49 protein-coding genes are annotated in these 41,690 nt (G+C 62.7%); 21 read left to right on the top strand and 28 right to left on the bottom strand.

The window, feature by feature from the left end; all coding sequences use genetic code 11:
• Position 1 precedes the first annotated feature (1 nt).
• Positions 2 to 1,225, bottom strand: a complete 1,224-nt coding sequence (phaZ, locus tag Q0S16_RS03510) for a polyhydroxyalkanoate depolymerase (RefSeq protein ID WP_295845112.1) — start codon at positions 1,223 to 1,225, stop codon at positions 2 to 4.
• Positions 1,226 to 1,414: 189 nt separating this feature from the next.
• Here phaZ and Q0S16_RS03505 point away from each other — a divergent pair, with 189 nt between their 5' ends.
• The gene (locus Q0S16_RS03505) at positions 1,415 to 2,068 is read left to right on the top strand and encodes a glutathione S-transferase family protein (protein WP_295845110.1); all 654 of its coding nucleotides are present in this window, start codon (positions 1,415 to 1,417) and stop codon (positions 2,066 to 2,068) included.
• Between the two features lie 290 nt (positions 2,069 to 2,358).
• Positions 2,359 to 3,495, top strand: a complete 1,137-nt coding sequence (locus Q0S16_RS03500; protein ID WP_295845109.1) for a hypothetical protein — start codon at positions 2,359 to 2,361, stop codon at positions 3,493 to 3,495.
• 312 nt (positions 3,496 to 3,807) lie between these two features.
• Here the strand turns inward: Q0S16_RS03500 and Q0S16_RS03495 are convergent, their stop codons facing one another.
• A complete protein-coding gene (locus Q0S16_RS03495; RefSeq protein WP_295845106.1) occupies positions 3,808 to 4,017 on the bottom strand; it encodes a hypothetical protein in 210 nt (69 codons plus the stop codon).
• Positions 4,018 to 4,137: 120 nt separating this feature from the next.
• Here Q0S16_RS03495 and Q0S16_RS03490 point away from each other — a divergent pair, with 120 nt between their 5' ends.
• Positions 4,138 to 4,479, top strand: coding sequence for a hypothetical protein (locus Q0S16_RS03490; RefSeq protein ID WP_295845103.1), 342 nt, complete (start codon positions 4,138 to 4,140; stop codon positions 4,477 to 4,479).
• A gap of 72 nt (positions 4,480 to 4,551) precedes the next feature.
• On the opposite strand, the gene Q0S16_RS03485 is transcribed toward Q0S16_RS03490, so the two are convergent.
• From Q0S16_RS03485 to Q0S16_RS03475, 3 genes are all read right to left on the bottom strand, one after another.
• The gene (locus tag Q0S16_RS03485) at positions 4,552 to 5,742 is read right to left on the bottom strand and encodes an ABC transporter substrate-binding protein (RefSeq protein ID WP_295845115.1); all 1,191 of its coding nucleotides are present in this window, start codon (positions 5,740 to 5,742) and stop codon (positions 4,552 to 4,554) included.
• Positions 5,743 to 5,943: 201 nt separating this feature from the next.
• Positions 5,944 to 7,167, bottom strand: a complete 1,224-nt coding sequence (locus tag Q0S16_RS03480) for an ABC transporter substrate-binding protein (protein ID WP_295845100.1) — start codon at positions 7,165 to 7,167, stop codon at positions 5,944 to 5,946.
• A 156-nt stretch (positions 7,168 to 7,323) separates the two neighbouring features.
• Complete coding sequence (locus tag Q0S16_RS03475) at positions 7,324 to 8,139, bottom strand: enoyl-CoA hydratase-related protein (RefSeq protein ID WP_295845097.1); 816 nt, start codon at positions 8,137 to 8,139, stop codon at positions 7,324 to 7,326.
• A gap of 160 nt (positions 8,140 to 8,299) precedes the next feature.
• Between Q0S16_RS03475 and Q0S16_RS03470 the strand changes: the two genes are divergently transcribed.
• Together Q0S16_RS03470 and Q0S16_RS03465 are read left to right on the top strand one after the other, a co-directional pair.
• Complete coding sequence (locus tag Q0S16_RS03470) at positions 8,300 to 9,244, top strand: SMP-30/gluconolactonase/LRE family protein (RefSeq protein ID WP_295845094.1); 945 nt, start codon at positions 8,300 to 8,302, stop codon at positions 9,242 to 9,244.
• 10 nt (positions 9,245 to 9,254) lie between these two features.
• Positions 9,255 to 9,842: a GNAT family protein gene (locus Q0S16_RS03465; RefSeq protein ID WP_295845092.1), complete on the top strand. Its 588-nt coding sequence runs from the start codon at positions 9,255 to 9,257 to the stop codon at positions 9,840 to 9,842.
• A 43-nt stretch (positions 9,843 to 9,885) separates the two neighbouring features.
• Here Q0S16_RS03465 and Q0S16_RS03460 read toward each other — a convergent pair whose 3' ends face one another.
• Positions 9,886 to 10,119, bottom strand: coding sequence for a hypothetical protein (locus Q0S16_RS03460; RefSeq protein WP_295845090.1), 234 nt, complete (start codon positions 10,117 to 10,119; stop codon positions 9,886 to 9,888).
• Positions 10,120 to 10,576: 457 nt separating this feature from the next.
• Here Q0S16_RS03460 and Q0S16_RS03455 point away from each other — a divergent pair, with 457 nt between their 5' ends.
• Positions 10,577 to 11,095 carry a hypothetical protein gene (locus Q0S16_RS03455; RefSeq protein ID WP_295845087.1) on the top strand — a complete coding sequence of 173 codons (519 nt, stop codon included), beginning with the start codon at positions 10,577 to 10,579 and terminating at the stop codon, positions 11,093 to 11,095.
• On the opposite strand, the gene Q0S16_RS03450 is transcribed toward Q0S16_RS03455, so the two are convergent.
• The 6 genes from Q0S16_RS03450 to Q0S16_RS03425 form a co-directional block, all read right to left on the bottom strand.
• Complete coding sequence (locus Q0S16_RS03450; RefSeq protein WP_295845085.1) at positions 11,058 to 12,083, bottom strand: PDR/VanB family oxidoreductase; 1,026 nt, start codon at positions 12,081 to 12,083, stop codon at positions 11,058 to 11,060. The two genes, Q0S16_RS03455 and Q0S16_RS03450, sit on opposite strands and share 38 nt — an antisense overlap.
• 13 nt (positions 12,084 to 12,096) lie before the next feature.
• A complete protein-coding gene (locus Q0S16_RS03445) occupies positions 12,097 to 12,852 on the bottom strand; it encodes a GntR family transcriptional regulator (RefSeq protein ID WP_295845083.1) in 756 nt (251 codons plus the stop codon).
• 4 nt (positions 12,853 to 12,856) lie between these two features.
• Complete coding sequence (locus Q0S16_RS03440; protein ID WP_295845082.1) at positions 12,857 to 13,906, bottom strand: aromatic ring-hydroxylating dioxygenase subunit alpha; 1,050 nt, start codon at positions 13,904 to 13,906, stop codon at positions 12,857 to 12,859.
• A 921-nt stretch (positions 13,907 to 14,827) separates the two neighbouring features.
• Positions 14,828 to 15,670 carry a MoxR family ATPase gene (locus Q0S16_RS03435; RefSeq protein ID WP_295845081.1) on the bottom strand — a complete coding sequence of 281 codons (843 nt, stop codon included), beginning with the start codon at positions 15,668 to 15,670 and terminating at the stop codon, positions 14,828 to 14,830.
• Between the two features lie 221 nt (positions 15,671 to 15,891).
• On the bottom strand, positions 15,892 to 16,329 hold the full coding sequence (locus Q0S16_RS03430; RefSeq protein WP_366517795.1) for a diguanylate cyclase: 438 nt from the start codon (positions 16,327 to 16,329) through the stop codon (positions 15,892 to 15,894).
• Positions 16,289 to 17,803 (bottom strand): PAS domain S-box protein, encoded by a 1,515-nt coding sequence (locus tag Q0S16_RS03425; RefSeq protein WP_295845076.1) that lies wholly within the window; start codon positions 17,801 to 17,803, stop codon positions 16,289 to 16,291. The genes Q0S16_RS03430 and Q0S16_RS03425 overlap by 41 nt, the downstream gene beginning before the upstream one ends.
• Positions 17,804 to 18,110: 307 nt before the next feature.
• Between Q0S16_RS03425 and Q0S16_RS03420 the strand changes: the two genes are divergently transcribed.
• The 3 genes from Q0S16_RS03420 to sseA all read left to right on the top strand — a co-directional run bounded on the left by Q0S16_RS03420 (position 18,111) and on the right by sseA (position 20,851).
• On the top strand, positions 18,111 to 19,292 hold the full coding sequence (locus Q0S16_RS03420) for a VWA domain-containing protein (RefSeq protein WP_295845075.1): 1,182 nt from the start codon (positions 18,111 to 18,113) through the stop codon (positions 19,290 to 19,292).
• A 127-nt stretch (positions 19,293 to 19,419) separates the two neighbouring features.
• Positions 19,420 to 19,833 carry a rhodanese-like domain-containing protein gene (locus Q0S16_RS03415; RefSeq protein WP_295845072.1) on the top strand — a complete coding sequence of 138 codons (414 nt, stop codon included), beginning with the start codon at positions 19,420 to 19,422 and terminating at the stop codon, positions 19,831 to 19,833.
• Between the two features lie 160 nt (positions 19,834 to 19,993).
• Complete coding sequence (sseA, locus tag Q0S16_RS03410; RefSeq protein ID WP_295845070.1) at positions 19,994 to 20,851, top strand: 3-mercaptopyruvate sulfurtransferase; 858 nt, start codon at positions 19,994 to 19,996, stop codon at positions 20,849 to 20,851.
• Between the two features lie 11 nt (positions 20,852 to 20,862).
• On the opposite strand, the gene Q0S16_RS03405 is transcribed toward sseA, so the two are convergent.
• Positions 20,863 to 21,648: a hypothetical protein gene (locus Q0S16_RS03405; RefSeq protein ID WP_295845067.1), complete on the bottom strand. Its 786-nt coding sequence runs from the start codon at positions 21,646 to 21,648 to the stop codon at positions 20,863 to 20,865.
• A gap of 333 nt (positions 21,649 to 21,981) precedes the next feature.
• Here Q0S16_RS03405 and Q0S16_RS03400 point away from each other — a divergent pair, with 333 nt between their 5' ends.
• Positions 21,982 to 23,172, top strand: coding sequence for a L,D-transpeptidase (locus tag Q0S16_RS03400; protein WP_295845065.1), 1,191 nt, complete (start codon positions 21,982 to 21,984; stop codon positions 23,170 to 23,172).
• A 69-nt stretch (positions 23,173 to 23,241) separates the two neighbouring features.
• Here the strand turns inward: Q0S16_RS03400 and Q0S16_RS03395 are convergent, their stop codons facing one another.
• On the bottom strand, positions 23,242 to 24,201 hold the full coding sequence (locus tag Q0S16_RS03395) for a D-2-hydroxyacid dehydrogenase family protein (protein WP_295845064.1): 960 nt from the start codon (positions 24,199 to 24,201) through the stop codon (positions 23,242 to 23,244).
• Between the two features lie 114 nt (positions 24,202 to 24,315).
• Positions 24,316 to 24,507, bottom strand: a complete 192-nt coding sequence (locus Q0S16_RS03390) for a hypothetical protein (protein WP_295845062.1) — start codon at positions 24,505 to 24,507, stop codon at positions 24,316 to 24,318.
• 223 nt (positions 24,508 to 24,730) lie between these two features.
• Here Q0S16_RS03390 and ettA point away from each other — a divergent pair, with 223 nt between their 5' ends.
• Complete coding sequence (gene ettA / locus Q0S16_RS03385) at positions 24,731 to 26,380, top strand: energy-dependent translational throttle protein EttA (protein WP_295845059.1); 1,650 nt, start codon at positions 24,731 to 24,733, stop codon at positions 26,378 to 26,380.
• Here the strand turns inward: ettA and Q0S16_RS03380 are convergent.
• Both Q0S16_RS03380 and Q0S16_RS03375 read right to left on the bottom strand, forming a co-directional pair.
• Positions 26,377 to 26,811: a type II toxin-antitoxin system VapC family toxin gene (locus Q0S16_RS03380; RefSeq protein ID WP_295845057.1), complete on the bottom strand. Its 435-nt coding sequence runs from the start codon at positions 26,809 to 26,811 to the stop codon at positions 26,377 to 26,379. The two genes, ettA and Q0S16_RS03380, sit on opposite strands and share 4 nt — an antisense overlap.
• Positions 26,811 to 27,062, bottom strand: a complete 252-nt coding sequence (locus Q0S16_RS03375; RefSeq protein WP_295845054.1) for a type II toxin-antitoxin system prevent-host-death family antitoxin — start codon at positions 27,060 to 27,062, stop codon at positions 26,811 to 26,813. The genes Q0S16_RS03380 and Q0S16_RS03375 overlap by 1 nt, the downstream gene beginning before the upstream one ends.
• A 99-nt stretch (positions 27,063 to 27,161) precedes the next feature.
• Between Q0S16_RS03375 and tam the strand changes: the two genes are divergently transcribed.
• The 3 genes from tam to Q0S16_RS03360 all read left to right on the top strand — a co-directional run bounded on the left by tam (position 27,162) and on the right by Q0S16_RS03360 (position 29,895).
• On the top strand, positions 27,162 to 27,932 hold the full coding sequence (tam, locus tag Q0S16_RS03370) for a trans-aconitate 2-methyltransferase (protein WP_295845051.1): 771 nt from the start codon (positions 27,162 to 27,164) through the stop codon (positions 27,930 to 27,932).
• Positions 27,933 to 28,042: 110 nt separating this feature from the next.
• A complete protein-coding gene (locus Q0S16_RS03365; protein WP_295845049.1) occupies positions 28,043 to 28,663 on the top strand; it encodes a TIGR00645 family protein in 621 nt (206 codons plus the stop codon).
• 26 nt (positions 28,664 to 28,689) lie between these two features.
• Positions 28,690 to 29,895: a lytic murein transglycosylase gene (locus Q0S16_RS03360; protein WP_295845113.1), complete on the top strand. Its 1,206-nt coding sequence runs from the start codon at positions 28,690 to 28,692 to the stop codon at positions 29,893 to 29,895.
• A gap of 76 nt (positions 29,896 to 29,971) precedes the next feature.
• On the opposite strand, the gene Q0S16_RS03355 is transcribed toward Q0S16_RS03360, so the two are convergent.
• Both Q0S16_RS03355 and Q0S16_RS03350 read right to left on the bottom strand, forming a co-directional pair.
• On the bottom strand, positions 29,972 to 30,271 hold the full coding sequence (locus tag Q0S16_RS03355; protein WP_295845046.1) for a hypothetical protein: 300 nt from the start codon (positions 30,269 to 30,271) through the stop codon (positions 29,972 to 29,974).
• A 202-nt stretch (positions 30,272 to 30,473) separates the two neighbouring features.
• The gene (locus tag Q0S16_RS03350; protein WP_295845043.1) at positions 30,474 to 30,794 is read right to left on the bottom strand and encodes a hypothetical protein; all 321 of its coding nucleotides are present in this window, start codon (positions 30,792 to 30,794) and stop codon (positions 30,474 to 30,476) included.
• 384 nt (positions 30,795 to 31,178) lie between these two features.
• Here Q0S16_RS03350 and Q0S16_RS03345 point away from each other — a divergent pair, with 384 nt between their 5' ends.
• Both Q0S16_RS03345 and bfr read left to right on the top strand, forming a co-directional pair.
• Positions 31,179 to 31,454 carry a (2Fe-2S)-binding protein gene (locus tag Q0S16_RS03345; protein ID WP_295845041.1) on the top strand — a complete coding sequence of 92 codons (276 nt, stop codon included), beginning with the start codon at positions 31,179 to 31,181 and terminating at the stop codon, positions 31,452 to 31,454.
• 142 nt (positions 31,455 to 31,596) lie between these two features.
• A complete protein-coding gene (gene bfr / locus Q0S16_RS03340; RefSeq protein ID WP_295845038.1) occupies positions 31,597 to 32,082 on the top strand; it encodes a bacterioferritin in 486 nt (161 codons plus the stop codon).
• A gap of 9 nt (positions 32,083 to 32,091) precedes the next feature.
• On the opposite strand, the gene Q0S16_RS03335 is transcribed toward bfr, so the two are convergent.
• The 6 genes from Q0S16_RS03335 to Q0S16_RS03310 all read right to left on the bottom strand — a co-directional run bounded on the left by Q0S16_RS03335 (position 32,092) and on the right by Q0S16_RS03310 (position 35,692).
• Positions 32,092 to 32,421, bottom strand: coding sequence for a hypothetical protein (locus tag Q0S16_RS03335; protein WP_295845035.1), 330 nt, complete (start codon positions 32,419 to 32,421; stop codon positions 32,092 to 32,094).
• Positions 32,422 to 32,757: 336 nt separating this feature from the next.
• Entirely contained in the window at positions 32,758 to 33,366 is a 609-nt protein-coding gene (locus tag Q0S16_RS03330; protein ID WP_295845032.1) for an MSMEG_1061 family FMN-dependent PPOX-type flavoprotein, read from the bottom strand.
• A gap of 119 nt (positions 33,367 to 33,485) precedes the next feature.
• Positions 33,486 to 33,929, bottom strand: coding sequence for a hypothetical protein (locus Q0S16_RS03325; protein WP_295845030.1), 444 nt, complete (start codon positions 33,927 to 33,929; stop codon positions 33,486 to 33,488).
• A 6-nt stretch (positions 33,930 to 33,935) separates the two neighbouring features.
• Positions 33,936 to 34,181: a hypothetical protein gene (locus Q0S16_RS03320; RefSeq protein WP_295845029.1), complete on the bottom strand. Its 246-nt coding sequence runs from the start codon at positions 34,179 to 34,181 to the stop codon at positions 33,936 to 33,938.
• A 194-nt stretch (positions 34,182 to 34,375) separates the two neighbouring features.
• The gene (locus tag Q0S16_RS03315) at positions 34,376 to 35,437 is read right to left on the bottom strand and encodes an alpha/beta fold hydrolase (RefSeq protein ID WP_295845026.1); all 1,062 of its coding nucleotides are present in this window, start codon (positions 35,435 to 35,437) and stop codon (positions 34,376 to 34,378) included.
• Between the two features lie 87 nt (positions 35,438 to 35,524).
• Complete coding sequence (locus Q0S16_RS03310) at positions 35,525 to 35,692, bottom strand: hypothetical protein (RefSeq protein ID WP_295845024.1); 168 nt, start codon at positions 35,690 to 35,692, stop codon at positions 35,525 to 35,527.
• 186 nt (positions 35,693 to 35,878) lie between these two features.
• On the opposite strand from Q0S16_RS03310, the gene Q0S16_RS03305 reads away from it, so the two are divergent.
• A complete protein-coding gene (locus tag Q0S16_RS03305) occupies positions 35,879 to 36,292 on the top strand; it encodes a hypothetical protein (RefSeq protein WP_295845022.1) in 414 nt (137 codons plus the stop codon).
• Between the two features lie 35 nt (positions 36,293 to 36,327).
• On the opposite strand, the gene Q0S16_RS03300 is transcribed toward Q0S16_RS03305, so the two are convergent.
• The gene (locus Q0S16_RS03300; RefSeq protein ID WP_295845020.1) at positions 36,328 to 36,651 is read right to left on the bottom strand and encodes a hypothetical protein; all 324 of its coding nucleotides are present in this window, start codon (positions 36,649 to 36,651) and stop codon (positions 36,328 to 36,330) included.
• Between the two features lie 169 nt (positions 36,652 to 36,820).
• On the opposite strand from Q0S16_RS03300, the gene Q0S16_RS03295 reads away from it, so the two are divergent.
• On the top strand, positions 36,821 to 38,113 hold the full coding sequence (locus Q0S16_RS03295; protein ID WP_295845017.1) for a flavin-dependent oxidoreductase: 1,293 nt from the start codon (positions 36,821 to 36,823) through the stop codon (positions 38,111 to 38,113).
• 252 nt (positions 38,114 to 38,365) lie between these two features.
• On the opposite strand, the gene Q0S16_RS03290 is transcribed toward Q0S16_RS03295, so the two are convergent.
• Positions 38,366 to 38,764 (bottom strand): DUF2314 domain-containing protein, encoded by a 399-nt coding sequence (locus Q0S16_RS03290; protein ID WP_295845015.1) that lies wholly within the window; start codon positions 38,762 to 38,764, stop codon positions 38,366 to 38,368.
• Between the two features lie 55 nt (positions 38,765 to 38,819).
• Between Q0S16_RS03290 and Q0S16_RS03285 the strand changes: the two genes are divergently transcribed.
• A complete protein-coding gene (locus Q0S16_RS03285; RefSeq protein ID WP_295845014.1) occupies positions 38,820 to 39,401 on the top strand; it encodes a hypothetical protein in 582 nt (193 codons plus the stop codon).
• Between the two features lie 42 nt (positions 39,402 to 39,443).
• Positions 39,444 to 39,920, top strand: coding sequence for a hypothetical protein (locus Q0S16_RS03280; RefSeq protein ID WP_295845011.1), 477 nt, complete (start codon positions 39,444 to 39,446; stop codon positions 39,918 to 39,920).
• Positions 39,921 to 40,007: 87 nt separating this feature from the next.
• Here the strand turns inward: Q0S16_RS03280 and Q0S16_RS03275 are convergent, their stop codons facing one another.
• Positions 40,008 to 40,934: a YiiG family protein gene (locus Q0S16_RS03275; protein WP_295845009.1), complete on the bottom strand. Its 927-nt coding sequence runs from the start codon at positions 40,932 to 40,934 to the stop codon at positions 40,008 to 40,010.
• 291 nt (positions 40,935 to 41,225) lie between these two features.
• On the opposite strand from Q0S16_RS03275, the gene Q0S16_RS03270 reads away from it, so the two are divergent.
• Positions 41,226 to 41,666 carry an HD domain-containing protein gene (locus Q0S16_RS03270; RefSeq protein ID WP_295845005.1) on the top strand — a complete coding sequence of 147 codons (441 nt, stop codon included), beginning with the start codon at positions 41,226 to 41,228 and terminating at the stop codon, positions 41,664 to 41,666.
• The last annotated feature ends 24 nt before the right edge of the window (positions 41,667 to 41,690 follow it).

Below are 41,690 nucleotides of genomic sequence, written 5' to 3'. Positions count from 1 at the left end.
GCTATGAGTTGACATGGACGAAGTCGCGCAGCAACGGATAGATCTCGTTGTTCCACCGCCGTCCGCTGAACACGCCATAATGGCCGACGCCGGCCTGCATGTGATGCACCTTACGGTATGCACGCACTCCTGTGCACAGATCCTGCGCGGCCAGCGTCTGGCCGATCGAACAGATGTCGTCCTTCTCGCCCTCTACCGTCATCAGGCCCATGCGCTTGATCGATCCCGGATTTACCGGGCGGCCCTGATAGGTCAGCTTGCCCCGCGGCAGCAGATGCTCCTGGAACACGTCGCGAATGGTCTCGATGTAGAACTCCGCGGGCAGGTCCATCACGGCGAAGTATTCGTCGTAGAAGGTCTTGATGACATCAGCCTTCTCGGTCTCGCCCTTGGCCAGATGGTCGGCGAGATCGACGTGTGACTTGATGTGGCGTTCAAGGTTCATCGAGACGAAGGCGGTGAGCTGGATGAAGCCGGGATAGACCTGTCGAAACGCGCCCTTGCACTGGAACGGTACGTAATTGATGAGGTTTTCCTCGAACCATTTGAGCGGCTTGCTCTTGGCGAAGTCATTAACCTTGGTCGGCTGGATCCTTGTATCGATCGGGCCGGCCATCAGGGTGAGGCTGGCCGGCCGTGCCGGGTGCTCGTCTTCCGACATGATGGCGGCGGCGGCGAGCGCGGAGACCGAGGGTTGGCAAATCGCCACCATGTGCGCGCGCGGCCCGAGCTCGTTCATGAAGGTGATGAGGTGCTCGGTATATTCGTCGAGGCCGAATTTGCCCTGGTCGAGCGGGATGTCCCGCGGATTGTGCCAGTCGGTGATATAGACGTCGTGATCCTGCAGCAGCGTCTTCACGGTGCCGCGCAGCAGCGTCGCAAAATGGCCCGACATCGGCGCGACCAGCAGCATCTTCGGCTGCGGCGGTGAATTCTCCTTCTTGAAGTGCAGCAGCGAACCGAACGGGGTCGAGAATACCACCTCTTCGGTAATGTTCATGTCGCTGTTGCCGACCATCACCTTGCCAATGGCGAATTCGGGCCGCTTGTAGGTCAGCGCCGTCCGCGAGATCAGCTCTAGCGCGGATGCCAGTCGGCCAAACATCTTCGCGGACGTGCCGGCCGGCACCATGTTAAGGTATTTCAGAGCAGAGGCCGCTCCGCTGCGCCAAGGCGCCGTCAGGTCCATATGGTTCTGGTAGGCCTGATACATCATCGACATCATGCGTTCTTCCCTGCGTTGCATCATGCAATATCGAAGCCACGCCAGAGTCAAATGATCTGCGAAACGAGCACTTCAAACTGGCACATGGTTTGCTGAATAAGTTAACTACAGCGCAGGCAATGAGCAGTCATCGACAACCGGCCGTCGATAGCCGTGTGGCGTTTCGGGTCGGGCGTAGGGGAGAAAGCCGTGGCGAAGGCAACACTGACACTGAGCAGCAAGAACTATTCGTCGTGGTCGCTGCGGGGTTGGCTGCTGACCAAATTCTCCGGACTGGAGTTTGACGAGATCATTACCTCGCCAGACGACGCTTCCGCCAAGGCGGAAATCCTGTTGCTGTCGTCATCGATCCTGGTGCCCTGTCTGCGCCACGAGGGCACGGTAGTCTGGGATACGCTGGCCATCGGCGAGTATCTCAATGAGGTGATGCCGGAAGCGGGGCTGCTGCCATCGGACCGGGTCCTGCGCGCGCATTGCCGCTCGATATCCGGTGAAATCCACTCCGGATTCACGACGTTGCGGGCGTCGTTGCCCGTCAACATCAAGGGGCATTTCCCGAATTTCAAGGTCTGGTCGCGGGCGCAGTCGGACATTGATCGCATCTGTACGATCTGGCGTGAATGCCTGACCAGATCCGGCGGGCCGTTCCTGTTCGGCCAGCGCAGCATAGCCGATGCGATGTACGCGCCGGTGGTGACGCGCTTCATGACCTATGATGTGAAACTCGACCATCAGCTCGCCGCCTACGCCGCCATGGTGATGGCGCTGCCGGAAATGCAGGAATGGATCGCCGCGGCCCAGGAAGAACACGAGGATATCGAAGAACTCGAAGTGGAGTACTGAGGGCTAGCCACGCGAAATCGGCAAGTCTGGAATCTGCGGATCGCGGAAGTTGGATTTGTTAGTACACATCCAACCCCGCGACCGGTTCGGCTCAGGAAACGAGCAGCCACTGCTCAACTCCTACCCAATGTCGGTCATGAGTAGCGACCGCTGTTATCTACCCGTCGCCAAAAACTGCGTTAATTCCGAGACTTTGGTATCAAGCGGCGTCCGACGCGGCTGGCGTGAAATTCGCATGGTGCATTGCAGAAGCAACTGCGCCGAGCGCCCCGCTTGGATTGGAGGATGCCATGAATGTGCATGCCACGGTCGATCTGAAACGGTCCGGTCTGACCCGCCCGAACGGCGCCCCACTCCGCCTCAACCATCAGGATTTCATTGCCATCGATCGCGACCGTGACGCGACCTATGAAGCGACCTATCGCCCGCAGGCGCTGTATAATCGGGCCAGTGAAGGATTTCACGCCAACAACGAAACCTTCCTCCTGCACGAGGTGGCAACCAATCTGCCGATCTATCGCGAGGATACCGGTCCGACCGACTTCCACCTTCATTTGCCGCCGGGTGGCTTCCAGCTCGTGCTGGTCACCTCGGGCATGTTCACCTTCGATTATGATGGCCGCTTCTACAATGTCGGCCCCGGCGCGGTGATGCTGCAAAGCGCGATCGTGCATCGCCAATTATTTTACACCTGGTCGGGTCTGCCCACCGGGGAAAATCTCAAGACGCCGCAGACGGTGGTGCCGGATGCGATGTCGATGGGCTATTCGGGCAAGTTTCTGGAAGCCTTCGTGACCGATCCGACCACCTTCCCGAACCCGACCATCGTCGGTCCCGAGCAGATCGACGAGGCCGAAACGCCGCGCGTCGCCTGGACCCATTCGCTGCATGATCGCCCGGCGGATGCGGGGTTCTGGCTGCAGGATCCGCTGGCGCTGGAGGCGCTGTTCAGGCCGCTGGCCGGCGGTCTCATCCAGTCGGCCTCGCCGGTCTATGTGCGGGATATCGGCATCGAGATCCCGAGCGGCCATCTGGTCACCGGCCATATCATCGCCACCGACCCGCGCGGTCACTCGCTGCTGCCGAAGGGGACGGCGGCGGTTGATGCGGCTTCGTTCGCCAAAGGCGAGGTGGTCATCTATCGCGTGATCCGTGGTACCGCGGAGTTTACGGACAGCGCGGGCAAGAGCTTTCAACTCGCGGCTGGCGATGTTGTCACGGCGGGCAAGACCTCGACCACCCTGGTCGGAATTGGCGAAAACACCCAGGTGCTCCGGCTCGGTCTGCTCAAGGGCATGGAGCAGCTGCGCAGCTGGACGCCGACACAGCGTGACGAGATTGATGGGCTGGCGGCCAGGATCATCACCCAGACGGATGTTCGCCCGCTGCGTACCGAGGGCAAGCCGGTCGGGTATCTATACGCGTAAAATCCCGCCGGCCGCCCGCAGGGGGGGGCCTCGATGCGACCTGGCAGCCGCCGCCACGGTCCGCGCTGATTTAGAGAAAACGGCGCGTGGAGCCGCCAAACGTTAACGCGCCTCGGCCGATGATCCCATTCATTGATGTTGTTGTCCTGCATCTGGTTCGGGTTGGCCGTCCGGCTTCCAGATGTGGCGCTAGGCCGGTTCGTGCGAATCAGAATCGCCGATTCGGGCGCGATTTGTTCCGCGCGCGTTCCAAACCTTAACGCGGCGCCCGACCGCGTCGCGATTTGACGCAGTGGATGCGTGTGGCGTCGCCTAACTGAACCGCGGCAGACGCCAGCCCACCACATTGGCCGCCACCTCGCTGCCGGATTCCGCGTTGCGCCAGGTGCCATCAATGAAGTTGCAGGGAAACGGAAGCTGGTAGGTACCGCTGTGATCCTCGCACAGCACCTGCACCGCCTGCTGCGGTGTAGGTTCGCCCTGGCCGTTAAACTCGGCCAATCGTCGTTCGCGTGTTGCCATATGGGCGTACTCCAAAAGCCATAACCGCCCTCGGTGATAATAGTTCCCCTCGGCGACTGTTGACAGCGGCGTCGTCTGGCGTTCTGGCTGTCTCCGATATTCACCAATAACGAGGTATCGATGCGCGGCCGGGTCCTGGCGATAACGCTACTGACGGTGATGGGCGGCTCGCCGGCAATGGCGCAGGATGTGCCGGGGATAGAGATCTGCACCGTCGAAAAGACCATGGAACGGCGCACCAGCTGCCTGCAGAGTAATGTCAATTTCCTGCAGCAGACCATCGGCAAGCTCAGCCTGAGCAGCCAGCAAAAGCTCGACGCCGCCAATCGGCAGATCGAGGCGCTGAAGACGTCGCTGGCCGGCCTGCTGAAGACCGTGGATGATTTGCAGGCGGCGCAAAAGAAGATCGCCCCGGTGCTGCCCGGTTCGGTACCGGCACCGGCGAAGGGAGGCGCGAAGTAGGGCAATTATCTTCCCCTCTCCCGCCTGCGCAGCTTCGCTGCCTGGGGGAGAGGGAAACGCGGCGCGGGCGTTTTATTCGCTGTTCAGCACTGGCCCGAACAATTCCCAGCGCTCGCCCTTGAAGCGCATCATCTGCAATTGCTGCAGCGGGCTGTAATCGGTGGCGCTGGTCTTGACGCGCGTGCCGGGCAGGAAGATGCCGACCTCATAATCGAGCGAGGTGGCCTGCTTCATGACGTTCTCGCGGGTGAGATTGTCGCCGGACTGCTTCAGCACATGCGCAAGGGTGCGGGCGACGCCGAACCCATAGAGCGTGTAGATGTCGCTCTTGTCGCCGTCCGGATAATATTTGTCCATGAACGCGCTCCATTCCTTGATGGTCGGATCGTCTTTCCATTGCGGGTCGGTGGGGTCCTTCATGTAACCGGCGCTGATCACGCCCTGCGCGTTGTCGAAGCCGGCCGGCCGGATCACCGACGCCACCGACTGCGAGACGTTGACCAGCAACTGGATCGGTCTCCAGCCGAGTTCACCGGCCTTCTTGATCGCCTGGGCGGCGAATTTGGGCGAGCCGATATTCAGGAAGATCTCGGGATTGGCGGCCCTGATCTGCACGATCTGGGAATCCACCGTCGGCGAACTGGTTTCGAAACTGGTTTGCACCACGATCATCGTGTTGGCCTTGTCGCCAAGGCCGCCGCGTACGCCGGCGAGGTAATCCTTGCCCATGTCGTCGTTCTGGAACATGACGCCGATCTTGGCGTCCGGATGGTTCTTGAGGATCCACGCCGCCCAGATCCGGCCCTCGTTCTGGTAGCTGGGCGACCAGCCCATGGTCCACGGAAAGTTCTTCGGGTCGGCCCATTTCGACGCGCCGGACGACACGAACAGCTGCGAGACCTTCTTGTTGTTCATGTATTTCTGGATCGCGGAATTGGTCGCGGTGCCCAGCGGATTGAAGATCAGCAGCACCTCGTCGCTCTCGACCAGTTTTCGCGCCTGCTCGACGGTCTTCGGCGGGCTGTAGCCGTCATCATAGGAGATGAAATTGATGTTGCGGCCATTGATGCCGCCTTGCTCGTTGATCATCCTGAAATAGGCGGCCTCGGATTTTCCGATCGAGGCATAGGACGACGCCGGGCCGCTATACGGCATGATGTTGCCGATCTTGATCTCGCTGTCGGATGCGCCGGGATCGTATTTCTTCTGTGCCTGCGCGGGATGGCAGAGCATGCCGACCAGCATGGCGGCACAAGCGAGCATGGACGCTTTGGACATCTTGTTGGGCATCGTTTCCTCTGACGTTGATCGCCTGCGGTCCATCTGCTGCGAACCGTCAGGGCTGTCGAGGACCAGTAAGCATGATTGCGGGCAGGGTGCCAGCAAGACGGAGGGTGAGCCAGTAATACGCGAACGTCCCCTCTGCCCTTGCGGCAGAGGGGAAGATGGCGCGCGTTGCGACGATTATGATTCCTTCCCGCCGGACATCAGCGGTCCGAACAGCTCCCAGCTCTCGCCCTTGAAGCGCATCATCTGCAGTTGCTCGAGCGGGCTGAAATCGGTCGGGCTGGTCCGGATCCGGGTGCCCGGCAAATAGATACCGATTTCCATATTCAGATTGGCGGCCTGCCGCATGATGTTCTCGCGCGTGAGGTCGTCGCCGCATTGCTTCAGCACCTGGACGATGCCCTGCGACACGCCGTAGCCGAATACGGTCCCGCTATCCTCCTTGTCGCCTTCTGAAAAGTATTTATCCATGAAGGCGCTCCATTCCAGCATGCCGGGATCGTTCTTCCAGGTCGGATCCTTGGGATCCTTGATGTAGGCGGCGCTGAGCACGTCCTGGGAATTGCCATATCCCGCTGGCCTCATCACCGCGCCGACCGACGCCGACACGTTGGTGAGGATATGGATCGGCTTCCATCCCATCTCGCCGATCTTCTTGATCGCCTGCGCGGCGAATTTCGGCGTGGAAATATTGATGAAGATGTCGGGGTTGGAAGCCTTGATCTGCACGATCTGCGAATCCACCGTCGGCGAGCTGGTCTCGTAGGATACTTCGCTGACAAGGTAATCCTTGGACTTGTCGCCAAAGCCTTCGTGCAGGCCGATCAGATAATCCTTGCCGAAATCATCATTGGCATAGAGCACACCGACCTTTTTGCCGGGATAGTTCTTCATGATGTATTGCGCATAGATCCGCGCTTCGGCCTGGTAGCTTGGCTGCCAGCCCATCGTCCACGGAAAATTCTTCGGGTCGGCCCATTTCGCCGCGCCGGTCGAGACGAACAGCTGCGGCACCTTCTTGGTGTTCATGTATTTCTGGATGGCGGTGTTGCCGGGGGTGCCGAGCGGGTTCATGATGAAGAGAACTTCGTCATTCTCCACCAGCTTGCGCGCCTGCTCGACGGTCTTTGGCGGGCTGTAGCCGTCATCATAGGAGATGAAGGTGATCTTGCGGCCGTTGATGCCGCCCTTCTCATTGACCATCCGGAAATAGGCCGCCTCGGTCTTGCCGATCACCGCGTAGGCCGACGCGGGACCGCTATAGGGCATGATATTGCCGATCTTGATCTCGGTATCGGTCGCGCCGGCGTCGTATTTCTTCTGCGCCAGACTCGCGGTGGCGGTTAATGACGCGACGGTGCCGGCGAGCGCCAGCGTTCGCCAGACTTTCCAGTGCTGCATGGTGATTGTCCTCCCTCGGTTGCTCGATCTCCGCGCCGGCCCGTCTGCGCGGGCGTTGTGGGGCGGTTCGATGCGGCGAGTATGCACCAAGCCCGGGGATTGGAAAGCTTCGTTGTGACGCGCGATCGTATCGCGCCGCACCATCCGCCGCTGGGTCTATCGTCCCTTGAAGACCGCCGGCCGCTTCTCGAGGAACGACGTCATGCCTTCGCGAAAATCCTCGGTACGAAACAGCGGAAGAAGCTGCAGGAAGACATGGTGCACGTGGTCGCCAAAACTCTCCGACAACCCTGAGCGCATCATCCGCTTGGCGGCCTGTACCGCCAGCGGCGCATTGGCGGCGATCTCGGCGGCCACCACGTTGGCGCGGGCCATCAATTCGGTGTCGGGCACCACCTCGTTGGCGAGGCCCATCGCCAGGCTGTCACGCGCTGACAGCGTCCGGCCGGTGAAGATGATCTCGGCGGCCTTGGCCCAGCCGATCATGCGCGGCAAAAACCACGTGCCGCCGGATTCTGGTACCACACCGCGCTTGACGAAAGCGGCGGCGAATTTCGAACTCTCCGCCATGATACGGATGTCGCAGCCGAGCGCGATGTCCATGCCGTAGCCGACGGCGGCACCGTTGAGCGCGCAGATCGTCGGCTTCTCCATGTTGAACAGGATGATCGGCGGCGCGGTCTTCAGGTCCAGCGTCGTGCGCACGCTGTCGGCATCGCTGGCCGAGCCAATGCCGGTGCCGCTGGTCGCGCTGGTGATGTCGAGCCCGGCGCAGAACGCCCGTCCATGTCCCGTGAGGATGACCACGCGCACCGCGGAATCGGCGTCGGCGCGCAGCAGCGATTGGCCGAGCAGGTCGAGCATCTCGCGCGAGATCGTGTTCAACCGTTCGGGACGATTCAGCGTCACCGTGGCGATGCCGTGGGCGACGGCATAGAGCACTTCATCCGCTGGCGTGACGTCGGTCGACATCGGGTTTCCTCGCTTTGTGTTCTTGTTGTGGACAGCTAAAGCCGAATGGAAATTCCACGCAAGTGGCATGCATTTGCGTGGCTTGGCAGCGCCGGACAGGTTTGCTTTAGTTCGGCCGCGCGAAAGATCGTGCGTGCGACCAACAAAAAAAGCAGAGGGAATGTCCGATATGTCCACCCCCAACATCCGCGTCCTCGCCACCGATCTCGCCTTCCCCGAAGGTCCGGTGGCGCTGCCCGATGGATCGGTCATTGTCGTCGAGATTCGCGCCCAGCAGCTGACCCGGATCTGGCCCGACGGCCGCAAGGAAGTGGTGGCAAAAATTCCCGGTGGTCCGAACGGCGCCGCGCTCGGGCCCGACGGCAAGATGTACATCTGCAACAATGGCGGTTTCGGCTGGGCGCCGTCACGCGGCACCATCATGCCGGGCGCCCCCGCGCCGCATGAATATATCGGCGGCTCGATCCAGCGCGTCGATCTGGAGTCCGGCAAGGTCGAGACGCTGTTCGACAAATGCGGCGAGCATCCGCTGAAGGGGCCGAACGATCTGGTGTTCGACCGCCAGGGCGGCTTGTGGTTCAGCGATCTCGGCAAGCGCCGTGCGCGCGACATGGACGTCGGCGCCGCCTATTACATGAAGCCCGGCGCCACGGAACTGACCGAGCAGGTGTTCGGCGTGTTGCCGGCCAATGGCATCGGCCTGTCGCCGGACGAGAAGACTATGTATATCGCCGAAACGCCGACGGCGCGGCTGTGGGCCTATGATCTGACCGCGCCCGGCGAGGTCAAGCCGGCCGATGTGATCTATCGCGGCGAGCGTGGTCGGCCGATCGCGGGGCTCGGCGGCTACCAGATGTTCGATTCGATGGGCGTCGAGGCCTCCGGCAATATCTGCGTCGCCACTTTGGTCAGCGGTTGCATTTCGGTGATTGCACCGGACGGAAAATTGGTTGAACAAGTGCCGACCGGCGACCGCGTTACCACCAACATCGCCTTCGGCGGCCCCGAGCTTAAGACCGCGTACATCACGCTGTCCGGCAAGGGCGAGCTGATCGCGATGGACTGGCCGCGCGGCGGACTGCCGCTGAACTTTCTGAACAAATAAAGGACGATCGATGCCGTGGCTTGAATCTGTAACGCTTGACGGTCCTCATGCCCGGCTCGAACCGCTCTCTCCCGCCCATCGCGATGGCCTCGTCGAGGCCATCGGCGACCTCTCCGCGATCTGGTACACCGCCATTCCGACGGCGGACAAGATGCCGGCGGAGATCGACCGCCGGCTGGCGCTGCGGGCCGCCGGCGCCATGCTGCCATTCACGGTGTTCGACGCCGAAGGCCGCATCGCCGGCATGACCACCTATATGAATGTCGACGCGGCGAACCGCCGGGTCGAGATCGGCTCGACCTGGTACGCCAGGCGCGCGCAGCGCACCGCGCTCAACACCCAGTGCAAGCTGCTGCTGCTCGGTCACGCCTTCGAGACGCTGGACTGCATCGCGGTGGAATTCCGCACGCATTTTTTCAACCAGCAATCACGCAAGGCCATCGAGCGGCTTGGCGCCAAGTTCGACGGCATTTTGCGCAACCACCAGATCGCCCCGAACGGCACGCTGCGCGATACCGTGGTCTACAGCATCCTTCCCGGCGAATGGCCGACCGTGAAAGCGCACCTGACCTATCAATTGGCCGAGCGCGCGCGCTGAGATCAGGGACGCGTTTCGCCGCTTCGATAGAGGCTCACGGCTCCTAGAAGTTGAAGTACTTCTGGCGCAGCGCGTCTTCATAGAGGGTTTTAGCGGCCTTCACCTTGTTGCGAAGTTCGTCTTCCCGGAAACTGGCCGACTCCCACTGGTCGATCTCGGCCAAAGTGTGATTCACCGAGGCGAGCGCCTCTTCCTGCCTGATGGCGTCGATCCATTGTTCGACGGCGGCCTTGTAGGCTTGCTGCAGCAGATCGAGTTCGGATAGCTGGTCCTGCATGGCGTGATCTCCCGTATCGTCACGCAGTCTAGTGCGACGTTATGAAAGAACGACGACAAGGTTCATCGCAGGTGACCTGCGGGATGGGGTGAGCTGTTGCGAAACCCATCGGCGGAGGTTGCTGGGTTTCGCAACAGCCCAACTCAACCTACGAAAAAGTGTCGCTCCGCGGGTGGCCCAGCCGTAGCCCGGATGAGCCAACGCGTTCGCGCAAAGCGCGGGCGGGTTGGCGACATCCGGGACATTCAGGTGCGGAGGCGCTCCTGCCGGATGTCGTTTCGCTCATCCCGGCTCCGGGGCAGAATTATTCAGCGTGCCGGCGTCGACCGCAGCCGCGACAGCAGTGCGTGGCAATAGTCCGGCGTCACGTCGCGATCGCCGTAGAGGATGTGGTAGATGATCGGCGCCACCACATGGTCGGTCGCGCCCGGTCCTGCTGCGGCTGACGCCCGCCAATATGGCCTGCTGGGCGCTGGCCGGCTTATATCTGTCGCTGATGCCGGCCGTGGTCGCGACCACGATGCATGTCGCGTCGCCCTGGATCGGTGGCGTCGTGGTGTCGACCCTGATGCTGACCGGCGCGGTCGCGGTGGCGACGCTGCGCATCTGGCAAGCCCGGCGGCTGGTGGTGTTCGGCACCAGCGCGCTGGTGCTGGGCGTCGCCGTGTCGCTGGTCGGCATCCAGCAACAGCTGGTCGCAGTGCTGTTCGGTGGGACCATGATTGCAGGCGTCGGGTTCGGCGCCACGTTTTCCGGAACGCTGCGCAGCCTGCTGCCCACGGCCGATCCCGACCAGCGCGCCGGATTGCTGTCGACCTATTTTGTTCAATCCTATCTGGCGTTCAGCCTGCCAGCGGTCGCCGCGGGCCTGACGATCCCGTCGATCGGATTGGCCAATGTCGCCTATGCGTATGGCGTGGCCGTGATGCTGCTGTCGGTCACGTCGCTGCTGGCGGCATTGCGGGCAGATCGCTGAGCCGGCCCTGGGGGGTGTCCGGCCGATACAGCGTATCGACCGTCACCGTGCCGATCGCCCGCGAGACGCACGGACAGATTTTTGCGTTGGCCTGCTTCTGATGGTCGCTGAAAAACACGTCGCGGTGATCGATCTCGCCATCGATCGCCGTCACGTCGATGGCGCAGACGCCGCATTCGCCGCGCTCGCAATCCGACATCACTTCGAAGCCGGCGTCGTTCAGCGCGGCCAGCATCGAACGATTTTGCGGAACGACAATTTCGGCGCCGGAATGCTTCAGCCGCACGCGAAATTCCGCTGTCGGCAACAATCCGCTGGAGCCGAAGGTCTCGTAGCGCAGGTCGGATGGCGCGCGGCCGGATGCGTTCCAGGCGCGACGCGCCGCCTCCAGCATCCGCATCGGCCCGCATAAAATCGCCATGGCATCGACCGGCAGGGCGGCGAAAATGTCATCGAAGTCGAGCCGGTCCGCCTCGTCGCTGGCATGGACGATCAGGCGATGCCGCAGCAGATCGGACAATTCCTCGAGATAGGCGGCCTCCGTTCGCGACTTCATGGCGTAGTGAAGCTCGACGTCGATGCCGTCGCGGTGCCGCAACGCATGAGCGATGCCGGTGATCGGGGTGATGCCGATGCCACCGGCGATCAGGCAGTAGCGCTGCCGGGTCCAGTCGATTTCGACCAGCGAGGACGGGCTGGAAATCCGCAGCCGCGCGCCGGGCCGCAACGCCCACATCGCTTTCGAACCGCCGCGGCTGTCGGGGGCGAGCCGCACGGCGATGCGCAGCGTCTCTGGCTGGCGCTCGCCGACCAGCGAATAGGATCGCGTCCGCGGCCGGCCGTCGATCAGCAGGCTGACATTGATGTGGCTGCCGAGCGGGTAGGGTGCCAGCGGCGCATCCGGCCGCAAGGTGATTTCGCGAATGCCAGGCGTGATGTCGCGCATGGCCTCGACCACGCATCCGATCCAGTGTTCGGCAAAGCGCATCGCTAGTCTCCGGTCAGTCGGCGGTGGTGGAGGTGAGCCGCGCCAGCGCCGGCAGCAGATCGAGATGGCTGCGGTTGCGCAGCGCCAGCCGCAGATTGCGCACCGCGAGGCGGGCGTGTTCGCGCATGACCGCCTCGGCGCGCGCGCCCTCGCGATTCTCGATCGCATCGACCACGATGCGATGATGTTCCTGGCCGATCAGCAGGATGCTGTGTGCCTCGGGCAGCGCCGACTGCGCCATCACGAAGGCGCTGGGGGACGCAAACGGCATCACCGAGGCGCGATCGATCTGCCGGATCACCGGCGCGCTGCCGGATAATTCGGTCAGCAGCGCATGGAAGCGTGCATTGAGGGTGACGTAGGCGGAAAACGCCTCCGTCGTGATCGGGTCCTGCCGCACCAGCTGGTCGAGATCGGTGAGGCACTCCTTCAGCGGCTCGAGGCTGCGGGCGGAGACGCCGCGCTCGGCGGCGAAGCGCACGGCGAGGCCTTCCAGCGTGCCGCGCAGCTCGATGGAATCGAGGATGTCGCGCTCGGAAAACGCCCGCACCATGAAGCCGCCGGACGGGATCGCCTGCAACAGCCCTTCATCCTCCAGTCGCACCAGCGCCAGCCGCACCGGCGTGCGCGACACGCCGGTGATCTCCACCGCCTGCAGCTCGGAGATCCGTTCGCCGGCGCGCAGCCGGCCGGACAGGATCAGGTCGCGCAGCGCCAGTTGCGCGCGCACGGTCTGGGATACCGAGCGTTCGGAGTCGCTGTCGCTCATGATCTCACTCCGCCGCCTGCAGTCTCTGTGGCGTGGTCTCGTTGGCGACCATGCGGTCGATCACTTTTCGCGTCCACATCGCGCCGGCGTCGATGTTGAGGTTGTAGAACACCCGATCCGGATTTTCGGTCATCGCGCGCTGCTGCGCCTCGAGAATGATTTCGTCCTCGCGAAAGATCGCCGACACGCCGTCGCGAATCTCGGTGGTGAGCCTCTGCTCGGTGATGCGGTGGTTGCGCACGAACGCCCAGAAATAGTGGCACGTCGTGTCGCTCTCCGGCGTCATGGTGTTGAGGACAAAACCGTTGACGCCCTGCGAGCGGTCGCCTTCCGGCGCGCCGCTGCCGGCGGGCGCGACCCCGACGTCGATGCACACGGTGCCGGGCGCCTGGAAATGGATGATCTGCCAGCGATCCACCGGGCCGGGCTTGCCGAGCTGCGCGGCCCAGAATGGCGGCGCCTCGATGCCCTTCATCCAGCGCGTCACGGTGACGGTGCGGTCACCATGGCTGACGTCGAACGGCGCTTCCGCCACGTCGTCCTGGCCGATGCTGGAGCCGTGCACGAAAGTCTCGTGCGTCAGGTCCATCAGATTGTCGATCACCAGGCGCCAGTCGCATTTGGCGTGGATGGTCTTGCCGTCGCCGGCCCATAGCGGATCATCGTTCCAGTGCATGTCCGGCACCAAAGCGGGATCGGCCAGCGCCGGATCGCCCATCCATAACCAGACGAAGCGATGCCGCTCGACCACTGGGTAGGCGCGCACGCAGGCGGAGGGATTAATGGTCTCCTGCGACGGCATAAAGGTGCAGCGGCCCTGCGCATTGTATTTCAGGCCATGATAGCCGCATACCACGGTGTCGCCGTCGAGCCGGCCTTTGGAGAGCGGTACCAGCCGGTGCCAGCAGGCATCCTCCAGCGCCGCGATGCCACCATCGCCGCGGCGGTACATCACCACATGCTTGTTGCAGATCGTGCGCGGAAACAGCGCGTGCTTGATGTCCACATCCCAGGCGGCGGCGTACCAGGCATTCATGGGGAAGGGGGCGGTCATCGCGGCAACCTCCAATAATGGAATTCAGTATGTATACTGAAAACAGATTATCGATAGGTTATTTGCTCAAATCCGGTTTGAAAAGGCTATTTATGTATACCGTAATGCTTTGTTCATCCGTACTCACCTGTTCCTCGGGCGCCGCGCAGCGCGTCGCCGCTGCGGCGTGATGCGCCGCGGAGCCGGAGTCCCGGTTTGTCGCGCGGGCATCCCATATCTATTGACTATTGTCCTATTAAGGCTTATAGTCTCCCCGTCCTGCTCGTGAGGGGCGCTTCTCGAGGGCGCTCTTGGAGTGGAGCAGGATGCTGTGTCCCGCGCGCATGCCTCGCAAGCATGCCCCGGGAGGTTGGCGGTCACCGTCCGGGCCCACTACGGGGCTCTGCCTTGAATGGCTGGACGCGGACAGCGAAAGGCGGGCGAAATCCCGCCGGAGTGTCCTCTTCGGAGGTCACGCGCTGGCCCGGAAGAACGGTCCCCCAACCCAAAATCACCGCGGTGGCGCGCTGACAGGCGCCGCGATTCATCGTGAGATGGATCGCGTCCCTATCCCCCACCCCCGCGCCTGTCGGCGCGCCGCTGCCCCTCGTGGTGACGAGGGGGACCGCTGATACCTCGGACGCATCACGCGCCGCGAGAACGAGAGGGCGTGGCTGTAACTCTTCGAAGCCGTCGGCGTTATTTCCACCGGGCTTGCCTCGTCATTGCGAGGAGCCCTTGCGACGAAGCAATCCAGTCTTGCTGACCCCGCGGCCTGGTGGATCGCCGCGTCGCTTCGCTCCTCGCAATGACGAGCAAGGAGACGTGACCAACAAACCGCCTCAGCTCGTAGGACGGGTTGAGCGCCTTCGCGAAACCCATCGGCAGAGGGGGATGGGTTTCGCGAAGATGCTCAACCCATCCTACGTCCGAACACCAGCCTTACACTTCCCGGCGGTTGAGAAACGCCAGCCGCTCGAACAGATGCACGTCCTGCTCGTTCTTCAACAGCGCGCCGTGCAGTGGCGGGATCAGTTTTCGCGGGTCGCGCTCCCGCAGCATTTCCGGCGTCATGTCCTCGTTCAGCAGCAGCTTGAGCCAGTCCAGCAGTTCGGAGGTCGAGGGCTTTTTCTTCAGGCCGGGCACTTCACGCACCTCGAAGAAGATCCGCATCGCTTCCGCCACCAGGCGCTGCTTGATGCCGGGGAAATGCACCTCGACGATCTGGTTCATCGTCTCGATGTCCGGGAACTTGATGTAATGGAAGAAGCAGCGGCGCAGGAAGGCGTCGGGCAATTCCTTCTCATTGTTCGAGGTGATCATCACGATCGGACGCTTCACCGCCTTGATGGTCTCGCCGGTCTCGTAGACATGGAATTCCATGCGGTCGAGTTCGAGCAGCAGATCGTTGGGGAATTCGATGTCGGCCTTGTCGATCTCGTCGATCAACAGCACCGGGCGCTCGGGATGGGTGAAGGCCTCCCACAATTTGCCGCGCTTGATGTAGTTGCCGATGTCGGAGACGCGGGCATCGCCGAGCTGGCTGTCGCGCAGCCGCGACACCGCGTCGTATTCGTAGAGGCCCTGCTGCGCCTTGGTGGTGGACTTGATGTGCCAGGTCAGCAGCGGCGCACCCAGCGCCTTCGCCACTTCCTCGGCCAGCACGGTCTTGCCGGTGCCGGGTTCGCCCTTGACCAGCAGCGGCCGCTCCAGAACGATCGCCGCGTTGACGGCGATCTTCAGGTCGTCGGTGGCCACGTAGTTCTTGGTGCCGGTGAATTTCATCGAATCTGCCTTGTCATCATTGCCGGGTGGTTGCCTGCCGACACGCAACGACCGCCCGGAGGCGGTCGCGGAGGCAGCTGGAGGGGGCATACCACTTTTCGACCCCAAACTTTTCAACCCCAAGTCTAATTGAATTGGCGGTCAGGTCCAGCGGCCATTCAGTCCTTGCCGGGCGCATCTGATGATGCCGAACATATCATCGGAAGGAAAACGGCGCGGGCTCAGCCGTGCTGGATCAGTCCGTTGTCGAAATATTCGCGGGGCAATGCCGAATAGGCGACGACGCGGTCGCGGCCCTGCCGCTTGGCTTCGTACAGCGCCAGATCCGCTTCGCCCACCAGCGTCGCCTCGTTCGGCGTGCGAGCGTCGCGGTCGGAAACGCCAATGCTGACGGAGAGATAGCCGCGCGCGGCGGCGTTGGGAATTTTCAGCGCGCGGACCCCGAGCCGGACCGCCTCGGCCACGATCAGCGCCTCGGCCTCGGTCTCACCGGGCAGGATGATCGCGAATTTCTCGCCGCCATAGCGTGCCGACAGCGCCGCGGTGTTGACGGTGGCCGCGGCGACGACGGCCGCCACCCGCTTCAGGCATTCATCGCCGGCCTGGTGGCCCATGCTGTCATTGTAGCCCTTGAAATAGTCGATATCGAGCAGCAGCACACGAAATGTCGGCGTGCCGCTCATATTCGCGGCGCAGGAACGTGTCGAAGGTGCGGCGGTTCGCCAGTTCGGTCAGTCCGTCGGTGGTGGCGAGCTGCGACAGCCGGCCGTTCAAGGCCGTGAGTTCATCCTGCATCAGCTTGCGCTGGGTGACGTCGCGCAGCACGCCGACCACTTCGATCCTGTCGTGGTCGTCGGCCCGGGACGCCAGTTTGAAATTGATTTCCACCCAGGCCAGCGAACCATCATCGCGATAGGTGCGGAAAACCACGGTGCGGCTTACCGTGGGATCGGTGAGCTGTGAAGTGGCCAGTTTCACCGCGGTAATGTCGTCCGGATGCACCAGTTCGAAGCAGGAACGTCCGATCAGTTGCTGCGGATCGAGGCCGAGGACGAACGCGACGGAGTGCGAGACGAAAACAAAATTGCCGCGGCGATCCAGCAGGATCACGACGTCGGCGATATTGTCGGCCAGCAGCCGGTAGCGCGATTCCCGCTCGCGCAGCACCGTCTCCATGTTGACGCGAAACCGCAATTGCGTCGACAGCAGTGCCGCGAGCAGGATCACGCTGCACAGCAGAACCGAGGCGACCGCGATATCGCCCTGCAGGTTGCCGCGCCAGGCGGCGAGCACCCGCGCCTCGGGGATCGCCAGGGTGACGAGCACCGGGTATTGCAGGCTTTTTTCATAGCCGAAATATTTCGCGATGCCGTCGAACGGCGACACGATCTTGTAATAGCCGGCGCTGCTGTCCTGCAATTTGCCCTGGAACAGCGACGTCGCGGACAGATTCTTGCCAGCCCCCATCGACGGCCAGTGCGCCAGCACGATCCCGTCGGTACGGATCATGCTGACACCGGCCTGATCGCCAAGTCGGAACGTCTTGTAGAAATCGGTGAAATAATCGCTGTCGATCGTGGCAACCAGCACGCCGCTGAAGTGGTCGTCCTGGTCGGTCAGCCGCCGCGACAGCACGATGGTCTTGCCACCATCAAGGCGGGACGGCAGCGGCTCGCTGATACGCAGGGCCGGGTCGATATTGGATCGGTGATAGAGGAAGTAGCTGAGCTCGGGGCCATCTGGTAGCGGCAGTTGCGGTAGCGAGGAATATCGCCAGGCGCCTGCAGTATCCAGCACGATGATTTCCTGCAACTGCGGCAACATGCTCACGGTTCCTGCGAGGAACTGATTGAAGCGGTCCGGCCTTGGGGACTGGTATCTCAATAGGTCGACCATGCCGTTCATGGCGACGTCCACGGCCTGGAACGTATGCGACGCGTGCTCGGCGAGCGAATGCGCCAGATTCTGAATATCGATCGCATTTTGCGCGAGTGCCGCCTTGCGCGCATCGACGGCTTTCCAGATCACCAGCCCGAGCACGCATGCGCTCATCATCAGCACGAACAACGTGACGATGACGCCGGGGGCGGACAGCCGGCTTGGTGCATTGCTGCTTGTTATGGATGGCGGCATCAAGCGAGACTGCATTTGAGACAGATACGTGCCATCACGATGGCGGTTGTCGCTTTCATGATAGATAATAACGTCGGCATTTGCGCGCCCGCCATGGGGCTTGGTTACTGTCGCCAAAACGGTTGACATAAGTACCTGCGGTGGACTCGCGCGCCCTCAGATCGTACCGTTTGGCGGAATTTTCGGCCGGCGGCGGGCGCGGAAAGCGGTGACACGGATCGGCGCATGACGGCGGCCTGACCAGCGGCGCGTACGGTTCTACCATACGGGGCTTGACGGACGCCGACGGTCGGGCAATCTATCAATCATGTTCCTACAGTTCTTCACATCGCTGCGCGATGCTCAGGTGCCGGTCACCCTGCGCGAATACCTCACCTTGATGGAGGCGCTCAACGCCGACCTCGCGGAACAGTCGATCGATCATTTCTATTACCTGTCGCGCACGACGCTGGTGAAGGACGAGCGTAACCTCGACAAGTTCGACCGGGTGTTCGGCACCGTGTTCAAGGGCCTTGAAAGCCTGCTCGACGGTATGGAAAAGGCGGAGATTCCGGCTGAATGGCTGAAGAAGCTGGCCGAGAAATACCTCACCGAGCAAGAAAAGAAGCAGATCGAGGCGATGGGCTGGGACAAGCTCATGGAGACCCTGCGCGAGCGCCTCAAGGAACAGAAGGGCCGCCACCAGGGCGGCAGCAAATGGATCGGTACCGCCGGCACCTCGCCATTCGGCGCCGAGGGCTACAATCCCGAGGGCGTGCGGATCGGCCAGGACAAGAGCCGCCACCAGCGCGCGGTCAAGGTCTGGGACAAGCGCGAGTTCAAGGATCTCGATGGCAATGTCGAGCTCGGCATCCGCAACATCAAGGTGGCGCTGCGGCGGCTGCGCAAATTCGCCCGCACCGGCTCGCCGGACGAACTTGATCTCGACACCACCATCCGCGAAACCGCCAACCACGGCTATCTCGACGTCCATATGCGGCCGGAGCGGCGCAACGCGGTCAAGGTGCTGGTGTTCTTCGACATCGGCGGCTCGATGGATTCCCATGTCGAACAGGTCGAGGAATTGTTCTCGGCGGCGAAGAGCGAATTCAAGCACATGGAATATTTCTACTTCCACAACTGCCTCTATGAGGGCGTGTGGAAGCAGAATCGGCGTCGCTTCACCGATCGTACGCCGACCTGGGACGTGCTTCACAAGTATGCGCATGACTACAAGATCGTGTTCGTCGGCGATGCGTCGATGTCGCCTTACGAGGTGATGGTCCCTGGCGGCTCGGTTGAGCACGTCAATGAGGAGGCGGGTTCGGTCTGGCTCGAACGCATCACGCAAACCTATCCCAACGCGGTCTGGCTCAATCCGGTGGCGAAGCGACACTGGGACTATTCGGAATCCACCACGCTGATCCGCCGCCTGTTTTCCGAGCGGATGTATCCCCTGACCATCGAGGGACTCGAAGGCGCGATGAAGGAACTGGTGCGCAAAGCCTAGCACTTGCGCTGGACGCGGCGCGGTACGCCGGGCTGCTTTGGGGCCCGCAATAACGCCGGTGTCCGCGACGTTTCGATCCAGCGGAGCGGCGTGACGGCGCCGCGCCGCCTACGCAACAAGGAACACCATGACGCAAACCATTACCCGCGGCATCAAGGCGATGATCGACGAGGCCAATGCGCTGATCGAAACCATGGACGCTCGGGCGGTCATGGATGCGGCGGCGCGTGGCGATGTCGTGATCGTCGATATTCGCGACCCCCGCGAGATCGAGCGCGACGGCCGGATTCCCGGCACTTTCTCCTGCACGCGCGGCATGCTGGAATTCTGGATCGATCCGGAAAGCCCCTATGCCAAACCGGTGTTCCAGGAGGACAAGAAATTCATTTTCTATTGCGCGGGCGGCATGCGCTCCGCACTGGCGGCCAAGACCGCGCATGAGATGGGTCTCGCACCGGTGGCGCATATGGCCGGCGGCTTCGCCGCTTGGCGCGAGGCCGGCGGCGCGGTCGAGAAGGTCGAGCCGCGGAAGAAGGATTGAGACACTCCGTTGCCTCCACGTCATTGCGAGGTCAGGGAAAGCCAATTGGCTTTCCCCTTAGCGGAGCGACGCGGCAATCCAGAAGCAGCATGCGCTGAAGAGCTGGATTGCTTCGTCGCAAGGGCTCCTCGCAATGACAGCTGAACTGACAGGACAAATGATGACCACCATCACCGACCCGCTGGTCTCCACCGACTGGCTCGCCGCCCGCCTCAATGATCCCACCGTCAAGATCCTCGACGCCTCGTTCAAGTTGCCGGGCGTGCTGCCGCTGCCGAAGGACGACTATCTCGCGGCGCACATTCCTGGCGCGGCGTTCTTCGATGTCGACGCCATCAGCGATCATGGCGTCGCGCTGCCGCACATGTTTCCCAGCGAAGGCAGCTTCGCCGATGGCGTCGGCGCGCTCGGCGTCTCCAATGCCGACACGGTGGTCGTCTATGATGGCGGCGGTTGGGTCGCCGGTCCGCGGGCGTGGTGGATGTTTCTCGCCTTCGGCCATGCCGATGTGCGCGTACTTGATGGCGGCCTGCAGAAATGGCGCGCCGAAGGCCGCCCGGTGACGAGCGGCGAGGCGGATCCTGTGCCGGCCAGCTATGCGGCCAGTTTCGATCCGGGATTCGTCCGCAGCCGGCAGCAGGTGGTTGCCAATCTCGACAGCCAGATCGCGCAGCTGGTCGATGCCCGGCCGCAGGGCCGTTTTGAAGGCAGCGTCCCCGAGCCGCGGCCCGGCATGCGTGGCGGCCACATTCCCGGCAGCCGTAACGTGCCATACGCGCAGCTTTTCGACCCCATCACGGGCGCCATGAAACCGCTGGACGAGTTGCGTCAGGCCTTCGTGGGCGCCGGCGTCGATCTCGACCGCCCGATCGTCACGACCTGCGGCTCCGGTGTCTCGGCGCTGGTGCTGACGCTGGCACTGTACCGGCTCGGCGTGCGCGGCACCGCGCTGTATGACGGGTCATGGGCGGAATGGGGCATGTCGGATGGACCGCCCGTCGCGACCGGGCCGGCGTAACCGCGCTCGGCCTATCGGGCCTGCGGCTGGGGGCCCAATGCGAACGGGTCGTAGGGTTGTTGGGCCGTTCGTTGCGCGGCCAGCGCCGCGGCCCGTTGATCGGCCACGGCCTGCGCCCGGCGGGCTGCGATCCTGCGACGGGTCGCGACGCGTTGGGCCTTGAGTTTTTGCTCGGCGGCCGCGGCCGCGGCTTTCACATCGACCGGCGACGCAATCACGACTGGCGGGCCGCCCAGCGTCGCCACTTTGACCGACGCCAGGCCAAGGTCGGCTTTGGTGAGCGTCGTGATCGCCGGAGCGGCTTCCCGGTCTTGCGTCGCCGTGACCCTGGCTGGCGCGTCGGCCGGCGCAGCCGGCGCCGGTGTCACGACCTGAACCGGATCCGGCTGTGGTGGCGTCTCCTGTGGCGCAGCGGGAGCCGGCGAATCCGGAATTTCGACGTTAAGTGGGTGGACCGTCACCGCGGCGTCCGTAGCCGCGGGTGCGGAGCGCTCGTCGTCCGGCCCAATCGATGGGGGAAGAGGGTCGCGGTTTTCCGGGATGCTGCCTGTCGCGATTTCCGAAGCCGGGGGGTCGACTCGCAACGTCGCCAGCATTGGCGCGCTATCGAATGCCGGCGCGAGCGCCGCCTGGGGCGGCGTCCGCCGGGTTGGCAGGTTGGCAACCTCCTCATGCGCGGTGCGGAACAGGGCCGCGGCACCAACGCCGAAGACCAGAACAGAGACCGAAAGCAGCACGGCTGCGGCCAGAAAACGAAAACCCGGGAGCATGAACTGGTATTCCGCCTCCGCGAACACGTTGCGGGGCTCCTGAACGATCGGGGACGCGGTGAACCATACTGCGAGAGGCCCGTTTCGCGGTGGCCACGGCCGCCACTGTGGCGCGAATCAGACGTTTTCAAGATACCGCAACACCGGCGAGCCGGTACCGGAAAAGTGAACGGCTGGATCGTGGCCCACGCGCAGGCGCATTATTGCTGCGCCAGTGAGACATGTTGGTCACGCCGGACGGTCGTCACCGTAATATGACCGAAATAGGCAGTGTTTTTGCCCGAATTGTCTTGAATGCGCCGCTATCCTGCGCGATCTCACATTAACGATCCGGTGTTTGCTTGGGCTTATACAAGGGCGATGATGATCAAGCATGTTCTGACGATTTTCGCGACGGTGGCGGTTAGCGCTGCGGGTCATTCGCTTGCACTGGCGCAGGGCTATCCCGCGCCCGCGCAAAGCGGTTATTCGATCCCGGCCGACCCGTCCTATCCGCCCGGCGGATATCCGGCGGACGTCCGCGCGCGCAGCGCGAGGGACGCGGTACCGGATTTCGACGCGCTCGATGAAGATGATGCACCGTCGCCACGCGGCCGCCCGATGACGGCATTGCCGGCGCCCGGCCCGGCGATGGCCCCAGATGATTCGCGATATGGCCGTCCGGCCGGCGCTCCAGCCTATTCCGAGCGCGCGCCGCAGGGGCCGGTAATGTCGCCCGACGATCCGCGTTACGGCCGCCCGATGGGTCCGCCGGCGGTGATCTACTCGGATCGCCCCGCGACCGGTCAGCCGCAGACCTATTCCGATCGTGGCTATGATGATAACCGCGCCATCCGGCCGCCGGAAGGCGTTGGCGCGCAGGGGGGGGGCATGACCAGTTCGGTCCAGCCGTCGCAGGGCGGTGATCGCCCCGTGCAGCTCTCCGCGCTTCCGGTCGAGGAACAGCCGGAAAACGGTCCGGCGCAGCTGCCGCCGAACCTGCGCCGCCAGGAAGTCAATTTCGTCACCAAGGAGCCAGCCGGCACCATCGTGGTCGATACGCCGAACACCTATCTCTATTACGTGCTCGGCAATAACCGCGCGATCCGTTACGGCGTCCGCGTCGGCCGCGACGGCTTCACCTGGACCGGCATGCAGAAGATCACCCGCAAGGCAGAGTGGCCGGACTGGCATCCGCCGACCGAGATGATCGAGCGCCAGCCGTACCTGCCTCGCTTCATGGCCGGTGGACCTGGCAATCCGCTCGGCGCCCGCGCGATGTATCTCGGCTCGACGGTGTACCGCATCCATGGCACCAACCAGCCTTCGACGATCGGCAAGTTCGTGTCTTCGGGCTGCATCGGCATGATCAATGAGGACGTGTCAGACCTGTTCGAACGCACCAAGGTTGGTACCCGCGTCGTCGTGATGCCCGGCGGTGCGCCGCCGACGACCACGGCCTCGGCCCAGCCGATCCCCGGCCCGAATGCCAGCAACCTGCCGCCCGCGCCTTTGGCAGGTACGCAGCCAATGGCGGTGCAGCCGCTGCCGGCACCGGTCACGATCCGCTAACCCGCTTAGTGAACCAAAAAGGGCGCCGCGTGATCCACGCGGCGCCCTTTTTGTTGGGTGATTGCGGTTCTATCCCAGTTGTCGGAGCGGCTCGTTCTTCAGCCAGCCTTCAATGCCTTCGATCATCTCGCGATAGATCCGCCGGTAGCTCTCCGCCGTGACATAGCCCAGGTGCGGGGTCAGCACGACGTTGTCGAGCCTGCGCAACGGACTGTCGACCGGTAGCGGCTCGTGCGAATAGGTGTCGAGACCGGCACCGGCGATTTTTCCGGCCTGCAGGACGTGTAGTAGCGCGGCCTCGTCGACGATCGGGCCGCGCGCGGTGTTGATCAGATAGGCGGTCGGCTTCATGCGCGCGAGATCGCCGGCCGACACCAGTCCGCGGGAGCGGTCGCTCAGAACCAGGTGAATGGTGATGATGTCCGCCGTCGCAAACAGCTCTTCCTTGCTGGCGTAGTCGACGCCTTCCTTTTCGCAGGCCTCGGGGGTGAGGTTGGTGCTCCAGGCGATGGTTTTCATGCCCAGGGCACGAGCGATGCTGCCGACCTGGCTGCCGAGCTTGCCAAGGCCGACAATGCCCAGCGTCTTGCCGCCGATATCCTCGCCGACGGTGACCTGCCAGGGTTCGCCAGCCTTCATCCGGGCATTCTCGAAACCGATTTTGCGCGTCAGCTCCAGCATCAGGCCGATGGTCAGGCCGGCGGTCGGGTTGCCGACCATCCCGGTGCCACAGACGACGACGCCCCGCGCCTTGGCAGCATCGAGGTCGATCGCGGCGTTGCGCAGGCCGGAGGTGATCAGCAGTTGCAGCTTCGGCAGCGCCTCTAATACGGCACGGGGGAACGGTGTGCGCTCGCGCATGGCACAGACGATCTCGACATCCCGCAGTGCGGCGATGGTCTCGTCATTCGATGCGAAGGGCTTGTCAAACACCGTGACGTCGATGCGGTCGCCGAGCGGGCTCCAGTCGGCCAGCTTCAGCGCCACGTTCTGGTAGTCGTCGAGAATTGCACAGTGCAGCCGCGTCATGGGTCCGTCCGTCGAGGGGTGAAGACGGCAGGCACCGTCCGGGATGCGATCATGCTTACGCGCAATACCGGCGCGTGCAAGCCTGGGCAGCCCGGTCAGTCCCGGGTGTTGATGTCAGGAAGCGGGGGTAGCGGATTTGGCCCGGCAGGCCGGACCGGGGCCGCGCATATAATGCAGTTCCGGGCGGTAGGGATCGAACGCCGCCACAAAAAACCGCCGCCAGAACAGCCGGATTTCCTGGGCAATCCCGGGCGCCGCGGCGGTGCCGGGAACGGGGGATGAAGTTCCCGATGCGATGCTCGCCATGATCGGCTCCGCCTGTTTGTCGGCCAATTCTGCCGCGGGGGGCGTCCTAAATCGCCCTGATCCATCCTTGGCCGCAGTCGTTAAAATGCGGTTTGAATCGTCATAGCGGGCCGTTCTGGCGACTCGCAGCCTTAGCGAATTATTAAGCGCTGGTTGCCCTTTGCAGGCCGCGCCGCTACATCAACGGCAACCCATTTTCACCGTGACAGCTCCAGGATTCTCGATGGCCCGTCAGTTCGTCTATTTCATGCAGGGCCTGACCAAGGCCTATCCGACCCGCAAGGTGCTGGATAATGTCCATCTCTCGTTCTATCCGGACGCCAAGATCGGCGTACTCGGCGTCAACGGCTCGGGTAAATCGACGCTGCTCAAGATCATGGCCGGCCTCGATAAGGAATATACCGGCGAGGCCTGGGTCGCGCAGGGCGCCCGCGTCGGCTACCTCGAGCAGGAGCCGCAGCTCGACGCCGCGCTGACGGTGCGCGAGAACGTCATGCTTGGCGTCGCCAAGCAGCAGGCGATCCTGACGCGCTACAACGATCTGGCGATGAACTATTCGGAAGAGACCGCCGACGAGATGACCAAGCTGCAGGACGAGATCGAGGCGCAGGGCCTGTGGGATCTCGACAGCAAGGTCGATCAGGCGATGGACGCACTGCGCTGTCCGCCCGACGATGCCGATGTGACCAAGCTGTCGGGCGGCGAACGCCGCCGTGTCGCGTTGTGCAAGCTGCTGCTCGATCAGCCCGAACTGCTGCTGCTGGATGAGCCGACCAACCATCTCGACGCCGAATCCGTGTCGTGGCTGGAAGGCCATCTGCGCGCCTATCCCGGCGCGATTCTGATCGTCACCCATGACCGTTACTTCCTCGACAATGTGACGTCCTGGATTCTCGAGCTCGATCGCGGCAAGGGCATTCCCTACGAAGGCAACTATTCGTCGTGGCTGGTGCAGAAGCAGAAGCGGCTGGCGCAGGAAGGCCGCGAGGACGCCGCGCACCAGAAGACGCTGGAGCGCGAACAGGAATGGATCTCGTCATCGCCCAAGGCCCGCCAGGCCAAGTCCAAGGCGCGTTACCAGCGCTATGACGAGTTGCTCAAGAAGGCGAGCGACAAGCAGGTGCAGGGGGCGCAAATCACCATTCCCGTCGCCGAACGTCTTGGCGACAATGTGGTCGACTTCGAAGGCCTGAGCAAAAGCTTCAGCGATCGCCTGCTGATCGACAACCTCACCTTCAAGCTGCCGCCGGGCGGGATCGTCGGCGTGATCGGCGCCAACGGCGCCGGCAAGACGACCTTGTTCAAGATGATCACCGGCCAGGAAAAACCCGACGCGGGCACCATCGTCGTCGGCGAGACCGTGCATCTCGGCTATGTCGACCAGTCCCGGGATTCGCTCGACGGCAAGAAAACCGTGTGGGAGGAAATCTCCGGCAATAACGAGTTGATCCTGCTCGGCAAGCGCGAGGTCAACTCGCGCGGCTATTGTTCGACCTTCAATTTCAAGGGCGGCGACCAGCAGAAGAAGGTCGGATCATTGTCCGGCGGTGAACGCAACCGCGTCCATCTCGCCAAGATGCTGAAGTCCGGCGCCAATGTGCTGCTGCTCGACGAACCGACCAACGACCTCGACGTCGATACGCTGCGCGCGCTCGAAGAGGCGCTGGAAGATTTCGCCGGCTGCGCCGTGATCATCAGCCATGACCGCTGGTTCCTCGATCGTATTGCGACCCACATCCTGGCCTTCGAAGGCGACAGCCACGTCGAATGGTTCGAGGGTAACTTCCAGGACTATGAGAAGGACAAGATGCGCCGCCTCGGCCACGACTCCATCGTGCCGCACCGCATGAAGTACAAGAAACTGACGCGCTAAAGCGCGTCAGTAGGGACGACCGCCTCGATCGTCTGCATTGGTGCCGCAGCCGCGAGCCGCTCGTCGAATGTGACGAGCGGAACATTCAACCGGGCGGCGATGGCGAGGTGGATGGCGTCTGGTCCAGATAGTTTGGTCGCGAAGTTGCGGACCATGCGTTCGGCGGACGTCATGTCGTTAGCGGAGATTTCGATGCAATGCGTTTCTTCAGCGGCCCACCGGTCAAAGAAGTCGAGCAGCCGTTCGGCCGGCGCTTGCGACAAGCGATTGATGCGCAGGTAGCGAGAAATGGTCGCGGCGAATTCAAGTTTAACAAAGCTGCTGATGATGGGACCCGGTGTCGTCTCGCGATACCATGAGTCAGCCTTGCTGCTGTGATCGTCGCTGAAGATCAGTGACACGACCACGCTTGTGTCGAGGTATAGGTTCATCAAAATTCATCGCGCATCGCACGTATTTCAACAACCGAATCAGCGTCAAGTTTGGGGATCGACTCCCGGAACCGCTTCATCATATCCAGCATTTCAATCGTCGTTTTATTTGACGACGGCAGCGTCGGCGCCGGCCGCATCTCGACCACTGGCTGTCCGTGACGCGTAATGGTGACGTTGTTGCCTTCGAGGACTTCATCGACCAGCTTGGACATCTGGTCCTTGGCTTGGGCGATTGAACAGGTTGACATTGCGCCCTCCTGAATACGGCAATATATGGCCATATCGGATCTGGGTTTTCAACCGGCGCTGCGCAGCACACCGCCGGACAATGTCGGAGCTCGCTGGACATGGCCGACTGGAACGCGCAGCAATATCTGAAATTCGAGGACGAGCGGACGCGTCCGGCACGCGACCTGCTGGAGCAGATTCCACTGCAGGATGCGCGCAAGGTCGTCGATATTGGGTGCGGCCCGGGCAATTCGACCGAGCTGCTGGTGCAGCGCTGGCCGCAGGCGTCGGTGACCGGGGTCGACACCTCGGCCGACATGCTGCGGCAGGCCCGTGAACGGCTGCCGCGGCAAACCTTCATCGAGGCCAATATCGCGCATTGGGCACCGCCCGCTGGCACCGACGTACTGTTTGCCAATGCGATCTTCCAGTGGGTGCCTGATCACCTGAAGCAGTTGAAGCGGCTGCTGGGGTCGCTGCCGCCGGGCGGAGCGCTGGCGGTGCAGATGCCCGACAACCTCGAAGAGCCGTCGCACATCCTGATGCGCGATGTTGCGCATCTGGAGCCATGGCGCAAACAGCTCGCCAAGGCCGCCGAGTTGCGCGACTCGCTGCCGAAGCCTGGCGCTTATTATGACGCGCTGAGGCCGCTCTGTACGCGGCTGGAAATCTGGCACACGGTTTACAATCATGTGCTCGATGGCGCGCCTTCGATCGTGGAATGGGTCAAGGGTACCGGGCTGCGGCCATTCGTCGAGCCGCTGGAGCCGCCGGAGCGCAAGGCCTACCTTGCCGAATATACCGCGCGGATCACCGCCAGCTATCTGCCGCGGGCCGACGGCAAGGTTTTGTTGCGGTTTCCGAGGATTTTCATCGTCGCGGTGAAGTAAGCTGATGCGGCGAGTTGTCGCGTTACGCGACATCATCGTGTCGGGGTCACTCCGATATAAGTTCGCTCTGCAATCGCGCCGCGATTCCTGACCCTAGCGAGCCTTTACGAATGTCCCTGAATCCCGAAACGCCGTTGCCGCCGAAGGGCTTGCGGCTGCGCCCGATCCCGATGCTGATCTTTGGTTCGCGCTGGCTGCAGCTGCCGCTCTATATCGGCCTGATCGTCGCGCAGGGCGTCTATGTCGTGCTGTTCCTCAAGGAACTCTGGCACCTGTTCAGCCACGCCTTTGATTTCAGCGAACAGCAGATCATGCTGGCTGTACTCGGTCTGATCGACGTCGTGATGATTTCCAACCTGCTGGTGATGGTGATCGTCGGCGGTTACGAGACCTTCGTATCGCGGCTCAATCTCCAAGGCCACCCCGACGAGCCGGAATGGCTCAGCCACGTCAACGCCAGTGTCCTGAAGATCAAGCTGGCGATGGCAATCATCGGCATCTCCTCGATCCATCTGCTGCGCACCTTCATCGAAGCCGGCACTTTGGGATCCGAGCGCTCCGGCAACTACACCGAGACCGGTGTGATGTGGCAGACCATTATCCACACCATCTTCATTCTGTCGGCCGTAGGCATCGCCTATGTCGACCGGCTATCGAATCTGGCGACCGAAGAGGCCAAGCAGCAGGGCGGCCACGGGCCGGCCAACAACGGCCACGGCAAGCAACACTGAGGACGATGAACCGCTATATAAAATATATGTTGGTGGTGGTCCTGGTTGGCGGCGGACCTTCCGCTCAGGCCGCCGACGCCGGCTTTACGAATTTTCTGGCTGCGCTGTGGCCCGAAGCGCAGCAGGCCGGCGTCTCACGACAAACCTTCGATGAAGCCATGCGCGGCCTCGAGCCTGACTATAAACTACCAGATCTCGCTCTGCCCGGCCGCCCTGCGACGGGGGCGCCGTCGCAGGCGGAGTTCGTCCAGGTGCCGGCGGACTACGTCAAGGAAGCCAGCATCGCCCGTCTGGCCGTGGAAGGGCAGCGGCTGCAGCAAAGGCACCGCGATACGCTGGCGGCGATCGAACAGCGCTTTGGCGTGCCGTCCACGATCATCCTCGCGATCTGGGGCCGCGAGACCGATTACGGTCGCTATGCGCTGCCCTATGACGGCATTCGCGTGCTGGCGACGCAGGCCTATGTCGGTCGCCGCAAGGAGCAGTACCGCACCGAATTCATTGCTGCGCTGTTGCTGATCGAGAGTGGTGACGTGTCGCGCAAGGATCTGCGCGCCTCCTGGGGCGGGGCGACCGGACTGACCCAATTTCTGCCGTCGGAACTTGGCAAGCATGGCGTGGACATGGACGGCGACGGGCACGTCAACATCTGGACATCGGTCCCGGACGCGCTGGCCTCGGCCGCGCAGCAGTTGAAGAACAAGGGCTGGCAGCCCGGCCTGCGCTGGGCCTACGAGGTGCGTGCCCCCGCCAATGTCGATTGCACGCAGGGTGTGCCGGAAGTGACCAGGCCGATCGGCGAGTGGCTGCGCGCGGGCTTCGTGCCGGTGCGCGGACAAAAGCTCAGTGCCGCCGAGCAGGCGCAGCCGGCGTCCCTGCTGCAGCCGGAAGGCAGTTACGGACCGGCCTTCCTGACCACGAAGAATTACTTCGTCATCAAGGAATACAATTTCTCCGACCTCTACGTGCTGTTTGTTGGCCATCTCGGTGACCGTATCGGTCATTCGCAGCCATTTGCCACGCCGTGGTCGGCCGCGCGGCAACTACGCAGTACCGACGTCGAGGCCATGCAAAAGCACCTGACCCGGATCGGACTGTACAGTGATCGGATGGATGGAAAAGCCGGGATGAAGACGCGAGCCGCGCTGGGGAACTATCAGAAATCGGCCGGACTGAAGGTCGACTGCTGGCCGAGCGTAACGGTGTTACAGGCCTTGGGCCGCGCGCAGTAGAAGGCGGCAAAAAGCCCGGCCGCCGGAGCGGTCGGGCTGGAATGATGAACGCATAGGAAGCGCGGCGATGGATCGGTTAGTCGCAGACCTCGACCGGACGCGAACGCCACACGCCGCGATACTCGTCCCAGACGCGCTGACGCACGATGCGGCAGGATGGCTCTTCGACGTATACCGGGGCGGGCGCGTAACCATAGCCATAGGCCGGGGCCGGGCGGCTGGCGGCAATCGCGCCACCGAGCAGGGCGCCGCCGATCAGGCCGCCGGCAACGCCGGCGGCGATGCGGCCGCCATCGGCCTTGGCGGCGGGGGCAACCGAAACCAGCGAACCGGCAACCGTCGCGACGGCCAGCAGGGCGGAAATTGTCTTCTTCATCTCAAGTCTCTCCTGAAGGCGCCGCAATCGACGCACGGTTAAGATTTACTCACGCTGCTCTTCGAGTTGATGGCCTCACTAAAAAGCGCCCAACCGTCAACGTCTCGTAAACGCTGCGACTCTATGACCTGAAAAAGCGGTTTTTTCGCGCCATGGCAAGGAACGCCGCCTCAAATATGTGTCAACCCGTGAGCCTTGAAACCTAGCCACAGACCCGGACGCGGCGAATCCGCCAACCGTAACCGTCCCAGAAACGCTGACGCTGCCAGAAGCAATTGTCATAATAGCCGGGTCCCGCGACATAGGCCGGCCCGCCATATCCGTAGCCGGGAGCATAGCCATAGCCGTAGCCTGGACCGTATCCGTAACGCGGTCCGGCAAGGGCGCCGCCGATCAAGGCTCCGCCAATCACGCCTGCTGCTATGCCGGCGCCGAGCCCGCGCTGGGCATGCGCGGGGGCAGGGGCCAGCGATGACACCGCCAATGCGGCAATGGCGGCCAAGGCCATCATGGTTTTCTTCATGGCTTTACCTTTCTCAAGCACCCCTCAGCAGCTAGCGCTGCGGAAGCCAGAAAGTTTCATAGTTAACTTGAATGATCAATGAACGGGAACCTTTTGATCAGTGTTCAATTGCGCACCTGGATGCCGCTTCAGGCGGATCGTTCTGCCGATTTTGCGGCCCTTTTCGGCCGTCGTCTTCTCAGCTTCGTATCGGTGCATTTGTCGCCGCTCGCCAGGCTTGAATTGCGCCAGGGCTGTAATCAAAGCCTATTTAGATCAATTCCATTTTGGCTAAAGACGATGTCGCAGTTTGGAATAGCTTGAAAACGGGTGTTTTCCTTTTGCATCCGGAGGCGCTCTTAAATATCGAAAGGGTGTCCTCACCCGCGAGACCGCCTTCCTCCCATGATCGTTTGTTCCTGCAACGTCTTCTCTGACCATGATGTCCGGAATGCCGTGACCGGTGCGCGACCGCCGCGCACGCCGGGGCAGGTCTATGGCTGTCTGGGCTGCAGCGCCCAGTGTGGCCGCTGTGCAAGAACCATCAAGGCGATCATGGACGAAGCGCTGGGAGCCTGTGCCAAGGCATGCTGTTCCGGTTGCCCGCATAGCGCCGCGCACGCTGAATCCCACGCCCTTGTCGCCTTGCCCGATCGCCCGGGCATCGTTGTCGCGGTTTAGGATCTTTCAGCTCCCGCCGTTCCGGTTTCCGGACGAGATCCGATTTCGGTTAGGACCTTGTCCCTCCGCCGTTTCTCATTTAGAACCCTTCTAAGTTTGCTGAGGGACCTGTTCATGCGGGTCCCGACAACAGGAGTGCATCATGAAGGGCGACCCGAAGGTCATCGATTATCTTAATAAAGGCGTGCGCAGCGAGCTCACCGCCATCAGCCAGTACTGGTTGCACTTCCGCCTGCTGAACCATTGGGGTCTGCTGGAAATGGCCAAGGTATGGCGCAAGGAATCCATCGAAGAGATGGTCCATGCGGACAAGTTCATTGACCGGATCCTGTTCCTCGATGGCTTCCCAAACCTGCAGGTGCTGGATCCGTTGCGGATCGGCCAGACCGTCAAGGAAATCATCGACGCCGACCTGGCCGCTGAAATCGGCGCGCGCACGCTCTATCAGGAAGCGGCGACCTACTGCCACAGCGTCGGGGATTACGTCTCGCGCGACCTGTTTGAGCAGCTGATGAAAGACGAGGAGCACCACATCGACTTCCTCGAGACCCAGCAGCACGTCATCGAGCGGATCGGCATCGACCTGTACACCCAGAAGCATGTCGGCGGACTCGAGAGCGAGTACTGATCCGGCCATTCACGATGTACGCCCCCGCGGTTGCGACGGCGGGGGCGGCATCGGGCAATCAGCGAAGGCCGCCTGCACTGCGGCTTCCGATCCCCGCAGCGGGTATTCCACGGCGGTCCTGCCGCCGATCATCGAACGCATCCGCACGTATAATCTATCCGCGCCCGGCAATTCGCTCATGAATTCCGCCAACGCATTCGGGTCCTCGATAACGATCTGCTGCTTGCCCAGCAGGACACGGGATTCGACGTGTTCGTGTCCCGGTCTGTCGTCGAAACGATAGCCCAGCACCGTGTCGCGATCGTTGCCGATCTTGAACGCGAAACCGAAGCGGATCACCGGCTTCCTGTCCATGCAGGTCAGCTGCGCGGAGGATGCAAGGGGAAAATCCTCATAGCTGTTGGACGCGTAGGCGTAGACGGCGGCGCTGGGAATCTCCTTCGACGTCACCCGGTCGATCTGTCGGGCAACGTACCATTCTCCGGATCTGGTATCGCCATCGCTGGTGACAAATGGGTCGCGGACACAACCGCCCAACGCCAAGATCCAAATCGCAACCCCTGACCACGCGACACAACGCATCACGTTCTCCTCACCCTCTGTCGATTTTGCAACCTTAAGGTGAATTATGCAAGAGTAGCGTATGGGCGCCGGCCGGCAGCTTGGCCGCAATATTCAGAGCTGCTGCCGGTAGGTGGCATCGATCTCCGCCTGGCCGACAGGCTCCCCGAGTTTGGTCTGGTCATGGACCATTTCGGAGATGCTGGGCATCACCGAGCGCGTGACCTGCGCTTCCGGCGACCACAATTTCGAGCGCATCAGCGCCTTGCCACAGTGAAAATAGGACTCGGTCACTGTGATGCTGAGCACCGCGCGCGGCAGCTTGCCGAATTCCTCCATCGAGGCCATCAGCGTCGCGTCCTGGATCAGCCGGGCAGCGCCGCTGACGCGCAGGCTGTCATCGATCCCCGGCACGAAGAAGATCAGCTGCACGTAACCGCTGCCGGTCAGCAGGTTCTGGAAGGTGTCGATCCGGTTGTTGCCGGGGCGGTCCGGCATCAGCAGTTCGGTGGGTGATGCCACACGGACAAAACCGACGCCGCCGCCGCGCGGAGAGGCGTCTACCGTCCCATCCGGGCCGGAACTGGCGATCACGCAAAACGGGGACAGGCTGATGAATTTGGTGGAATGCTGATCGAGCGTCGGCCGCGCCTTGGCGATCACCCGCGGATGCGGCGTTGGATAGATCGTCTTGAGGTCGTCCGCGGCGAGGTTGTTGGACACAGCTCATCTCCCGATGCCATCAGAGTTGAACGGTAGCACCCTGCCGCAACGCGGAAAAGGCGGATTGAGTGACCCGCTGTTTTTTCCGATGAGCCGCGCTGCGGGGCCACTGTGACGCGTCAGGGCTGATTTGCCTTGTTGGGCTGTCGCCACGGCCAATTGATGACGCCAGCGGCGTACAGGGAGCCCCAGATGATGACCGGCTGCAGCGCCAATCGCGGCCCGTGGTACCACCAGCTATTGCCGATCAAGGGCATTTCGATGCCGTCTAGCGCATGTTTGAAATTCGCCGGCCAGACGCATAGCGCGTACAGCGCCAAGGTGACACCTGCCCACCATCGCAGCGGACGGGTGACAAGCGCCGTGGAGGCCGCCAGTTCGAACAGCCCGGTCAGCATGATCAGCTGTGTGGGGTAGGGCACCCAGTCCGGGGTGATCAGCAGCAGTTTTTCAGGCACCCAGAGATGGGCGACTCCGGCCGCGACATAAAACGCGGCAAACGCCCATCGCATCACCGCGCGGCGCGTACCGCGCGATGCATCGGTGTGAGGGGAGAGGCTCATCTGCTGTCAGGACTTGTCCACGATATGGGTGGTCGGGCGGTCGCTGCCGGACGCCGTTTCCTCGTGCCATTTGCCCTTCTCGTCCTCGAACTGGATCACCTCCGTCCGGCCCGGCACGGTCTGCTCCGTCGCGGCGCGCTTGGCCGCAGCGGCGGCTATGGCACGGCTGGCGAAAGGCTCAGAGAACACGGCGCCGACCTTGTAGGCCCAGCCGCCATCATGCTCCACGATCACATAGGTAACTTCGGTCATGAGGGTCTCACTTGTGGTTATGGCGCGCGGGCGCCAGATTGGCAGCCGGGCTGTCACAACGCGCGACACCCCGAAATCGACCCAAGCTAGCCGCCGATTTCCTCCGGATTGCAAGTTTCCGACGGGACAGGCGGGGCAAAATACGGTCTCGGCCGAAGCCGCGGCAACGCGCCGCGTCACGACGTGATCCGGCCTCACATCGTGCGCGGCGGCGCGGTCTGCAACAATTCCTGCAATGGCTGCTGGTAGAATTTCGCGGCGCCGGTGGTGAGATGGCCGCGGGTCTCGGTGCTGGCCGGGATCAGCAGCAGCCGGGCAGACTTGATACGTTTCAGGTCGCGCTCCATGAGCCCGGTTTCGGGCGGATTGCGCTCGTCGTCTGCGGAATTGATGGCCAGCACGGTGGCCGTGATCTTCTCCAGCCCCGGCGAGGGATTGTAGCCACGTGAAGATTCCCACTGGTAGATGAAATCATTGGCATCGGCGATAAACGGCGCCTTCAGGCGGTCATCGACATTCTTGTCGGCGGCCTCGCCGGTCGGCGCCAGCGTCTGATAGGCCAGCGTGCCGCCGGCGGTGGCGATGCCGAACATCACGCTGGCATATTTCATCATTCCGGGCTGCGACGCGTAGTAGCCATTCTTGTAACCAGGATCGGCCCGAACCATCTCGATCAGCATTCGCCGCATCATCCAGTTGCGCGACGCCATTTCCGACGGCTGCGACGCCATCGGCACCAGCACGTCCATCGCCGAGGGATAGCGGGTGCCCCAGACCCAGGCCTGCATGCCGCCCATCGAATTGCCGATCACCAGTCGCAGGTGCTTGATGCCAAGCCCCTCGGTCAGCAGCCGGTGCTGGGCGTCGACCATGTCGTTGTAATCATATTTCGGAAACGCGGTTTTCAAGCCGTCGGACGGCTTTGCGGATTGGCCGTGGCCGAGCGCGTCCGGAATGATGATATAGTATTTGGTCGCATCCAGCGGCTGCCCGGGGCCGAACAACTCGCCGGCAAAGCCCGGTGTCAGCAGGCTCAGTGCCGAGCCGGCGGTACCGTGCAGGACCAGAACCGGCTGGCCGGTGGAGTCGCCGACGGTGGTGTAGTGTAACCGGACTTCGGGCAGCACCTGGCCGGTATGGAATTTAAAGTTCTTCGCTACCCAGTCACCTTGTTTCGGCGCGGGATAGTCGGCGGCGAGCGCCGGCAGGGTAAACAGCAGCGCAGCCATGACGGCGCGAACGAACGGCATCAACATCTCAACAGCCTCCCGGTGCGGCCGCTATCGGGCTGCTTCCGGGACAGATTAGCATGTGATGCCCCGCCTGCCAGCGCCGTTTGTGGCTCAGTCCCCAGAAGCGTCGCCGGGCTCCCGGCGGGTCTCCGGCTTGTCGGCTGGCCGGGCCATCGGCACATGGCGCCGGCCACTGACGTGAAACACTGTGTGGACCGCGGTGCCAAGCGTGGCGCATCCGCCGCGCATGTTGGGCAGGATCAGGATGGCTTGGTTCATCGTATTCTCCGATGTCGCTGCGGGGGGCAATGAGCGCACGGTTGTTGGGTGCTGGGCGAGGCCCTATCATGGTTACCGGGCGATTGAGGTCGCACCAGTCGATGGGGGGCGCCGGGCGCCGGCTGGGCTCGCCCTGGAGAGGCGCCGGTTCGCGGCGCGGCGTCGAAAATTCAAGGAAAAACGGCGATGCGATGTCTGATCGGTCTGTTGCTGCTGGTGGTGTCGTCGGCCAGTCAGGCCGCGACGTCGCAAGGCTATGGCATGGGCGGCTGGATTGCGAAATTTCAGCCAGTGATCGATCAGGCCAATGCCAGTGGCGAGCTGTTCCGCATCCAGGGGCATTGCCAGTCTAACTGCACGCTGTTTCTCGGCGTCCGCAATGTCTGCGTCGAGCGCAGCGCCCGACTGCTGTTTCATTCCGGGCATGACCGGCAGCGCAATCTCAACGCATTTTCCACCAAGCGCATGCTCAGCGCCTACAATCCGGCGCTGAGGCAATACGTCACCGGGCATCACTACATGGACACGCTCGACTTCCACGCCATCCCGGGTGCCCAGATCATCGACCGCTTCGGCTACCGGGAGTGCCCCCGAAGGTAGCGCGACGGAGCAGGTCGCGATCAGCCATCGGCCAGCTAGTCGAACCGCGTGGCGCTGCAGACGATCTTGTCGAAGCGATCGCAGTGATCGAACCGGTTCAGCGTGCACATCTGCCTGTTGCCAAGGATCAGCGTTGCCACTGCCGAACGCTGGCCGTGGAACCTCACGGCCGTTCCGGCATGGGCGATTTCGCAGAACCGGTCGGCGGCCGGCCTGCCGCACTGGACAGCGGGATTCAGGCACCAGTCGACGGGACGATTGTTCACGCGGGGATTGTTGTAGGTGATGTCGGCGAAAGCCGACGAACTCGAAACAACGACGGCGATGATGGCCCAAAGATAGTTCAAGCGATACTTCATGGCTGCCTCCTCGACATTGACGGAGAGCCAGGCGGCGCCCGGACTCTTGTGAGTAGCGGCACCGCAGGCCAGGGTTCAACGCCCGGCGTGCTCCCGGCTCGGCTTGCCTCGCTTGCCGTTGCTGGCTAGACGAGGGTGAAACCGGGAAAGCCGGAGCGTGGAGCGTTTCATGAGTGGCCAAGTGATCATCGCCGGCGGCGGCATCGGCGGGTTGGCGACCGCGCTGACGCTGCATCAGATCGGCGTGGCGAGCGTGGTCTATGAATCGAGCCGCGAGATGCGCCCGCTCGGCGTCGGCATCAACCTGCAGCCCAATGCGGTGCGCGAACTCGGTGACCTCGGTATCACCGGCGCCGATCTCGACCGCGTCGGTCTGCCGGCACGGGAATGGGCGCTGGTCGGCCTCAATGGCAACGACATCTATTCCGAGCCGCGCGGCACCGCCGCCGGCTATCGCTGGCCGCAATATGCCGCGCATCGCGGTCAATTCCACATGTTGCTGTTTGACGCGGTGGTGAAGCGGCTGGGCGCTGACGCGGTGCGGCTCGGCAGCCGCGTAACCGGCTACGCCAAAACCGCTGACGGCGTCACCGCGCGGATCGAACACGCGGACGGCACGCGGTCGGAAGACCATGGCGCGCTGTTGGTCGGCGCCGACGGCATCCATTCCGCGGTACGTGCGCAGATGCATCCGGAACAGCCGCCGATCCATTGGGGCGGCGCGCTGATGTGGCGCGGCACCATTTGGGCGAAGCCAAGCCGCACCGGCGCCTCGTTCATTGGCCTCGGCACCCATCGCCAGCGCGTAGTGATCTATCCGATATCAAAGCCGGACCCTTCGACCGGGCTGTCGATGATGAACTGGATCGCCGAAGTGACGATGGACAATGCCGAGGGCTGGAAGCAGCAGGGCTGGTTCCGGCAGGTCGAGACCAGCGCCTTCGTGCATCATTTCGATGGCTGGGTGTGGGACTGGCTCGACGTGCCCGCGATGATCCGCAGTTCCGATGGCGCGTTCGAAAATCCGATGATCGACCGCGACCCGGTCTCGACCTGGCGCGACGGCCCGGTGGCGCTGCTCGGCGACGCCGCGCATGCGATGTATCCGACCGGCTCCAACGGTGCCAGCCAGGCCATCATCGACGCCCGCGAGCTTGGTGCTGCGATGGTCGCCCACGGCGTCAGCGAAGCCGCGCTCGAAGCCTATGACCAGAAACTCTGCGGCCCGATTTCGCAACTGATCCTGCGCAACCGGGGCGCCGGTCCGTTCGGGCTGTTGAACCTGGTCGACGAACGTTGCGGCGGCACGTTTGACGACATCGACGCCGTGATCTCGCCCGCCGAACGCGCGGCCTTCATGGCCGGCTACAAGGCCGCGGCGGGATTTGCGATCGAGACGCTGAATGCGGCGGCGCCGACGATTGCACAGGGGGCGCGGGTGAGGGAGGCGGTGGAAGTATAGTAGAAGTGTAGTCCGTCGGGTGGGCAAAGCGAAGCGTGCCCACCGGCCTTCCGCCGTCTTGCGGCAAGCCGCGCGGGTGCGGCGGCTTACGCCGATCAGGGCGATGAAACCTCCCTCCAAGCTTCATGTCCATATTGGTTCTGACCTTCGTCAGTCCGAACAGTCGAGCCCGTACCGTTTCTTGAGAGCCTCGTATTGCTCCGGCGGCTCCTTCGCGAGCAGCGCGCAGCCGGTGTAATTCCCCTTCCGACGCTAGCCGGTCACATAGGTCCAATCGGCGATGTCCTTCTTCTGAAAGGCCAGTCGGTCTCCGGAAGCCAGGTTGCTGAAATTGCGTGGCGTGCTGGCGACGACGCCGACGAAGCCAGCGCCGTCCCGTTTGAAAGGGTTTACCCAGATATATTCGGCCTGGTCATGGCCGAACGGCAGCCGGATCTTCAGTGCAAAACGACCAGTCCCCGGCGGCGGCGCGCCGGCGATCGCCAGAAACCCGTCCAGCTCGGCGCGCGCCCGCTGGATCGCGTCGGTCACCGCAGGATCGCCCGACTTGACCCATGTGACGTCGTCGCGCTCGGCCGGGTTCGCCTGCTCCGCGCAGACCGCGGAAGACAGGGCCGATAGCAAAGCGATGGCCAGGAGATGATGCCACATCACGCTCGCCTCGATTAGGGAAATGGCAACTAGTAGTTGATATTCTGTTCGTGTTATGTTCGAATTGTCAAGGGCTTTGGAGCAGGCGCGCATATCTGCGGGGGAGGCGATGGCAAAATGGCTCCGTTGGATGACTGCAGCTCTGGCATTCACGGCGCCGGTCAGCGCCGCCGACAGCTTTGCGGACCTGCAGGCCGCCTATCACTGCGACGTGGTACGACGGCTGGAACAGGTTTATGCGACGGGCGATCCCCGCATCGACCTCAACCGTTATCTGGCGATCACCCTGCCGGCGCGGACGCACGCTTATGTGCAGTGCCAGATTTTCGACAATCGCAGGCGCATCCATTGCGAAGCATCGTCGGGATTCTGGCTGGCCAAAAAGGGCCAGAAGCGCACCTTCTATTTGCCGCCGCGCACCGTCGCCGCACTGGCCAGACTTGGTTTCGATACCGACGATTCCGCCGGCAACTTCAATCTCGAGCGGGACGTCGACAAATCCGCGAATTTTCACCCGCTCGCAGACCTCATGCTGCGGGCTTTGCATGACGGTTACGACGCGCGCAGCGACATGAAGCTGCAGTTCAATGCCCCGTTTGCGCCGGCCACGCCGGAGAGTTGCATTCCGGTGAGCTGAGAGATCCAGCCCGCGCCAGCGGGCCCACAATGGAGACGATGAATGTCGATGGAAATCTATGTTCTTTCAGATCGTCAATTGTCGTCGATGGAGGCTTGGCAAACGGCGGTGGACCAATCCGGTGTTGCGCTGCGGCTGTCTACCTCGACGCCTTTCGCGGACTTGCACGGCGTCTTGCCGGTCGTGCTGGACCAACGCCCGACGGGGTTCGAATGCGATCACTTCAACGCCAGGGAGTTGATGGAGGATCCGCCCGCGGAGGTCGAGTTCGACCGTGCATGGGCTTGCGCGCTGGCGTTTCGATGGGGCGGGGACGTCTATGCCGGTGCCTCCGCCTATGCGGCAGCGGCGGCTTACGCGGTTGCAACGGACGGCGTCATTCTCGACTGTGAGGAGGGGCAGTTCATCTCGGCACAGCGGGCCGTCGAGATTTCCCGCGAACTGGCGCAGAGCCAGCCGATGATCGACGAAGCCGTAAGGCGAGTTCTGGAACTGTATAAAAAGCAAGCTCCGCAATAGAGTGCAGCACGCACGCCCCGAGCGACTGGCGCTCAAATCCGTCAGTCTCGCCTGTCGCCCCGCTCCCGCTCCTGCGCGCTACGCCTGCTACATCCTCGCGCCGCTGTTGTAGGCGTCGACCAGCTGGTTGTAGTCGCGCAGCAGCCGCGGCGACGAGCCCTGGACCATCCAGCCGGAGCCGGTGTCGCTCAGCATCATCTTGTCGCCGGTCGAGTAGGGCACCTTGTCGCGGATCCGGCGCATCAACTGCTTGGCCGTGGTCAGGAACGATTTGGCCTGGCTGATGAACATCGAGCCGACTTTGGCGTCGCCCGTCGCACCCGACGCGTCGATGGCCTTGACGGTGGCCTCATAGGCCTCCACCGCCTTGGTGATGGCCGCGATGTCCGGGCTCGTCGCGTCCTCCGCGCGCAGCACGCGCTTGGCGCCGATCATCAATGCTGCCACGTGATAGCGCGCGCTGCGGCCTTCCGTGGCTTCGATCGCCATCAATTCCTCGGCCTTGCGCCTGTCGTTGATCGCCTCGACGCCGTCGCGAAGGCTCCTGTCGGCGCTCGCGAAGGCGTCCCACGCTGCGACCAGGCGCGGATGCAGCGCCTTGCCCTTGGCCATCTTGTCGTCCTTGTAGTTCTCCTGCGTGTAGTAGTCGTCGGTCTCCTTCAGCAACGGCCCCAGCGCGGTCACGGCGGTCACATAGGCGGTTGCCGCGGCTTCGAGCGCGGCGTCGCGCGGCTCCAGCGCGTTGGCGGCTTCGGCCTTCTTCTGGCAATCCGCGGTGTCGTAGATCGTGTAGAGCCCGTAGATGATGCGCTCCTTGCCGGTCGGCCCGCTCTTGCCGACCCAACTGAAATAGCGCGCCCGCGACTCGAGCGCCCGCGCCGACAGCCGGTTGATGCAGCCGACATAGGCGTTGAGCTTTTCGGTGGCGGGGGGCGTCTGGGCCGATGCCGGGTTGCCGTAGATCACCGAGGCAAGGACGAGCGCGACGGCAATCGATGCGCGAATGGACGTCATGAGTCTCTCTCCAGCAGCTTTCATCCTTGCGAGGGAGAAGGGATATCGATCCTGAGGTGATTTGCAAAGCCGCCTGAGCCCGACGTCACCTGTATAAGCAAAGCGAATTGCTGGACGCTCAGTCATTTCGATCCCGCATATCGCTCCGATTATGCGGGTACGCTTGCTGGACTAGCTGCATCAACGAAGATCTCTGTTTTCGCTCGCCGTTCGTTCTATGATCGGCATAGAAAATAAGCTTCTTGTAGAATCAATCACGGGTTGTAGAAGTTAGCTCAGCTAGGGGGGCTGATGATCAAAGCGCGGCGCATACGAGACCCGGTCCATGACCTTATCCCTTTTGGTAAGGACAAGTTTGAGCAAATGGCTTGGAAGCTTTTGGAGCTCCCGGAGTTTCAAAGGCTTAGGCGCATTAAGCAACTAGGATTTTCTGAGCTGGTCTTTCCAGGTGCATCTCACACTCGGTTTGCTCACAGTGTCGGCGTGTTCCACACCGCACGCCAACTATCAGAGCGTATAAAAGACCAACTAGGTAGCGCCAACTTTAATGAGGACCGGGCGCAAGTGGCGATGGCCGCTGCATTAGTTCACGACGTTGGGCATGGGCCTTTCAGTCATGCGTTTGAATCAGCCGCTACGGCATTTTCTCAAGACAAACATCATGAACAATGGACAGCAGAGATCGTTTCAGGAAAGACTGAGCTGCACCCGGTTCCGAAGACACCAAGTTAGGTGTTTTATGGAGCTGGAGGTGTT

Source organism: Tardiphaga sp., assembly GCF_025356345.1.
Classification (GTDB): Bacteria; Pseudomonadota; Alphaproteobacteria; order Rhizobiales; family Xanthobacteraceae; genus Tardiphaga.
The sequence above is the reverse complement of the archived record's forward strand: the minus strand, read 5'-3'. Positions and strand labels throughout refer to the sequence as shown.

Coding starts and splice junctions, on each gene's coding strand:
- phaZ (WP_295845112.1), bottom strand. CDS start 1,225: ATGATGTCGATGATGTATCAGGCCTACCAGAACCATATGGACCTGACG.
- Q0S16_RS03500 (WP_295845109.1), top strand. CDS start 2,359: ATGAATGTGCATGCCACGGTCGATCTGAAACGGTCCGGTCTGACCCGC.
- Q0S16_RS03495 (WP_295845106.1), bottom strand. CDS start 4,017: ATGGCAACACGCGAACGACGATTGGCCGAGTTTAACGGCCAGGGCGAA.
- Q0S16_RS03490 (WP_295845103.1), top strand. CDS start 4,138: ATGCGCGGCCGGGTCCTGGCGATAACGCTACTGACGGTGATGGGCGGC.
- Q0S16_RS03485 (WP_295845115.1), bottom strand. CDS start 5,742: ATGCTCGCTTGTGCCGCCATGCTGGTCGGCATGCTCTGCCATCCCGCG.
- Q0S16_RS03480 (WP_295845100.1), bottom strand. CDS start 7,167: ATGCAGCACTGGAAAGTCTGGCGAACGCTGGCGCTCGCCGGCACCGTC.
- Q0S16_RS03475 (WP_295845097.1), bottom strand. CDS start 8,139: ATGTCGACCGACGTCACGCCAGCGGATGAAGTGCTCTATGCCGTCGCC.
- Q0S16_RS03470 (WP_295845094.1), top strand. CDS start 8,300: ATGTCCGATATGTCCACCCCCAACATCCGCGTCCTCGCCACCGATCTC.
- Q0S16_RS03465 (WP_295845092.1), top strand. CDS start 9,255: ATGCCGTGGCTTGAATCTGTAACGCTTGACGGTCCTCATGCCCGGCTC.
- Q0S16_RS03460 (WP_295845090.1), bottom strand. CDS start 10,119: ATGCAGGACCAGCTATCCGAACTCGATCTGCTGCAGCAAGCCTACAAG.
- Q0S16_RS03455 (WP_295845087.1), top strand. CDS start 10,577: ATGGCCTGCTGGGCGCTGGCCGGCTTATATCTGTCGCTGATGCCGGCC.
- Q0S16_RS03450 (WP_295845085.1), bottom strand. CDS start 12,083: ATGCGCTTTGCCGAACACTGGATCGGATGCGTGGTCGAGGCCATGCGC.
- Q0S16_RS03445 (WP_295845083.1), bottom strand. CDS start 12,852: ATGAGCGACAGCGACTCCGAACGCTCGGTATCCCAGACCGTGCGCGCG.
- Q0S16_RS03440 (WP_295845082.1), bottom strand. CDS start 13,906: ATGACCGCCCCCTTCCCCATGAATGCCTGGTACGCCGCCGCCTGGGAT.
- Q0S16_RS03435 (WP_295845081.1), bottom strand. CDS start 15,670: ATGAAATTCACCGGCACCAAGAACTACGTGGCCACCGACGACCTGAAG.
- Q0S16_RS03425 (WP_295845076.1), bottom strand. CDS start 17,803: ATGCCGCCATCCATAACAAGCAGCAATGCACCAAGCCGGCTGTCCGCC.
- Q0S16_RS03420 (WP_295845075.1), top strand. CDS start 18,111: ATGTTCCTACAGTTCTTCACATCGCTGCGCGATGCTCAGGTGCCGGTC.
- Q0S16_RS03415 (WP_295845072.1), top strand. CDS start 19,420: ATGACGCAAACCATTACCCGCGGCATCAAGGCGATGATCGACGAGGCC.
- sseA (WP_295845070.1), top strand. CDS start 19,994: ATGACCACCATCACCGACCCGCTGGTCTCCACCGACTGGCTCGCCGCC.
- Q0S16_RS03400 (WP_295845065.1), top strand. CDS start 21,982: ATGATGATCAAGCATGTTCTGACGATTTTCGCGACGGTGGCGGTTAGC.
- Q0S16_RS03395 (WP_295845064.1), bottom strand. CDS start 24,201: ATGACGCGGCTGCACTGTGCAATTCTCGACGACTACCAGAACGTGGCG.
- Q0S16_RS03390 (WP_295845062.1), bottom strand. CDS start 24,507: ATGGCGAGCATCGCATCGGGAACTTCATCCCCCGTTCCCGGCACCGCC.
- ettA (WP_295845059.1), top strand. CDS start 24,731: ATGGCCCGTCAGTTCGTCTATTTCATGCAGGGCCTGACCAAGGCCTAT.
- Q0S16_RS03380 (WP_295845057.1), bottom strand. CDS start 26,811: ATGAACCTATACCTCGACACAAGCGTGGTCGTGTCACTGATCTTCAGC.
- Q0S16_RS03375 (WP_295845054.1), bottom strand. CDS start 27,062: ATGTCAACCTGTTCAATCGCCCAAGCCAAGGACCAGATGTCCAAGCTG.
- tam (WP_295845051.1), top strand. CDS start 27,162: ATGGCCGACTGGAACGCGCAGCAATATCTGAAATTCGAGGACGAGCGG.
- Q0S16_RS03365 (WP_295845049.1), top strand. CDS start 28,043: ATGTCCCTGAATCCCGAAACGCCGTTGCCGCCGAAGGGCTTGCGGCTG.
- Q0S16_RS03360 (WP_295845113.1), top strand. CDS start 28,690: ATGTTGGTGGTGGTCCTGGTTGGCGGCGGACCTTCCGCTCAGGCCGCC.
- Q0S16_RS03355 (WP_295845046.1), bottom strand. CDS start 30,271: ATGAAGAAGACAATTTCCGCCCTGCTGGCCGTCGCGACGGTTGCCGGT.
- Q0S16_RS03350 (WP_295845043.1), bottom strand. CDS start 30,794: ATGAAGAAAACCATGATGGCCTTGGCCGCCATTGCCGCATTGGCGGTG.
- Q0S16_RS03345 (WP_295845041.1), top strand. CDS start 31,179: ATGATCGTTTGTTCCTGCAACGTCTTCTCTGACCATGATGTCCGGAAT.
- bfr (WP_295845038.1), top strand. CDS start 31,597: ATGAAGGGCGACCCGAAGGTCATCGATTATCTTAATAAAGGCGTGCGC.
- Q0S16_RS03325 (WP_295845030.1), bottom strand. CDS start 33,929: ATGAGCCTCTCCCCTCACACCGATGCATCGCGCGGTACGCGCCGCGCG.
- Q0S16_RS03320 (WP_295845029.1), bottom strand. CDS start 34,181: ATGACCGAAGTTACCTATGTGATCGTGGAGCATGATGGCGGCTGGGCC.
- Q0S16_RS03315 (WP_295845026.1), bottom strand. CDS start 35,437: ATGTTGATGCCGTTCGTTCGCGCCGTCATGGCTGCGCTGCTGTTTACC.
- Q0S16_RS03310 (WP_295845024.1), bottom strand. CDS start 35,692: ATGAACCAAGCCATCCTGATCCTGCCCAACATGCGCGGCGGATGCGCC.
- Q0S16_RS03305 (WP_295845022.1), top strand. CDS start 35,879: ATGCGATGTCTGATCGGTCTGTTGCTGCTGGTGGTGTCGTCGGCCAGT.
- Q0S16_RS03300 (WP_295845020.1), bottom strand. CDS start 36,651: ATGAAGTATCGCTTGAACTATCTTTGGGCCATCATCGCCGTCGTTGTT.
- Q0S16_RS03295 (WP_295845017.1), top strand. CDS start 36,821: ATGAGTGGCCAAGTGATCATCGCCGGCGGCGGCATCGGCGGGTTGGCG.
- Q0S16_RS03290 (WP_295845015.1), bottom strand. CDS start 38,764: ATGTGGCATCATCTCCTGGCCATCGCTTTGCTATCGGCCCTGTCTTCC.
- Q0S16_RS03285 (WP_295845014.1), top strand. CDS start 38,820: ATGTTCGAATTGTCAAGGGCTTTGGAGCAGGCGCGCATATCTGCGGGG.
- Q0S16_RS03280 (WP_295845011.1), top strand. CDS start 39,444: ATGTCGATGGAAATCTATGTTCTTTCAGATCGTCAATTGTCGTCGATG.
- Q0S16_RS03275 (WP_295845009.1), bottom strand. CDS start 40,934: ATGACGTCCATTCGCGCATCGATTGCCGTCGCGCTCGTCCTTGCCTCG.
- Q0S16_RS03270 (WP_295845005.1), top strand. CDS start 41,226: ATGATCAAAGCGCGGCGCATACGAGACCCGGTCCATGACCTTATCCCT.